This window comes from Tsukamurella strandjordii (genome assembly GCF_039525985.1).
GTDB classification, from domain to species: domain Bacteria; phylum Actinomycetota; class Actinomycetes; order Mycobacteriales; family Mycobacteriaceae; genus Tsukamurella; species Tsukamurella strandjordii.
This window is the reverse complement of the sequence record NZ_BAAAII010000004.1, coordinates 87,217-144,174: the sequence shown is the minus strand read 5'-3', so window position 1 is coordinate 144,174 and position 56,958 is coordinate 87,217. Positions and strand designations below refer to the sequence as shown.

The 56,958-nt window shown below is 70.6% G+C and carries 55 protein-coding genes (1 of these 55 only partly in view); 40 read left to right on the top strand and 15 right to left on the bottom strand.

Translation table 11 applies throughout. The features are described from left to right. Positions 1-597 carry the 5' portion of a MerR family transcriptional regulator gene (locus ABD108_RS06640; protein WP_343929842.1) on the bottom strand. It extends 228 nt beyond the left edge of the window, so only the first 597 of its 825 coding nucleotides appear in the window; the start codon lies at positions 595-597; the stop codon falls past the left edge of the window. 57 nt (positions 598-654) lie between these two features. Here ABD108_RS06640 and ABD108_RS06635 point away from each other — a divergent pair, with 57 nt between their 5' ends. Together ABD108_RS06635 and ABD108_RS06630 are read left to right on the top strand one after the other, a co-directional pair. Beyond that, on the top strand, positions 655-1,149 hold the full coding sequence (locus tag ABD108_RS06635) for a nucleoside deaminase (RefSeq protein WP_305111287.1): 495 nt from the start codon (positions 655-657) through the stop codon (positions 1,147-1,149). After that, entirely contained in the window at positions 1,146-1,871 is a 726-nt protein-coding gene (locus tag ABD108_RS06630) for an ankyrin repeat domain-containing protein (RefSeq protein WP_343929841.1), read from the top strand. Before ABD108_RS06635 ends, ABD108_RS06630 begins: the two co-directional genes overlap by 4 nt. A 3-nt stretch (positions 1,872-1,874) precedes the next feature. Here the strand turns inward: ABD108_RS06630 and ABD108_RS06625 are convergent, their stop codons facing one another. After that, on the bottom strand, positions 1,875-2,453 hold the full coding sequence (locus ABD108_RS06625; protein ID WP_343929840.1) for a hypothetical protein: 579 nt from the start codon (positions 2,451-2,453) through the stop codon (positions 1,875-1,877). Positions 2,454-2,582: 129 nt separating this feature from the next. Beyond that, positions 2,583-3,572, bottom strand: a complete 990-nt coding sequence (locus ABD108_RS06620; protein WP_343929839.1) for an alpha/beta hydrolase — start codon at positions 3,570-3,572, stop codon at positions 2,583-2,585. Between the two features lie 152 nt (positions 3,573-3,724). On the opposite strand from ABD108_RS06620, the gene ABD108_RS06615 reads away from it, so the two are divergent. Continuing rightward, on the top strand, positions 3,725-7,633 hold the full coding sequence (locus ABD108_RS06615) for a Pls/PosA family non-ribosomal peptide synthetase (RefSeq protein WP_343929838.1): 3,909 nt from the start codon (positions 3,725-3,727) through the stop codon (positions 7,631-7,633). A 14-nt stretch (positions 7,634-7,647) separates the two neighbouring features. Here ABD108_RS06615 and ABD108_RS06610 read toward each other — a convergent pair whose 3' ends face one another. Beyond that, complete coding sequence (locus ABD108_RS06610; RefSeq protein ID WP_343929837.1) at positions 7,648-7,947, bottom strand: zf-HC2 domain-containing protein; 300 nt, start codon at positions 7,945-7,947, stop codon at positions 7,648-7,650. Positions 7,948-8,127: 180 nt separating this feature from the next. Between ABD108_RS06610 and ABD108_RS06605 the strand changes: the two genes are divergently transcribed. The 29 genes from ABD108_RS06605 to ABD108_RS06465 all read left to right on the top strand — a co-directional run bounded on the left by ABD108_RS06605 (position 8,128) and on the right by ABD108_RS06465 (position 36,125). Continuing rightward, positions 8,128-8,718: a sigma-70 family RNA polymerase sigma factor gene (locus ABD108_RS06605; RefSeq protein WP_220657631.1), complete on the top strand. Its 591-nt coding sequence runs from the start codon at positions 8,128-8,130 to the stop codon at positions 8,716-8,718. 13 nt (positions 8,719-8,731) lie between these two features. Continuing rightward, complete coding sequence (locus ABD108_RS06600; protein WP_220657630.1) at positions 8,732-9,745, top strand: ABC transporter substrate-binding protein; 1,014 nt, start codon at positions 8,732-8,734, stop codon at positions 9,743-9,745. A gap of 8 nt (positions 9,746-9,753) precedes the next feature. Further along, positions 9,754-10,788 carry a FecCD family ABC transporter permease gene (locus ABD108_RS06595; protein ID WP_343929836.1) on the top strand — a complete coding sequence of 345 codons (1,035 nt, stop codon included), beginning with the start codon at positions 9,754-9,756 and terminating at the stop codon, positions 10,786-10,788. Next, positions 10,785-11,576 (top strand): ABC transporter ATP-binding protein, encoded by a 792-nt coding sequence (locus ABD108_RS06590; protein ID WP_343929835.1) that lies wholly within the window; start codon positions 10,785-10,787, stop codon positions 11,574-11,576. Before ABD108_RS06595 ends, ABD108_RS06590 begins: the two co-directional genes overlap by 4 nt. Positions 11,577-11,617: 41 nt before the next feature. Beyond that, the gene (locus ABD108_RS06585; RefSeq protein WP_343929834.1) at positions 11,618-12,859 is read left to right on the top strand and encodes a cytochrome P450; all 1,242 of its coding nucleotides are present in this window, start codon (positions 11,618-11,620) and stop codon (positions 12,857-12,859) included. Continuing rightward, positions 12,856-13,770 carry an L-tyrosine/L-tryptophan isonitrile synthase family protein gene (locus tag ABD108_RS06580; protein ID WP_343929833.1) on the top strand — a complete coding sequence of 305 codons (915 nt, stop codon included), beginning with the start codon at positions 12,856-12,858 and terminating at the stop codon, positions 13,768-13,770. The genes ABD108_RS06585 and ABD108_RS06580 overlap by 4 nt, the downstream gene beginning before the upstream one ends. A 23-nt stretch (positions 13,771-13,793) precedes the next feature. After that, positions 13,794-15,014 (top strand): cytochrome P450, encoded by a 1,221-nt coding sequence (locus ABD108_RS06575; RefSeq protein WP_305111297.1) that lies wholly within the window; start codon positions 13,794-13,796, stop codon positions 15,012-15,014. Beyond that, entirely contained in the window at positions 15,011-15,589 is a 579-nt protein-coding gene (locus ABD108_RS06570; protein WP_343929832.1) for a TetR/AcrR family transcriptional regulator, read from the top strand. The genes ABD108_RS06575 and ABD108_RS06570 overlap by 4 nt, the downstream gene beginning before the upstream one ends. Before the next feature lie 2 nt (positions 15,590-15,591). After that, the gene (locus ABD108_RS06565; RefSeq protein ID WP_343929831.1) at positions 15,592-16,068 is read left to right on the top strand and encodes a GNAT family N-acetyltransferase; all 477 of its coding nucleotides are present in this window, start codon (positions 15,592-15,594) and stop codon (positions 16,066-16,068) included. Positions 16,069-16,185: 117 nt separating this feature from the next. Next, positions 16,186-17,550, top strand: coding sequence for a M1 family metallopeptidase (locus tag ABD108_RS06560; RefSeq protein WP_343930082.1), 1,365 nt, complete (start codon positions 16,186-16,188; stop codon positions 17,548-17,550). A 33-nt stretch (positions 17,551-17,583) separates the two neighbouring features. After that, positions 17,584-18,216: a PaaI family thioesterase gene (locus ABD108_RS06555; RefSeq protein WP_255585642.1), complete on the top strand. Its 633-nt coding sequence runs from the start codon at positions 17,584-17,586 to the stop codon at positions 18,214-18,216. A 42-nt stretch (positions 18,217-18,258) separates the two neighbouring features. Beyond that, the gene (locus ABD108_RS06550; RefSeq protein WP_343929830.1) at positions 18,259-19,326 is read left to right on the top strand and encodes an alpha/beta hydrolase family protein; all 1,068 of its coding nucleotides are present in this window, start codon (positions 18,259-18,261) and stop codon (positions 19,324-19,326) included. Next, entirely contained in the window at positions 19,323-20,519 is a 1,197-nt protein-coding gene (locus tag ABD108_RS06545) for a saccharopine dehydrogenase NADP-binding domain-containing protein (RefSeq protein ID WP_343929829.1), read from the top strand. The genes ABD108_RS06550 and ABD108_RS06545 overlap by 4 nt, the downstream gene beginning before the upstream one ends. After that, a complete protein-coding gene (locus ABD108_RS06540; protein WP_343929828.1) occupies positions 20,504-21,337 on the top strand; it encodes a PaaX family transcriptional regulator C-terminal domain-containing protein in 834 nt (277 codons plus the stop codon). The genes ABD108_RS06545 and ABD108_RS06540 overlap by 16 nt, the downstream gene beginning before the upstream one ends. A gap of 96 nt (positions 21,338-21,433) precedes the next feature. Beyond that, positions 21,434-21,817, top strand: a complete 384-nt coding sequence (locus ABD108_RS06535) for a YciI family protein (protein ID WP_220657618.1) — start codon at positions 21,434-21,436, stop codon at positions 21,815-21,817. A 30-nt stretch (positions 21,818-21,847) separates the two neighbouring features. Further along, the gene (locus tag ABD108_RS06530; RefSeq protein ID WP_343929827.1) at positions 21,848-23,119 is read left to right on the top strand and encodes an RNA polymerase sigma factor; all 1,272 of its coding nucleotides are present in this window, start codon (positions 21,848-21,850) and stop codon (positions 23,117-23,119) included. Positions 23,120-23,160: 41 nt separating this feature from the next. Further along, positions 23,161-24,165 carry a dTDP-glucose 4,6-dehydratase gene (rfbB, locus tag ABD108_RS06525; protein WP_343929826.1) on the top strand — a complete coding sequence of 335 codons (1,005 nt, stop codon included), beginning with the start codon at positions 23,161-23,163 and terminating at the stop codon, positions 24,163-24,165. 124 nt (positions 24,166-24,289) lie between these two features. After that, a complete protein-coding gene (gene kstR, locus ABD108_RS06520; protein ID WP_220657616.1) occupies positions 24,290-24,916 on the top strand; it encodes a cholesterol catabolism transcriptional regulator KstR in 627 nt (208 codons plus the stop codon). A gap of 129 nt (positions 24,917-25,045) precedes the next feature. After that, on the top strand, positions 25,046-25,864 hold the full coding sequence (locus tag ABD108_RS06515) for an MlaE family ABC transporter permease (RefSeq protein WP_305111304.1): 819 nt from the start codon (positions 25,046-25,048) through the stop codon (positions 25,862-25,864). Then, positions 25,864-26,685 (top strand): MlaE family ABC transporter permease, encoded by an 822-nt coding sequence (locus ABD108_RS06510; protein WP_220657614.1) that lies wholly within the window; start codon positions 25,864-25,866, stop codon positions 26,683-26,685. The genes ABD108_RS06515 and ABD108_RS06510 overlap by 1 nt, the downstream gene beginning before the upstream one ends. A gap of 9 nt (positions 26,686-26,694) precedes the next feature. Next, a complete protein-coding gene (locus ABD108_RS06505) occupies positions 26,695-27,729 on the top strand; it encodes an MlaD family protein (protein WP_343929825.1) in 1,035 nt (344 codons plus the stop codon). 3 nt (positions 27,730-27,732) lie between these two features. After that, a complete protein-coding gene (locus tag ABD108_RS06500; protein ID WP_220657612.1) occupies positions 27,733-28,731 on the top strand; it encodes an MlaD family protein in 999 nt (332 codons plus the stop codon). Then, positions 28,728-29,720, top strand: a complete 993-nt coding sequence (locus tag ABD108_RS06495) for an MlaD family protein (RefSeq protein ID WP_343930081.1) — start codon at positions 28,728-28,730, stop codon at positions 29,718-29,720. Before ABD108_RS06500 ends, ABD108_RS06495 begins: the two co-directional genes overlap by 4 nt. Further along, positions 29,690-30,805, top strand: coding sequence for an MlaD family protein (locus ABD108_RS06490; RefSeq protein ID WP_343929824.1), 1,116 nt, complete (start codon positions 29,690-29,692; stop codon positions 30,803-30,805). The genes ABD108_RS06495 and ABD108_RS06490 overlap by 31 nt, the downstream gene beginning before the upstream one ends. Further along, positions 30,802-31,821 (top strand): MlaD family protein, encoded by a 1,020-nt coding sequence (locus ABD108_RS06485; RefSeq protein WP_305111308.1) that lies wholly within the window; start codon positions 30,802-30,804, stop codon positions 31,819-31,821. The genes ABD108_RS06490 and ABD108_RS06485 overlap by 4 nt, the downstream gene beginning before the upstream one ends. Next, the gene (locus ABD108_RS06480) at positions 31,818-32,900 is read left to right on the top strand and encodes an MlaD family protein (RefSeq protein ID WP_343929823.1); all 1,083 of its coding nucleotides are present in this window, start codon (positions 31,818-31,820) and stop codon (positions 32,898-32,900) included. The genes ABD108_RS06485 and ABD108_RS06480 overlap by 4 nt, the downstream gene beginning before the upstream one ends. A gap of 21 nt (positions 32,901-32,921) precedes the next feature. Next, positions 32,922-35,006 carry an acyl-CoA dehydrogenase family protein gene (locus ABD108_RS06475; RefSeq protein WP_343929822.1) on the top strand — a complete coding sequence of 695 codons (2,085 nt, stop codon included), beginning with the start codon at positions 32,922-32,924 and terminating at the stop codon, positions 35,004-35,006. A 126-nt stretch (positions 35,007-35,132) separates the two neighbouring features. Beyond that, complete coding sequence (locus ABD108_RS06470; RefSeq protein WP_343929821.1) at positions 35,133-35,918, top strand: 2-keto-4-pentenoate hydratase; 786 nt, start codon at positions 35,133-35,135, stop codon at positions 35,916-35,918. An 18-nt stretch (positions 35,919-35,936) separates the two neighbouring features. Beyond that, positions 35,937-36,125 (top strand): ferredoxin, encoded by a 189-nt coding sequence (locus tag ABD108_RS06465; RefSeq protein WP_220657605.1) that lies wholly within the window; start codon positions 35,937-35,939, stop codon positions 36,123-36,125. A gap of 88 nt (positions 36,126-36,213) precedes the next feature. Here ABD108_RS06465 and dmpG read toward each other — a convergent pair whose 3' ends face one another. Both dmpG and ABD108_RS06455 read right to left on the bottom strand, forming a co-directional pair. Continuing rightward, on the bottom strand, positions 36,214-37,263 hold the full coding sequence (dmpG, locus tag ABD108_RS06460; protein ID WP_343929820.1) for a 4-hydroxy-2-oxovalerate aldolase: 1,050 nt from the start codon (positions 37,261-37,263) through the stop codon (positions 36,214-36,216). After that, positions 37,260-38,168: an acetaldehyde dehydrogenase (acetylating) gene (locus ABD108_RS06455; RefSeq protein WP_343929819.1), complete on the bottom strand. Its 909-nt coding sequence runs from the start codon at positions 38,166-38,168 to the stop codon at positions 37,260-37,262. The genes dmpG and ABD108_RS06455 overlap by 4 nt, the downstream gene beginning before the upstream one ends. Positions 38,169-38,208: 40 nt before the next feature. Here ABD108_RS06455 and ABD108_RS06450 point away from each other — a divergent pair, with 40 nt between their 5' ends. After that, on the top strand, positions 38,209-38,967 hold the full coding sequence (locus tag ABD108_RS06450; RefSeq protein WP_343929818.1) for an IclR family transcriptional regulator: 759 nt from the start codon (positions 38,209-38,211) through the stop codon (positions 38,965-38,967). Between the two features lie 129 nt (positions 38,968-39,096). Next, entirely contained in the window at positions 39,097-39,993 is an 897-nt protein-coding gene (locus ABD108_RS06445) for a DUF559 domain-containing protein (RefSeq protein WP_343929817.1), read from the top strand. Positions 39,994-40,046: 53 nt separating this feature from the next. Here the strand turns inward: ABD108_RS06445 and ABD108_RS06440 are convergent, their stop codons facing one another. The 3 genes from ABD108_RS06440 to ABD108_RS06430 are packed head-to-tail and all read right to left on the bottom strand — an operon-like array spanning position 40,047 to position 42,400. Next, positions 40,047-40,742, bottom strand: coding sequence for a nuclear transport factor 2 family protein (locus ABD108_RS06440; RefSeq protein ID WP_343929816.1), 696 nt, complete (start codon positions 40,740-40,742; stop codon positions 40,047-40,049). Then, positions 40,743-41,504: a glucose 1-dehydrogenase gene (locus tag ABD108_RS06435; protein WP_343929815.1), complete on the bottom strand. Its 762-nt coding sequence runs from the start codon at positions 41,502-41,504 to the stop codon at positions 40,743-40,745. Positions 41,505-41,509: 5 nt separating this feature from the next. Then, complete coding sequence (locus tag ABD108_RS06430; RefSeq protein WP_220657598.1) at positions 41,510-42,400, bottom strand: 3-oxoacyl-ACP reductase; 891 nt, start codon at positions 42,398-42,400, stop codon at positions 41,510-41,512. Positions 42,401-42,522: 122 nt separating this feature from the next. Between ABD108_RS06430 and ABD108_RS06425 the strand changes: the two genes are divergently transcribed. The 4 genes from ABD108_RS06425 to ABD108_RS06410 are packed head-to-tail and all read left to right on the top strand — an operon-like array spanning position 42,523 to position 47,986. Beyond that, positions 42,523-43,707: an acyl-CoA dehydrogenase family protein gene (locus ABD108_RS06425; RefSeq protein ID WP_220657597.1), complete on the top strand. Its 1,185-nt coding sequence runs from the start codon at positions 42,523-42,525 to the stop codon at positions 43,705-43,707. A gap of 19 nt (positions 43,708-43,726) precedes the next feature. After that, positions 43,727-44,809 (top strand): acyl-CoA dehydrogenase family protein, encoded by a 1,083-nt coding sequence (locus ABD108_RS06420; RefSeq protein ID WP_343929814.1) that lies wholly within the window; start codon positions 43,727-43,729, stop codon positions 44,807-44,809. After that, positions 44,806-46,449: a GMC family oxidoreductase gene (locus ABD108_RS06415; RefSeq protein WP_343929813.1), complete on the top strand. Its 1,644-nt coding sequence runs from the start codon at positions 44,806-44,808 to the stop codon at positions 46,447-46,449. Before ABD108_RS06420 ends, ABD108_RS06415 begins: the two co-directional genes overlap by 4 nt. Positions 46,450-46,456: 7 nt before the next feature. After that, positions 46,457-47,986 carry a long-chain-fatty-acid--CoA ligase gene (locus ABD108_RS06410; protein ID WP_343929812.1) on the top strand — a complete coding sequence of 510 codons (1,530 nt, stop codon included), beginning with the start codon at positions 46,457-46,459 and terminating at the stop codon, positions 47,984-47,986. Here the strand turns inward: ABD108_RS06410 and ABD108_RS06405 are convergent. Together ABD108_RS06405 and ABD108_RS06400 are read right to left on the bottom strand one after the other, a co-directional pair. Further along, positions 47,972-49,564, bottom strand: coding sequence for an ATP-dependent DNA ligase (locus tag ABD108_RS06405; RefSeq protein ID WP_343929811.1), 1,593 nt, complete (start codon positions 49,562-49,564; stop codon positions 47,972-47,974). The two genes, ABD108_RS06410 and ABD108_RS06405, sit on opposite strands and share 15 nt — an antisense overlap. Before the next feature lie 74 nt (positions 49,565-49,638). After that, positions 49,639-51,219, bottom strand: a complete 1,581-nt coding sequence (locus ABD108_RS06400) for a succinic semialdehyde dehydrogenase (protein WP_220657592.1) — start codon at positions 51,217-51,219, stop codon at positions 49,639-49,641. A 57-nt stretch (positions 51,220-51,276) separates the two neighbouring features. Between ABD108_RS06400 and ABD108_RS06395 the strand changes: the two genes are divergently transcribed. Then, positions 51,277-52,284 (top strand): LLM class F420-dependent oxidoreductase, encoded by a 1,008-nt coding sequence (locus ABD108_RS06395; protein WP_220658554.1) that lies wholly within the window; start codon positions 51,277-51,279, stop codon positions 52,282-52,284. Here the strand turns inward: ABD108_RS06395 and ABD108_RS06390 are convergent, their stop codons facing one another. From ABD108_RS06390 to ABD108_RS06380, 3 genes are read right to left on the bottom strand one after another with little or no spacing between them, the layout of a single operon-like run. Then, entirely contained in the window at positions 52,285-52,926 is a 642-nt protein-coding gene (locus ABD108_RS06390; protein ID WP_343929810.1) for a hypothetical protein, read from the bottom strand. A gap of 5 nt (positions 52,927-52,931) precedes the next feature. Further along, positions 52,932-53,429 carry a pyridoxamine 5'-phosphate oxidase family protein gene (locus ABD108_RS06385; RefSeq protein WP_220657590.1) on the bottom strand — a complete coding sequence of 166 codons (498 nt, stop codon included), beginning with the start codon at positions 53,427-53,429 and terminating at the stop codon, positions 52,932-52,934. Between the two features lie 4 nt (positions 53,430-53,433). Next, complete coding sequence (locus ABD108_RS06380; RefSeq protein WP_343929809.1) at positions 53,434-54,537, bottom strand: NAD(P)H-dependent flavin oxidoreductase; 1,104 nt, start codon at positions 54,535-54,537, stop codon at positions 53,434-53,436. A gap of 120 nt (positions 54,538-54,657) precedes the next feature. Here ABD108_RS06380 and ABD108_RS06375 point away from each other — a divergent pair, with 120 nt between their 5' ends. Beyond that, entirely contained in the window at positions 54,658-55,449 is a 792-nt protein-coding gene (locus tag ABD108_RS06375) for a crotonase/enoyl-CoA hydratase family protein (RefSeq protein ID WP_305111325.1), read from the top strand. Positions 55,450-55,560: 111 nt separating this feature from the next. On the opposite strand, the gene ABD108_RS06370 is transcribed toward ABD108_RS06375, so the two are convergent. Further along, positions 55,561-56,958: AMP-binding protein (locus ABD108_RS06370; protein ID WP_343929808.1), on the bottom strand; the 1,398-nt coding region annotated here is incomplete at its 5' end.

Sequence of the window (56,958 nt, the reverse complement as noted above, 5' to 3'; positions counted from 1 at the left end):
GTTGCGCACCCGCCCGGTCACCGCGCCGGGGCCGGACACCGGCAGCAGGGCCGAGACCTCCTCGATCTCGGCGACCTGCGCCGGGTACTCCGCCATCGACGGCCCCGTCACCGTGAGACCCGCGGCCGCGGCGCACGATTCGAGCTCGGAGTAGGCGGCGTCGAGGAACTGTGGAAGCCCCGCGTGCTCCACGGTCGCATGGATCTCCAGGACGTCGACCGCCTCGAATTCCCGCAGGTGCGTGGGAGTGTGGGCGATCGGCGCCGTCACGTCCTGCAGGGCGACGATGGCGCGTTCGAGATCGGCCCGGCGCTCCCGCAGGGTGGCCTCGTGTTCGGCGAGGATCGCACGGGTCACCTCCGGATCGCGGGCGTCGAGCACCCGCGCGACCGCTGCCAGCGGCAGGTCCAGGTCGCGCAGCCGGGTGAGCACCGCGGCATCGTGCACCTGTGCGGCGTCGTAGAGCCGGTAACCGCTCTCCGGGTCGACCGCCGCGGGCACCAGCACGCCCTGCTCGTGATAGCGCCGCAACTGCTTGACCGACAGCAGCGTGGCGCGCGAGAACATGCCGATCGACATGAGTCCGGTTGCGTTCACAGACAGAGTATGGAGTCTCCCCCTACCGGGAGGGTCAACCCCGCTACGGTCGGATCCATGAGCATCACCGCCCCCACCGCGGCCGATCTGCCGCACCTGCGCCGCTGCGTCGAACTCGCCCGCGAGGCACTCGACGCCGACGATCAGCCCTTCGGTTCGCTGCTCGTCGACGCCGCGGGCGTGGTCCGGTTCGAGGACCGCAACCGGGTGTCCGGCGGCGATGCCACGCGGCACCCCGAGTTCGAGATCGCGCGGTGGGCCGCCGACCACCTCTCCGCAGCGGAACGCGCCACCGCCACGGTGTACACCTCGGGCGAGCACTGCGCCATGTGCAGCGCCGCGCACGCCTGGGTGGGGCTCGATCGCATCGTCTACGCCGCGAGCACCGAGCAGCTCCTGGCCTGGCACGCCGAGTGGGGCGTGGCCCCCGCACCGGTCGCGGCGCTCGCGATCGGCGAGGTGGCGCCCGGGATCCCGGTGTCGGGTCCGGAACCCGCACTCACGCAGGAGGTGCGCGCCCTGCACGCACGCGCCGCAGGCATCACGGCGTGAGGCGCCTCGTGGCCGCGGGCCTCGCGCTCGTGCTCGCGGGCTGCTCGGTGGAGAGGTTGCCACCCGGGCCGGCATCGGTCAGCGCACCGTCGAGCGGCGCACCGTCGTCGACGGTCCGCCCGGCCCCGAACCCCGAAGCCACCAGGGCGCTGACGTCCGCGATCGCGTCGAACGACGAGGTCGGGGCCCGCGCCGCGATCGCCGCCGGCGCGGAGCTCGAACGCCGCGGGGCCGCGGGCCGCACCCCGCTGGTCGCGGCGACCAAAGCCGGAAACACCCCGATCGCGCTCGCCCTGCTCGATGCCGGCGCCGATCCGAACGCCAAGGACGACATCCAGGATTCGGCGTACCTGTACGCGGGCGCGGAGGGGATGACGGAGATCCTCGCCTCCACGCTGCGCCACGGGGCGGACGTGCGCAGCCTCAACCGGTACCGCGGAACCGCCCTGATCCCCGCGTGCGAACACGGGCACGTGGAGAACGTGAAGCTGCTCCTGGCCGCCGGGGTCGATGCCGATCACGTGAACGGCTCCGGCTGGACCTGCCTGCTGGAGGCCGTAATCCTCGGCGACGGCGGCCCGGAACACGTCCAGACGGTGCGCCTGACCCTGGACGCCGGCGCGAACCCCGCCCTCGGCGACTTCGACGGTGTCACGCCCCGCCAGCACGCCGTGCGGCGCGGCCAGACGGCCGTGGTCGCAGAGTTCGATCGACCGCGGTAGGTCTCATCTCCGTCGGAATCGTGGACCGATCCAGACGACCAAGCCGACCAGAATTACCACCGCAACGATGGCACCCGCGATCGCTCCCGGGTTCTGGAGATAGAACGGTTGCCGCAGATGGAACAGCCACGACTGCGGCGCACCCGACAGCCGAGTCTCCGGCGCATCCGGACCAGGGGATTCGCCCGGCAAGTCTCTGGAAGCTCCACTGGGGCTGGACAGAACGGCATTCCCGCACACCGGATGCACCCAGCGCGAATCCTGGCGTTTGACCGCCAGGGTCACCTGCTCGCTGCTATCGAACCGGCTTCCGCAGGAGGTGTAGTTGGCGGATTGCGTGCGGATCACTGTCACCTTCTCCGGTGGAGCTCCGTACATCGAGCTGACCCGCACCTGGAGATCCGTGTCGCGAAATCCGACGCGCTGCGCTTGCACAACACCGCGGATCACCACGAGATCCGGCGGGATCGGACCCGTCACCGCGCACGAGCACGCCGACGCCGTGCCCGCGACGCCGGGGATCACCACACCGATCCCCATCACGACCACCAACGCGCACAGCGCTGCGGTCGCGCGGCGCACCTCAGAGCCTCCGATGACGAATAGTCATGGTGCGAGTTTACGTTCTCGATTCACAGCTTCGGTGCCGAACTGCGGTCACGCGGACGGAATCACCGCGGTTTCGCACCGAAGTTCGCGGGCGGGAGGCCGCTAGGACGCGAGGTGCCGCTCCTGCTCGGCCTGGACGGCGGTCTCCCCCGCCTCGGCCTCGGTGAGCCGGTCGGAGAGGAAGCCCACGGTCACCTTGTAGGCGTCCCACGATTCGGGGGTGAGTCCCGCACTGACCACGAAGGCGTGCACCTGGCCGTCGTAGATGTGCACCTCGTTGCGGATGCCCGCCCGGTCGAGCGAGGCGTGCAGCTCCAGCGAGTCGACCATGAGCGCCTCGCGGTCGGCGGCGAACAGGATGCTCGGCGGGAAGTACGCGGCGGTGGCGTCCGTGGTCATGTCCTCCGGACCCCGCAGCTCCTCGGGTCCGCGGCCGAGCACGGTGCGCAGCTTGCGGATCTTGCCCAGCGGCAGCATCGCGTCGTGCCGCGACGAGCGCGGCAGGACGGCGCTGATGTCGAGGAAGGGCGAGAAGCCGGCGAAGGCGGTGGGCCGCTGGATACCGGCCTCGGCGGCGTACTGGATCACCTTCGCGCACACGAATCCGCCGGCGGAGTCGCCCGCCACCAGGATGCGGTCGACCTCACCGGAGTCGAGCAGCTCACGGTAGGCGGCGAAACCATCGGCCACCGAGGTGCCCACTCCGCCGTCGGGGTACTGGCGGTACTCCACGTTGTAGACGGGAACCCGCAGGCCGCGGGCCAGGAGCACGGCGATCCGGCGATGGGTGTCGAGGTTGCAGCCGATGAACGCGCCACCGTGGTAGTAGATCAACGCGGCGCGCGGGTGCGGATCGGCGTCGCCCTCGGGGACGATCAGCTCGGTGGGGACACCGCCGAGCGTGATCTTCTCGATCCGTACACCGCGGACCGACTGGGGTACGCGGCTCAGGTAGGGCTCCGCAGCGCGGAGCAGCGGCAGTGTGCGGTCGCTCATGGGGAACAGCCGGAAGATCGTCTTCATCACGATCCGTACGAACCACAGGACGATGCGCGAACGCAGGCTCCGGCCACGATGGGCGATGACCGCCATCTCGACTTCTCCCTTTGCTACTGACCAGTATTTCTAAGAACAGCGTAGCTCTGCCCGCGCCTACTGCGGTCCCGGTGTGACCTGACACAATCGTCGCGAAGTGATGTGTTCTCTGTCGTCCGCGTCGTAATCACCGGAGGAAGTCGGCCACCGTGGTCCCGAACGAGATCCCCCCGCAGTACCTGTTGTCCGCGCTGGCACCCGCGCCGCGGACCCTGATCGACATCCTCGAGGCGTCCGTCGAGGCGTACCCGGAAGAACCCGCCATCGACGACGGTGACTCCGTCCTCACCTACTCGGAGCTGTGGGAGGAGGTGCTGGAGGGCGCCGCCTTCCTCGGCCGCAGCGGCGTCCGTGCGGGTGATCGCGTGGGCGTGCGCATGCCGTCCGGCCACCGCTCGCTGTACGTGGCGATCCTGTCCACGCTGGCCGCCGGCGCCGCCTACGTCCCCGTGGACGCCGACGATCCGCAGGAGCGCGCCGACCTCGTCTTCGGCGAGGCCGACGCCGCCGCCATCTTCACCGGCGACGGACTCTGGCGCGCACCGTCGACCAAGGAGCGCGCCGCGGCCATCGAGGCCGGGACCGAGCAGCCCGGCAACCGGCTCCCGACGCCTGCGGACGATTCCTGGATCATCTTCACCTCGGGCTCCACGGGCACCCCGAAGGGCGTGGCCGTCACCAACCGCAACTCGGCGGCCTTCGTCGACGCCGAGGCCCGGCTGTTCCTGCAGGACGAGCCGCTCAAGCCCGGCGACCGCGTGCTCGCGGGCCTGTCCGTGGCCTTCGACGCCTCGTGCGAGGAGATGTGGCTCGCGTGGCGGCACGGCGCCTGCCTGGTGCCCGCGCCGCGCTCGCTGGTGCGGTCCGGCATGGACCTCGGGCCCTGGCTGGTGTCCCGCGACATCTCGGTGGTGTCGACGGTGCCCACCCTGGCCGCGATGTGGCCGGCCGAGGCCCTGGAGGCCGTGCGCCTGCTCATCTTCGGCGGCGAGGCCTGCCCACCCGAGCTGGCGCAGCGGCTCGCCGTCGACGGCCGCGAGGTGTGGAACACCTACGGCCCCACCGAGGCCACCGTCGTCGCCTGCGCCGCGCCGCTCGACGGGCAGGGCCCCGTCCGCATCGGTCTGCCGCTGCAGGGTTGGGACCTCGCGGTCGTCGATCCCGCGACCTCGCTACCGGTCGCCGTCGGCGAATCCGGTGAGCTGGTGATCGGCGGCGTGGGCCTGGCCCGCTACCTCGATCCCGCGAAGGACGCGGAGAAGTACGCGCCGATGGAGACCCTCGGCTGGGAGCGCGCCTACCGCTCGGGCGACCTGGTGCGGCTCGAACCCGAGGGCCTGCTGTTCGAGGGACGCGCCGACGACCAGGTGAAGGTGGGCGGACGCCGCATCGAGCTCGGCGAGGTCGACAACGCCCTGCAGAACCTCCCCGGCGTCTCCGGTGCCGCCGCCGCGGTCCGGAAGAACTCGGCGGGAACCTCGATGCTGGTGGGCTACCTCGCCTCCACCGACCCCGACTTCGATCTCAAGGCCGCCCGCGAGCAGCTCGCCGAGCAGCTGCCCGCCGCGCTGGTGCCCCGGCTCGCCCTGATGGACGAGCTGCCCACCCGCACCTCCGGCAAGGTCGACCGCAACGCCCTGCCCTGGCCGCTTCCCGGCGCCGACGACACCGATACGGGCGATCTGACCGGCACCGCGGCATGGGTCGCCGAACGCTGGTCGGGCATCCTCGGCGCCGCGATCACCAGCGAGGACGCCGACTTCTTCGCGGAGGGCGGCGGCTCGCTGAGCGCAGCCCAGCTGGTGACCGCGCTGCGCGAGCAGTACCCGTCGGTCACCGTCGCCGATCTGTACGACCACCCGCGCCTGGGATCCCTTGCCGGGTACCTGGATTCGCTGCACCCCGCCGAGGTGGCCGAGCCGCGCGAGGTGCGCCCGACGCCGCGGTCGACGGGACTCGCCCAGATCGTGCTGTCGGTCCCGCTCACCACGCTGACCGGTCTGCAGTGGCTGACATGGATGGCGATCGCCAACAACGTCTTCGCCTGGGCCACCGGCTCGGATCTGCTGCCCACCCTGAACTGGTGGGCTGTGCTCGCGCTGTTCCTGGTGTTCATCACCCCGATCGGCCGGATGACGCTGTCGGTGATCGCGTGCCGACTCCTGCTGCGCGGCCTGGAACCGGGCGTGTACCGGCGCGGCGGACCGGAGCACCTGCGGCTGTGGATCGCGGAGCGGTTCACCGCGGCATCCGGTGCCGAGAACCTCTCCGGCGCACCGTGGATGATCTACTACGCCCGCGCGCTCGGCGCCACGATCGGGCGCGGCGTGGACCTGCACAGCCTCCCGCCGGTCACCGGCATGCTGGAGCTCGGCGACCAGTGCTCGGTGGAGCCCGAGGTCGATCTCGCGGGGCACTACCTGGACGGCGACGAACTGCACATCGGTGCGATCAGCATCGGTGAGGAGGCCTCGATCGGCGCCCGCTCGACGCTGCTGCCGGGTGCGAAGATCGGCCGTCGGGCCGAGGTGGGCCCAGGGTCCGCGGTCTTCGGCAAGGTGAAGGCCAAGCAGCACTGGGCCGGTTCGCCCGCGGAGAAGATTGGCAAGGCCGAGCATCCGTGGCCCTCGGACCGCCCGCCGCGCAAGCCCCAGTGGGTGTGGATCTACGGCGTCAGCTCGATTCTCCTGGCCGGCCTACCGATGCTCGCCATCGGCGCCGGACTCGCCCTGCTCGGGTGGGTGGTCAAGGACGCGAGCAACCTCAAGGAGGCCACGCAGCAGGCGCTTCCGGCACTGCCGATCGCGGTGATCGTCTCGCTGGTGGTGTACGCCCTGCTCACCCTCATCGCGGTGCGCCTGCTGTCGATCGGGCTCAAGCCGGGTTACCACGCGGTGCGCAGCCGGGTGGGCTGGCAGGTGTGGGCCACCGAGCGCCTGATGGATGCCGCCCGCACCTTCCTGTTCCCGCTGTACGCCTCGCTGCTCACGCCCATCTGGTTCCGCATGCTCGGCACCAAGGTGGGCAAGGACGCCGAGATCTCCACGGCGATGGTCATTCCCAAGTTCACCTCGATCGGCGACGGCTCCTTCCTGGCCGACGACACCATGGTCGGCAGCTACGAGCTGGGCGGCGGCTGGATGCGCATCGACGAGGCGAAGATCGGCAAGCGCGCCTTCCTCGGCAACTCGGGAATGACGGGACCGGGCCGCCGGGTGCCCAAGGACGGCCTGGTGGCTGTGCTGAGCGCCACCCCGTCGAAGGCCAAGAGCGGAAGTTCGTGGCTGGGCAGCCCTCCGGTGCGCCTGCGCCGCACGGCCGGGAACACCGATTCCACGTTCACCTACAACCCGTCGCGCGCGCTGCGGTTCGCCCGCGGCAGCGTCGAGACCGCACGCCTGCTCGCGGTGTTCGTGAGCTTCGGCCTGGGCCTGGGCGTGCTGGTGGCGCTGAACTACTTCGTGATCAACGTGGGCTGGTGGCTCGCGGCGCTGCTGTCGGGCGTCGTGCTCTTGGTGGCGGGCGCGGTCGCGTGCTGCGTCGCCGCGGCCGCGAAGTGGTTGGTGGTGGGCCGGATCGGCCGCGAGGAGCATCCGCTGTGGAGCTCCTTCGTGTGGCGCAATGAGCTGTCGGACGCGTTCGTCGAGTGCGTCGCGGCCCCGTGGTTCGCGCACGCGGCCACCGGCACGCCGATCCTCAACCTGTGGCTGCGGATGCTGGGCGCGAAGATCGGCCGCGGCGTGTGGTGCGAGACCTACTGGCTACCGGAGGCGGATCTGGTGACGCTCGGCGATGCCGCGACCGTCTCCCGCGGCTGCGTTGTCCAGACCCACCTGTTCCACGACCGGATCATGGCCATGGACACCGTGGTGCTGGGCAAGGGCGCCACGCTGGGACCGCACTGCGTGGCGCTGCCCGCATCGTCGGTGGGCGACGGTGCCACGGTCGGCCCCGCGTCGCTGGTGATGCGCGGCGATTCCGTGCCGCCGAACACCAAGTGGCAGGGCAATCCGATCTCACCGTGGGTGTTCAACCAGGGCAAGCGCAAGCGCGACTGATCGCGGCGGCGGGCTCAGTGCGTCGAGCGGCAGGCGCAGAGGTCGCCGCAGGTGCACTCGGGCTCGCAGCGGCAGGTGTCGCCGCAGCCGCAGATGGTGCGCAGATCGACCAGCGGCAGCAGCCGCGCGTGCAGGTCAGGGGCGCTCTCCACCGGGCGCAGGGCGAGGCGGCGGCCGAGGCGGCGGCCCTGCTCCAGCCACGCGGCACACGCGGCGCACTCGCCGAGGTGCCGCACCAGGGCGGCCCGCTCGGCGGGACCGAGCTCACCGTCGAGCTCCGCGGACAGGGCTCCGCGCCACGACTCGCAGTGCATCGCACCCTCCTCTGCGCTCCGGACCCACACCCTGCCCTACGGTATTAGTCGTCTCGGAAGGCGGGATGGTTCCCGGGAATCGCAACCATTCTCACCTGCGATGATTCCGTTACGGAAGCATTCGGGCGACCATACCCTCAGCGGGTATGACCGGTTCGCGAGATCACGTTCAATGCCCCTATGCCGAACGACGAAGCCGAGGTGAGCGCCGCGACCGGCGCTGCCCTGCGCGCCGGTCGGGGCGACGGTGCCGCCCTCGCCGACTTCGTCGCGCTCACTCAACATGATGTGCGGCGATTCATCGTGCTCGTCGCCGGTGCGGCGGAGGCCGACGATCTGGTGCAGGAGACCTACCTGCGCGCGTTCGGGGCGCTGCACCGGTTCGAGGGCCGCTCGTCGGCGCGGACCTGGCTAGCGAGCATCGCCCGGCATGTGGTGGTCGACGCGATCCGGCACCGCTGCGCCCGTCCCAGCCTGGCGGTGGGCGACGGTTCCGACCTCGACGGCCTCACCGACGGCGCACCCCGACGCGATGTGCCCGAGCACGCCCGCGTCGAGCTGCGCGATCTGCTCGACCGCATCGACGCCGACCGGCGTGAGGCGCTGGTGCTGACCCAGGTGATCGGGTTCAGCTACGCCGAGGCCGCCGAGATCGTGGGCTGCGCGGTGGGCACCATCCGCTCGCGGGTCGCGCGCGCCCGGGCCGACCTGCACGCACTCGTCCACGGCGAGGCCGCGGACTCGGTCCGCACAGCGCGTGCGGCCGGATGATCGAGGAGAAGCCATGCCGTCCGTTCCCGTCCGGAGTCTGATCGTCGCGCTGGCAGCGGGATCGGCGATCGCCGGCTGCTCCCCGGTCGAATCGGCACCGTCGCCTGCGGCACAGGGCGCCGACTTCACGCTGTGCGACGGGAGCACCGTGAAGGTCGACCGCACCCCGGATGCGATCGCGACCGGAAACACTGCGGCACTGGAGCTCCTGCTCCGCCTCGGGGCCGGGAACAAGGTGGTCGGGACCGCGTGGTCCGACGGCGCGAAGACCCTGCCGGCCGATGTCCGCGAGGAGGCCACGCGCGTCCCCTCACTCGGCGCCCGCGCCGCCGATAAGGAGAAGCTCCTCACCTCCGGTGCGCAGGTGTACGTCGACCCGTACGACGGCATGGTCATGATGGGGGTGCCCGGACCGTCCGCGGCGGACTTCGCCGCGGCCAAGATGCAGCGGATCGTGCTGCGCTCGTCGGCCTGTGCCGCAACGCAGAACAAGCCGGTCACCGATCTCGGCGAGGTCGAACAGGACATCCGCTCGCTCGCCGCCCTCGTGGACCGGCGCGGCGACGGCGACCGGCTGATCGAGCGGATGCAGGCCGCGGTCGACGGTGCGCCGAAGGCCCCCAACCACCGTCCGTCGGTGCTGTACCTCACCCCGGGCCGCGACGATGCGCAGGCCACCAGCGTGGGCAACCGGCAGATCGCCAACGCCGTCATCGCGCTGGCGGGCGGCCGCAACGTCTTCGATCGGACCGATAAGGCGCAGTTCGCCGCCCCGTGGGAAACAGTGGTGGCCACCTCCCCCGACCTGATCGTGCTCGCCGTGACCCGGCAGGACTCCGATGCCAAGGTCGACGCCGCGTACGAGGCCGCGGTGGCGAAGCTGCGCGCCGATCCGCGGACCGCCGGCCTGACCGCGGTGCGCGAGAACCGGATCGTGCGCGCCTTCGCCGAGGACATGTCGCTGCCCGGCGTCGAGAACGCCACGATGGTCACCACTCTGGCGAACGCACTCAACGGAATTCGATGATCCGCTCGGTGCGCCTTCCGGCACTGTGGGCGGTCGGCGTACCGCTGCTCGTCCTGCTGATCGCGCTCGGCGTCAGCTACGGCTCCACGGATATCGCGCTCGGCGATGTCTGGCGGATACTGCTGCACCAGCTGACCGGCCGCCCGATGGTCGAGGGCAGCACCGAGATCATCGTGTGGCGGGTGCGCTTCCCCCGGCCCGTGCTCGCGGCGCTGATCGGTGCGGGGCTCGGCGTGGTGGGCGTCGCCGTGCAGGCCATCGTGCGCAATCCGCTGGCCGATCCGTACCTGCTCGGCATCTCCTCCGGCGCCTCGCTCGGCGCGGTCGCGGCGCTGGTGACCGGCGGCGGCGTGGCGGGATCGCTCCTCCCCCCGATGTTCTCGCTGCCCGCGGCGGCCTTCGCCGGCGCCTTGCTGGCCTTCGCCGCGGTGTGGCTGGTGGGCGCGCGCGGACCGGGCGTGGCTCCGCTGCGGCTCGTGCTCGCCGGGGTCGCGATCGGACAGATCCTCTCCTCGTTCACCAGTTTCCTGGTGCTGCAGTCGAAGGACATCAATCAGACGCAGGGCATCCTGCACTGGCTGATGGGCAGCCTCGCCGGCGCCATCGGCCCGGCGGTCCCGATCGTCGGTGCCACGGTGCTGCTCGGCTGCGTCGTGCTGTTCGGCCTGGCTCGGCCGCTCAACGCGCTCGCGATGGGCGATGAGACGGCCCACGGGCTCGGCATCCGTGCCGGCCGGGTCCGCACTGCGGTCTTCGTGATCACCAGCCTGATGACCGGGGTGATGGTGGCCTTCTCGGGCGCGATCGGCTTCGTCGGCCTGGTGATTCCGCACATCGCCCGGTTCCTGGTGGGCGCCGATCACCGCCGCGTGATCCCGGCGGCGGCATTGTGCGGTGCGGTCCTGCTGTGCGCGGTCGACCTGCTGTGCCGGCTCGCGACCCGTGTGATCGACCAGGAACTACCGGTCAACGTGGTCTCGGCGCTGATCGGTGCGCCGGTCCTGCTGTACCTCGTGTCGCGGTCGCAGCGGCGGATCGCATGAGTGGCATCACGGTCCGCGAGGTCGCGGTCACCCTGGACGGCGCGACCATCCTCGGCGGCGTCTCCGTGCTCGCGCGGCCCGGTGAGATCACCGGGGTGATCGGCCCGAACGGCAGCGGTAAATCCACCCTGCTGCGCACCGTCTACCGGCATCTGAAGCCCTCGGCGGGTTCGGTGTTGATCGGCGACGAGGACCTGCGCGCGCTCTCGCCGGGCGAGACCGCGCGGCGGATCGCGGCGATGCCGCAGGAACGGGGCTCCGAGTTCGATCTGACGGTGCGCGATGTGGTGGCGCTGGGCCGGATTCCACATCAGGGCAGGTTCGGCCGCGAATCCGCCGAGGACCGCGACCGCATCGACACCGCTCTCGCCGATGCCGCACTGCTCCCGCTCGCGCATCGCAGTTTCGCGTCGCTGTCGGGCGGCGAGCGGCAGCGGGCCCTGCTGGCACGGTGTTTCGCGCAGAACGGCCGGGTCCTGGTGCTCGACGAGCCGACCAATCACCTCGATCTCGCGCACCAGGCCCAGCTGCTGACGCTGCTCACGCGCCGGGCCACGACCACGCTGATCACAGTGCACGACCTCAACGCGGCCGCGGCCGTGTGCGATCGGCTGCACGTGCTCTCCGAGGGCCGGATCGTGGCCGGCGGCACCCCCGCCGAGGTGTTGACACGGGACCTGCTCGCCGACGTCTTCGGGGTGCGCGGCGAGGTGATCCGCCATCCGAACACCGGCCGTCTCCTCGTGGCGGTCGACTACCTCGGGGACGATGCGCGACCCGAGGCCTGATCGCCGGGAACTTCCCGCCGCCCGCATCCGACTCCTCTTACATGCGCCCCTCCGTCACGCCCCCGCGCGTCCCGCTTCACGGTGACGCCTACTACCGCGCCCCGCACACCGTCTTCGACGAGCTCACCGCCGCGGGACCGGTGCACCCCGTCGACTTCCCGGCGGTGCACGCCTGGCTGGTCACCGGATACGACGCGGCCGTCGCGGCACTGACCGACGAGCGTCTGGGCAAGGACCATTCGCGGGGCAACGCGAACTGGCGGGCCCGGGCGTCGGTCATGGCGGAACCGCAGCACAGCCGGCTGCAGGCGCACCTGTTGCATCAGGATCCGCCGCGGCACACCGTGATGCGCGCACTGGTCACGGGGGCGTTCACCGCCCGGCGGTCCGAACAGCAGCGACCGTCGATCGCGCGGCACGTGCGCGCACTGATCGACGGCCTCCCCGCGTCCGGCACCGTCGACCTGGTCGCACGGTTCGCCGCGAAGCTCCCCCTCCTGGCGCTCGCCGATGCGATCGGCCTGCCGCCCCACCACGTGTACCGGTTCGACCCGGCCTGGGGCGGGGTGGTGGCACCGGTGGGACCCGACGATCCTCGCCGTCCCCGGTACGAGGAGCTGCTCCGCGGGCTGGAGGGTTTCATCGCCGATGTGATGGACCATTTCGCCGACGGCGGCGGCGATCCCGAGTGTCTGCTCGCCCGGTTGGTGGCGGCCGAGCAGGCCGGCGAGATCGACCGCGACGAACTGCGGTCGATGATCTTCCAGCTGCTCGCGGCCGGACAGGACCCGGTGACCAATCAGCTCGCGCTCTCGGTGCTCGCGCTGCTGCAGCATCCCGATCAGTTGGCCGATCTGCGCGCGCATCCGGATCGGATCGCGACCGCGGTCGAGGAGCTGCTGCGCCGCGAGAGCGCCTTCGTCCTGACCACCTGGCGGTTCTTCGATCGGGACACCGAGTACGGCGGGCACACGGTGCCCGCCGGTGATTCGGTGATCGTCTCGCTCATGGCCGCCAACCGCGATCCGGCACGGTTCGCCTGCCCGCACGCGGTGGACCTGCAGCGCTCCCCCAACCCGCACCTGGCCTTCGGGCACGGCGCGCACTACTGTCCGGCGGCGGCGCTCGCACGGATCGAACTGCAGGAGGCGCTGACCGCGCTGGTGTCCCGGCTCGACGGGCTCCGCTTGGCGTGCACCGTCGACGATCTGGAGTACTTCCATGCGCCGCTGGCGCGCGGGATCCGCAGCCTCCCGGTCACCTACGACGGTGTGCGCGCGTGAGCGATCGAGCCGAGGACGTCCTGCGAGTCCTGCTCCCGTGGCGCCGGGTGGCCGGCGACGGCGGCGACCGGGCCGCCGACTGGCCCGTCCAACTGGCGGCGATCCGCGAGCGCATCGCGGCGCAGGCACCGATCGAGTTCGTGCTGCCCGCCTTCCCGTGCAAGTCGCCGAATCCCGACAAGGTGGCGGGCCATCTGCCGGACGAGGGGGAACGGGTCGCCCTGCGCAACCTCGACGCGTGGGCCGGACAGATCACTCGGATCCATCCACCCGGCGCCCGCATCGTGGTCTGCTCCGACGGACACGTCTTCACCGATGTGATCGGCGTGCCCGACGCGGTGGTGACCGCGTACAACGCCGCACTGCGCGAGATGATCACCGCGGAGGGCCTGTCTCACGTGAGCACCTTCGGTCTCGACTCCATCTGGGAGACCGAGGCTTTCGCCACCAAGCGCGACCGCCTGGACCGGGAGTGGGCGCCGACCCGCGAGGAGGTGCGTCGCGCAGTGCTCGCCGAACCGCAGACCGCGCGGATGCTGCAGGGGATGACCCGGTTCATGGTGGGTGACACCGCCGAGTGGTCCGGCTCGAAATCTCAGCTGCAACGCGCGGCGAAGCGCAGGGCGTACGAGTTGCTCCGCCTCAGTCGCGCATGGGGCGATCTGCTGGCGCACGTCAAACCGGACGCGGTCCGCCTGTCGATCCATCCGCAGGCGCCGGGATCGGAGAAGTTCGGCATCCGGCTGATCGACGCCGCCGACGGGGCCTGGGCCACGCCCTGGCACTCGGTCCTGGTGTATCGGCGGGACGGCCGCCCGGCCCTGGTACCGCACCGCGAAGCACGACGGCGCTTCCACCCCGTGGTGGCCCGGGGCCGCATCAGCCACTACGTCGAAGCATTGACAATCTGATCCGATCGCCCAACAATCGAGACATGACGGCATCAATGTCTCATCGTTACACCCCTCGGTCCGGCGCGACCTGGGCCGATCCGTGGCCGATGTACCGCTCACTTCGCGAGCACGAGCCGGTGCACCACGTCGACACCGGCGAGGACGGCGACTACTACGTGCTCGCCCGCCACGCCGATGTCCTGGCGGCGCTGCGCGACAGCGCCACCTTCTCCTCGGCATCCGGACTCACCACGGTGTACGGAGAATTGGAACGCACCGGCCTGCAGGACAATCCGCCGATGGTGATGCAGGACCCGCCGCAGCACACCGAGTTCCGACGCCTGGTCTCCCGAGGATTCACTCCGCGCCAGGTGACCGCCGTCGAACCCGCGGTCCGCGACTTCGTGGTGGAACGCATCGAGCGGCTCCGCGCCGAGGGCGGCGGCGACATCGTCGCGACACTGTTCAAACCGCTCCCCAGCATGGTCGTGGCGCACTACCTCGGTGTGCCCGAGGAGGACCGGGCGCGGTTCGACGACTGGACCGAACGCATCGTCGGCGCCGCCGCCGAGGCGGGTACCGACATCGCCGCCATGGGGCCGGAGGTGGCCACCGCGATCGGCGAGCTCATGGGCTACTTCGGCGAGCTGGTGGAGCGCCGTCGCCGCGAGCCCGGCGACGACACCATCAGCCACCTGGTCGAGGCCGGATACGGGGCCGACGGTGACGTGAGCGGACTGCTGTCCATCCTCGGCTTCGCCTTCACGATGGTGACCGGCGGCAACGACACCACCACCGGCATGCTCGGCGGCGCCGTCGAGATGCTCTCGCGCCACCGCGATCAGTGGCGACTGCTCGCCGGCGATCCGGACCTGATCCCGGACGCGATCGAGGAGTTCCTCCGGCTCACCTCGCCCGTCCAGGGGCTCGCCCGCACGCCGACCCGGGATGTCACGATCGAGGGCGTGAGAATCCCCGCCGGGCGCAAGACCCTCCTGCTGTACGCGAGCGCGAACCGGGACGAGCGGGTCTTCGGCCCGCGCTCCGAGGAGCTCGACGTGACCCGCCGGCCGCGCGAGATCCTCACCTTCGCGCAGGGCAATCACCACTGTCTGGGCGCCGCCGCGGCACGCATGCAGTCACGGGTGGCACTGCACGAGCTGCTGACCCGCGTCCCCGATCTCGAGGTCGATGCCGAATCCCTCACCTGGGCGCCGGGCAACTACGTGCGCCGGCCCGTCTCGCTGCGGGTGCGCACGTGAACTGGCAGGCCGCCCGCGAACGTGACGCCGCCGACCGCATCCTGGCCTCGGCCTCCGAGCTCTTCGCGCGCGACGGGGTGGCCGCGGTGGGCATGGCCGAGGTGGCGCAGGCCGCGGGCTGTTCGCGCGCCACGCTCTACCGCTACTTCCCCAACCGGCAGGCCCTGCACGCCGCCTTCGTCCAGCGCGAGGCGCAGGCCGTGGCGGCGACGGTGCGCGAGCGGGTCGCGGCGATCGACGATCCGGGCGAGCGCCTGGTGCGCGCCCTCCTCACCGCGGTCGAGCAGGTGCGGGCCGCGCCCGCACTGGCGGCGTGGTTCGCGGTCGACGAACCGCCGGCGGGTGGCCTCGCCTCCCGTTCGGCGGGGATCGATGCGGTCGCCTTCGGCCTGCTCAGCGAGCTGACGGGCGCCTCCGATGCCGAGAGCGCGCCGGCTGCGGCGCGCTGGTTGGTCCGGGTGGTGGTCTCGCTGCTCTCCCACCCGGAGGCCGATCCGGGGGCCGAGGAGGACCTGTTGCGCCGGTTCGTGATCCCGGCGGTGCTCACGGACCCCACTCTCGCGACTACGGTGTGACGGTGACCGACGGTTTCCAGATCGCCCCGTTCAGCCCCTCCGATGTAGCGGAGTTGCTGGTCCTGCAGCGCTGCTGCTGGGTGCAGGAGGCCCTCGCCAACGACAGCCTGCAGATCCCTCCGCTCACCGAGACCCACGACGACATCCTGGCCTGGGCCTCCGAGTGGACCACCGTGGTGATGCGGCTCGACGGCCGACTGGTGGGTGCCGGACGGGGCCGCGCCGAGGCCGACGGGACGTGGCACATCGGGCGCCTCATGGTGGCACCGGATCTGGCCGGCCGCGGCCTGGGCACGCAGCTCATCGCCCTGATGGAGGCGCTCGCACCCGAGGACACCCGCGAGTTCCTGATGTTCACCGGCGCGGGGAGTGCACGCAACATCCGCACCTACGAGCGCGCCGGTTACCAGGCCTCCGCCCCCGAAGCCCCGCCTGCGGGCCACGGCGTCCCCACCGTCACCCTCCGCAAGCGCCGCTGATCGATACGTCACATCACAGTCCCAATGCAGCATCGACCGGCCCGGCGCGCGGCGGCCGCACCGGGCCGCCGGTAAGGTAGCGACCCGAAGCCCAGCGAGAGGAAGGTGCGGACCGTGGTGCGCAAGTCGGCGAAGCCGAGGCCCGGTGCCGCGCCGAACCTCCAGCACGCCCGCGCCGTCGATCCCTACATCCCCGGCCACGGCAATCCCGGCTACCGCATCTCCCGCTACGACCTGGAGATCGAGTACAAGGTGTCCAGCAACCGCCTGGCGGGCAAGGCGGAGATCACCGCCACCGCCTCGGAACCGCTGCGCCGATTCTCGCTGGATCTGTCCGATTCCCTTGCCGCGTCGAAGGTCTCGGTGAACGGTCGCCGTCCGGCTCGGTTCACGCAGCGCGGCGGCAAGCTCGACATCACGCTTGCGACGGAGGTGCCCGCGGGCGCCGCGATGACGCTGTCCATCCGGTACGCCGGCACTCCCCGCCCCATCCGCTCCACATGGGGCGAGGTGGGCTGGGAGGAGCTCACCGAGGGCGTCATCGTGGCCTCGCAGCCGAGCGGCGCACCGTCGTGGTTCCCGTGCGACGACCATCCCGCCTCCAAGGCCTCGTACCGGATCGAGATCACCACGGACTCGCCGTACCGCGTGGTCTCGAACGGCGTGCTCACCTCCCGGCGAGTGGCGGCGGGCCACACCACCTGGGTCTTCGAGCAGGCGGCCCCGATGGCGAGTTACCTCGCGACCATCCAGATCGGCGCCTACGAGTCGGTGAAGGTGGCCGAGAAGCCGGTGCCCATCCGGGCGGTGCTGCCGCCGCGGCTGCGCCGCCAGTTCGAGCGCAGTTTCGGCAACCAGGAGCGCATCATGCGCGCGTTCACCCGCTGGTTCGGGCCGTATCCGTTCCCCGAGTACACCGTGGTGATCACCGACGACACACTGGAGATCCCGGTCGAGGCGCAGACGGTGTCGATCTTCGGCGCCAACCACTGCGACGGGACCCGCGACGCGGAGCGACTCGTGGCGCACGAGCTGGCACATCAGTGGTTCGGCAACTCCCTGACCCTGACCCGCTGGAAGGACATCTGGCTGCACGAGGGTTTCGCCTGCTACGCCGAGTGGCTGTGGGCGCAGGAGTGCGGCGAGGCCACCACACAGCAGATGGTGGCGCGCTACTACGCCAAGCTCGCGAACTCGCCCGCGAACATCCTGATCGGCGATCCGGGCCCGGACGACATGTTCGACGACCGCGTGTACAAGCGCGGCGCAATCACCGTGCACGCTCTGCGGGTGGCGCTGGGCGATCCGGCCTTCTTCACGCTGCTGCACGAATGGACCTCGGAGTACGCGCACGAATCGGTGACCACCGAGAACCTCGTCACACTCGCCGCGAAGCACAGCCCGGAGCCGCTGCGCGACCTGTGGCGCACCTGGCTCTACGAGACGCCGCTGCCGCCGTTGCCCGTGCTCGAATCCCACTGAGCGCAGCCGAATTCGCTGCGCTAACCTCGGACGGTGAGCACCTCCGAGACCCCCCGCCGCGTGGACCGCCGCTCCGAATTCCCGAAGTTCCAGCCCAGGGAGGCGCCGCCCTCCTTCGGTGGATTCGTCGAAGCCGTTCGCGACCTGCTCGATCTGTCCGTGGCCGCTGATGCCGACGATGCCGCCTACGCCGCGGCCGCCGCGCAGGTCCGGGAGGCGGTCGACACGCTCGAACCGTACCGGGAGGTCAAGGAGGGCGACGGGCCCGCGAACCGGGTGTCCGATCTGCCGGGCCGCGGCAGCGCGATGCAGACGCCCTGGCGGATGGTGAAGTTCGACGAGAGCGGCGTGCGCTCGCTGCTCCGGTTCCGCCGGGCGCACGTGGGCGGCAACAACGCCGCGCACGGCGGCATGATCGCCAACGTCTTCGACGAGCACCTCGGCTGGATCGTCTACAGCGGCGGCCATCCGCTGGCCCGCACCGCCTACCTCAACGTCTCCTACTGGCGCGTGGCCCCCGTGGGACCCGAGCTGATCGTGGACGGCTGGGTGGATCGGGTGGAGGGCCGCAAGATCTACGTCGCGGCCACCCTCTCGGATCAGGAGGGGAACGTGCTCGCGGAGTGCAAGGCGCTGATGATCGGCCTGCTGGAGCATCACGTCTAGAACTATCTTCTTAATTTCGATCGTTTTTGCTACGATAGTTTCATGAAGAGTCGGTATTACGCTCTCGGCGCGCTCCTCCTGGCGGTCGTCGTGGTACTCGGCGGCGGTGCCTGGGTCGTGGGGGCGAACACCTTCGGCTACGACGAGCAACGGGTCACCATCCCCGTCACCGACGCGCTCGCCGCGGGCGGCAGTGCCCCCGACGCCCACACCGAGGGCCGCCTCGACGGTCTGCTGACCACACCGAAGGGCAGCTCCGGGCCGCACGGCCTCGTGGTCATGGTGCACGGCGACGGCGCCGCGAACGCCACCCGCGACGACGGCTACAAACCGCTGTCCGAGGCCTTCGCGAAGGCCGGTTTCGCCACGCTGGCGTGGAACAAGGCCGGGGTCGACGGTTCCCCGGGCAACTGGCTGCAGCAGTCCCTGGCCGACCGCGGCGCGGAGGTCGCGGCGGCCCTGGACTGGGCGCGCGGACGCCCGGACATCGATCGCTCCCGGATCGGCGCCTGGGGCGTCAGCCAGGCCGGCTGGGTGCTGCCGGAGATCTCCGCCCGTCGCCCCGACATCCGGTTCCTCATCCTGGTCGGCGCCGCGGTCAACTGGCTGCGCCAGGGCGAGTACAACACCCTCGCCGAACTCAGGGCGGCCGGCGCCTCCGACGAGGACCGGACGCGGGCCCTGGACCGTCGGGCCGCGAGCGTGGCCCTCCTCCGGCAAGGGGCCGACTACGGGACCTACCTCGCGTCGACGGTCGACGATCCGCCGATGTCCGCGGACCGGTGGGGGTTCGTCGAGCGGAACTTCCGCGCCGATGTCACCCCCGCCATCCCGGCGATCGCGGTGCCCACACTGCTGATCCTGGGCGACGCCGACCGCAACGTGGACGTCGACGAGACCGCCCGCGCGTACGAGGCGGGGATGCGCCCCGGGCTGCTCACCGAGCACCGCTTCCCCGGTGCCACCCACAGCATCACCCGCGATGACATCGAGTACCGCGCCGACGAGCTCACCGTCGCGGCCCGCGCGATCTTCGCGCCGCGCTCGATCTACGCCCCCGGCTACCTGGATCTGCTCACGCGGTTCACGCAGCAGCAGGGCGCCCGATGAGGGTCGCGGTGCTCGGCGCCGGCGGTATGGGCGCGCGGGCCGCCGCGACCCTGGCCGATCTGCCCGGGATCGGCGGATTGCTCGTCGCCGACCGCGATGCCCGCCGTGCGGCGGATCTGGCGGGGCGCCTCGCGGACCGTCGGGCGGGCGTGACGGCGCGCCGCCTCGACGTGACCGACGGCCCCGCCCTGCGCGCGCTGCTCCCGGAGGTCGACCTCGTGCTCAGCACCGTCGGGCCGTTCTACCGGTACGGCGTCGCCGTGCTGCGGGCGGCGATCGAGACCGGGACCGGGTACGTCGACATCTGCGACGACTGGGAGCCCACGTTGGAGCTCCTCGACCTCGATGCGGACGCCCGGCGCGCCGGGGTGTGCGCGGTGGTCGGCGCGGGCGCGAGCCCCGGACTGAGCACCCTGTTGGCGGCCGACGCGGCGGCCCGGCTGGACGCGGTGCGCCACGTGTACACCGCGTGGCCCGTGGATGCGGGCACGTCGGCGGCCGCACGGGGCGACGACGGCGATCTCACCGCCGGAGCGGCCGCGGTGCACTGGATGCACCAGTGCAGCGGCCGGGTCGCGGAGATCCGGGACGGCACACGCGTGCATCGCCGACCACTGCGCCCGGTTCCGCTGCAGCTGCCCGGTGGGCGCAGCGGCACCGGATACACCGTGGGCCACCCGGAACCGATCACGCTGTCGCGCACCGTGTCCCCGTCGGGAGATGCCGCGTGCCTCATGCTGCTCCGCCCCGGCACCGCCGCCTACCTCGACGTCCTGCGGCGCGACATCGACTCCGGAGCACTCACCCCTGAGGACGCTGCCGGGTTGCTCGGTGCACCGTCGGCACTGCGCGTGATCCGCTCGCTCCCCGGCGGTTTCGGGCGGTACCGGCGATCCGCCGGGGATCTGCCCGCGTTCTTCGCGGCGGCGGACGGCACAGCCGACGGCGCGCCGCGGCGGGTGCTCGCCCGGCTGGAATCGCCTGCCGGGGGCGGACTGTTCGCCGATATGGCGGCGATCACCGGGGTCCCCGCCGCCTTGATCGCCGTCCAACTCGTGGACGGCCCGAATCCCCCGGGCGTGCACCCGCCCGATGCGATCGTCGACCGGCCCCGCCTGTTCGGCGATCTGGCGGTAGCGTTTCCGGGAACCCGGATCGTCGTCGAGGAGGAGCCCGGATGCCTGACGGCGTGATCAGCACCCGCGCGCTCATCGAATCGATGCTGCGTTCGGACGCCACCATCGATGCGGGCGAGCTGTACGAGGTGGCCGGACTCCTCGGCATGGGCGATCAGCAGGTGCGGCTGGCGATCAAACGACTCGTCGCGGAGGGACGGTTCACGCACAGCGGCCGCGGGCGCGGCGCGGTCCTCACCGCGACCGACGCCACGCGGGCCGGGATCGAGCCGGACCGGGAGCACGTGCGGTTGATGTACGCGCAGGATCGCGGCGAAGCGCCATGGGACGGGGTGTGGCACCTGGCCGGATTCGGCGTCCCGGAGTCGGCCCGCGAGGCCCGGACCGGGCTGCGGGATGCGATCCTCGCGCTCGGCGGGGCCCCGGTGCAGGGCGGTCTCTACGCATCGCCGCATGCCTGGGAGGAGGCGCTCCGCGGCACCGCCGCCGAGCTCGGCGCCTCCACCTACCTCACGACCCTGAGTACCTCCGACCTCGACGTGGGCGGTGCCCGCGGCGCGGCAGCGGCGGCGCGCCTGTGGCCGCTCGACGAGCTGGCCGACGGGCACCGTCGGCTCGCGGTGCTCGCGGACGAGGCGCTCGACCGGGTCAGCGAGGCCGGTCACGCCGACCGGCTGGCGATGACGGTGGCCCTGGTCGCCGAGTTCACCCGGGCCCACGAATCCGACCCCCTGCTGCCTCCGGAACTGCTCCCCGCGGACTGGGCGGGCACCCGCGCCCGCGCCCGCGCCGACCGGGCATGGACCGCGCTCGCCGCGGCCGAACCCGACTCCGACCTGCGGTTATTGCGCTGGTTCGACGCCCCCTCCGCCTGACTCGGAAAAATCTTCCGGGCCGATGTCGAAGTGGCGGTCCCTCGTTCGACGTCCGTGCGACAGTGCAAGAAACCGCTCACAGAAGGACTGATCGATATGCCACGTTTCATGGGACTGGTACGGATGGAAGAGGGCGCGGCGGTCGGAACGCCGCCGCAGGCGTTGTTCGATGCGATGGACGCCTACATCGGCGAGCAGGCCGCCAAGGGCGTCTTCCTGGACGGCGGTGGCTTGTACGGCACCGAGGACGCGGTGAACTTCGTGGTCCGCCAGGGCGAGGTCACCCGGGTCGACGGCCCCTACGCCGAGGCCAAGGAGGTCGTCGGCGGGTGGGCGCTGCTGCAGTACGACACCGTCGAGGAGGCGATCGCCGGACAGCAGGACTTCGCCGACCTGCACGCGAAGTACTGGCCGGAGGTGTCCATGGTGGCCACGCTCCGTCAGATCTCCGACGAGCAGCCCACGCCGTCCGACGCCTGATGCACCGGTGGTGGTCCTAGGCTGGTGTTCGTGCCAGCCGGGACCACCGCCGAAGCGATCACCGCCACCTGGCGGGCCGAATCGGTCCGCCTCGTGGGCGCGCTCACCCGGATGACGCGCAGTATCCAGCTCGCCGAGGACCTCGCGCAGGACGCGCTCGTCGCCGCGCTCGAGCAGTGGCCCACCGCCGGTGTGCCGACCAATCCGGCGGCCTGGCTGATGACCACCGCCAAGCGCCGCGGTATCGATCACATCCGCCGCGCGGAGACCCTGCGCCGCAAGACCGAGGAGCTCGGCCGTGACCTGCGGGAGGAGGACGGCATGCCCGACCTCGACGCCCAGGTGGATTTCATCGAGGACGATGCGCTGCGCCTGATCTTCCTGTCCTGCCATCCCTCGCTCACCCCCGAGTCCCGCGCCGCCCTCACCCTGCGCGTGGTGGGCGGCCTGACCACCGGCGAGATCGCCCGCGGCTTCCTGGTCTCGGAATCGACCATGGGGCAGCGGATCTCCCGGGCGAAGAAGACCCTCACCACCGCCCGCGCGGAGTTCGAACTCCCGACGGGCGCCGAACGCGAGCGCCGCCTCGACGATGTGATGGCCGTGATCTACCTGATCTTCAACGAGGGCTACGCCGCGACGGCGGGCGACGACTGGATGCGTCCCGAGCTCGCCCGCGAGGCGATCCGCCTGGCCCGGATGCTGGCCGGCCTGGCCCCCGACGAGCCGGAGACCCACGGCCTGCAGGCCCTCGTCGAGCTGCAGGGCTCGCGCCTGGACGCGCGGGTCGACACGGCCGGCCGGCCGGTACTGCTCGACGATCAGGACCGGGCGCGCTGGGACCGGCTGCTGATCCGCCGCGGCCTCGGGGCGCTGGCCCGCGCCGAGGAGCTCGCGCGCGCCGGGCGGCCGGTGGGCCGCTACTACCTGCAGGCCGCGATCGCGGCACAGCACGCGCGCGCCGCGTCTCCCGCCGAGACCGACTGGCCCCGCATCGCACGCCTGTACGACGCGCTGGCGCAGGCCGCACCCGGTCCGGTGGTGGAGGTCAACCGGGCGGTGGCGCACGGCCGGGCCTTCGGTCCGGACGCCGGGCTCGCCGTGCTCGACGCCGTCGATCCGGCGGCGCTGGGCAATTCCCCGCTGATCCCGAGCGTGCGCGGCGATCTGCTGGAACGCGCCGGACGCCATGCCGAGGCCGCCGCACGGTTCGACGAGGCGGCGGGGCGCACCCGCAACGCCGGGGAACGCACCCTGCTGGCCGACCGCGCGGCGCGCAGCCGGGCCGCCGTTCACGGATAGCCTGCGCGGACCGGGCGTTGCAGCCGCACTACCCTGGTCGCATGAACATCGTGGTCACCGGCGGCGCCGGTTTCATCGGCGCGAACTTCGTGCGGCGCACCGTCGCCACCCGTCCCGATGCGGCGATCACCGTGCTCGACGCCCTGACCTACGCGGCCAACGAGTCCTCGCTCGACGAGGTGCGCGGTTCCGTCGACTTCGTCAAGGGATCGATCACCGATCCGGCAGTGGTCGACGAGCTGGTGGCGGGCGCGGACGCGGTGGTCAACTTCGCCGCCGATACCCATAACGACAACTCCCTGTCCGATCCGTGGCCCTTCCTGGACACCAACATCCGCGGTACCGCGGTCCTGTTGGACGCGGTGCGCCGGCACGATGTGCGGCTGCACCACATCTCCACCGACGAGGTCTTCGGCGATCTACCGCTGGACACCCCGGAGCGGTTCACCGAGGAGACCCCGTACCGCCCGTCGAGCCCGTACTCGGCGTCGAAGGCCTCGTCGGATCACCTGGTGCGGGCCTGGGTGCGCAGCTTCGGGGTGCGGGCCACGATCTCGAACTGCTCCAACAACTACGGGCCGTACCAGCACGTGGAGAAGTTCATCCCGCGACAGATCACCAACGTCCTCAGCGGGGTGCGGCCCAAGCTGTACGGCTCGGGCGTGAACGTGCGCGACTGGATCCACGTGGACGACCACAACGATGCGGTGTGGGCGATCCTCGACCGGGGCGCGATCGGCGAGACCTATCTGATCGGGGCCGACGGTGAGCGGTCCAACCGGGACGTGCTGGCGATGATCCTCGAGGTGATGGGACGCCCGGCGGACGACTTCGATGTGGTGCCCGACCGTGCCGGACACGATCTGCGGTACGCGATCGACTCCTCGAAGATCCGCCGCGACCTGGGGTGGGAGCCCGCACACGCCGATTTCGCCGGCGGTCTCGCGGCGACCGTCGAGTGGTACGCGGCGCACCGGTCGTGGTGGGAGTCGTCCAAGGCCGGGGTGGAGGCCGGATACGCCCGCCGGGAGCAGCCGGGAGTGTGATCTTCGTCGAATAGGGGCCGGAAACCACAGGTATCCGACGATAACCTGTTTCAATTGTCAAAACCTCCGGGCGCCTCGATCAGGCCGCTCGGAGCCACGTCGATCGAAACAGAGGTGACCCTCCATGCCGCCCGAAGGCACAACCGCCGCCGCTCCGGTAGCCCCCGCCGCGCCCGCCCGCGACGAACTGGACACCGCCGGCCAGCGGGAGCGTCGCAAGCGGATCATCGACGCCACGCTCGCCCTGGCCCGCAAGGGCGGCTACGACGCCGTGCAGATGCGTGCCGTGGCCAAGAAGGCCGATGTGGCCCTGGGCACCCTGTACCGCTACTTCCCGTCGAAGGTGCACCTGCTGGTCGCCGGCCTGGTGAGCCAGTTCGAGCGCGCGGGCGACCGGATCGGCAAGGCGACGGTGCCGGGCGACACCAACGCCGAGCGCCTGATGTTCGTGCTCGACCGCAACACCCAGGCCCTGCAGCGGGCACCGCTGCTCACCGAGGCGATGGTGCGCGCCTTCATGTTCGCCGATGCCACCGCCGCGGCCGAGGTGGAGCGGGTCGGACGACTGCTGGAGGGGATGTTCGCGCACGCGCTCGGCGTCGAGAACCCGACCGACGAACAGCGCGACACCTTCCACCTGATCGCGGACGTCTGGATGGCCAATCTGGTCGCCTGGGTCACCCATCGGGCCTCGGCTTCGGAGGTGCAAAAGCGCCTGGGTGTCGCGGTCAATTTGCTGATAAAAGACTGAGAAAGACACCCTGTCATCGCAGGTCACCCGGTAAACAACTGAAACACGTACTAGTTTTGCCGCCCGCTTGCTACGCTCCGTTCGCACCTAGCGGAAGAGGAGCGCGATGCTGGAGTTCGGAGACGTGGCGTGAGGGCCGCGGCGCTGTACCGGCTGTACCAGTTCGCGGCGATCTTCACCCGCAGCCTGGCGACCATCGGCCGGTCGGTCCTGCTGGCCCGGTCGATCATCGTGTGGACGGTGCGCGGCATCGTCAAGGGGAACTTCGCGGTCGGTGAGACCATCACCCAGGCCGTCACCCTGCTGCGCGTCACCACGCTGCCCGCCATCCTGGTCGCGATCCCCTTCGGCGCCGTCGTCTCGGTGCAGGTGGGTGCTCTGGTCGACACGGTCGGCGCCAACTCCCTGGTCGGCGCGGCCAGCGGAATCGGCATCATCCGGCAGGGTGCCCCGCTCGCCACGGGTGTCCTGCTCGGCGGTGTCTGCGCCTCCGCCATCGCCGCCGACCTCGGCTCGCGCACGGTCCGTGAGGAACTGCAGGCGATGCAGGTCATGGGCGTCGATCCGATCGCCCGCCTGATCGCGCCCCGCATGCTGGCGCTGATGATCATCGCGCCGATGCTGCTGGTCGCGATCGTCGCCGTCGCGATGCTCATCGCGCTCACCGTCTCCGTGTGGCAGTTCGGGCTCAGCTCGGGCGGCTTCTGGTCGTCGTTCGGCGCCTTCTCGGCACCGTCCGATCTCGCCTTCGCGGTACTCAAGGCCGAGACCGGCGCCATGATCGTCGGACTGGTCGCGGGCCTGCGCGGCCTGGAGGCCAGCGGCGGTCCGCGCGGCGTGGCCGACGGCGTGAACTCCTCAGTGGTGCTGTCGATCACGCTGATCTTCCTGTCCTTCCTGGGACTCACCCAGATCCAGACCATGTTCTTCCCGAGTCAGGTGGCGTGATGACCACCGCCTCAGCCTCGAAGCCCGTCACCGCGGTCGCCCGGATCGGCGAAGCCGTCCTGTTCGTCGCGCAGTCGATCTACCTGGTACCCGTCGCGCTGCGGAAGTACCGCGGCGAAACCTCCAGTGTGCTCAAGACTCTCGCCTGGGGCCGCGGTTCGGTGATCGTCGACGGCGGCGTCGTGGTGATGATGGTGATCCTCGGCGCGGCCAGCGGCGCCGCCGTGGCGATCGAGGCCTACGCGGGCCTGAACCTGATCGGCTTCGGGCCGCTCACCGGCGTCATCGGCGGCCTGGCGAACATCCGGGAGATGATCCCCATCTCCGCCGGCATCGGCTTCGCCGCCCAGGCCGGCTGCCGGATGACGGCGCAGATCGGCTCGATGCGCATCGCCGAGGAGATCGACGCCGTCGAGGCACTCGGCATCCGCTCGATCCCCTACGTGGTGAGCACCCGCCTCATCGCCGGCATCGTGGTGGTGATCCCGGCCTACCTGCTCACGCTGCTGCTGGCGTTCCTCACCTGCAAGCTGATCGTGGTGGTCTTCCACGGCCAGGCGCAGGGCACCTACAACCACTACTTCGAGCAGTTCCTCAGCCCGGGCGACATCCTGCTCTCCACGGTGAAGGCCGTCGTCTTCTGCGCCGCGGTCACCATCATCCACTGCTACTACGGCTATTTCGCCAAGGGCGGCCCGGAGGGCGTGGGCCTGGCCAGCGGTCGCGCGGTGCGCGCCAGCCTGGTGACGGTGCTGACCCTGGACTTCATTCTGACCATCGTGATGTGGGGCGTCACTCCCACGATCATCTTCAAGGGATAGGGGGGACCGATGTACGAACTGCTCGGAGGAACCCCGCAGCGCCAGCAGAAGATCTTCGTCACGCTGGGCGCGGCCGCGGTGGCGGTGGCGTTGATCGGCGTGCTCGTGGCCGTGATCTCCTCCCGGATCCCGGATTCCGATGATCGGCTGGCGCTCACCGTCGAATCGGCCGATGTGGGTCCCGGCGTGAAGGCCGGTACCCGGGTCACCCTGCGCGGGGTGCCGGTCGGCGAGGTCAAGGCCGTCGAGATCCCCCGGCCCGGCCAGGCCCGGGTGGCGATCCGGCTCGACCAGGGCGGCATCCGCGGCCTCACCGACGCGCTCGCCGTGCGGTACCAGCCCGGTAACTACTTCGGCGTCACCGAGATGGCGCTCCTGCCGCGCGGCGGTGGTACGGCGCTGCGCAGCGGCGCCACCCTGCGGCCCCCGTCGAGCAACGACACCATCTCCGATCTGCTCACCCGCAGCTCGATATCGGTGGGCGGTGTGATGACACCGCAGCTCATCGACGTCACCAAGAAGGCCACCAAGTACACCCAGGCGATCACCCCGCTGCTGGAAGTGGCCTTCGCCGTCGAGCGGCAGAACGCGCTGTCGACGCAGGTGCCGATCGGCACCACCCTGCGCACCGTGCGCACCACGGTCGACGGGGTGCCGGGCATCATCGAGGCGGCCTTCGAGGGCTGGTTCGTCCCGCAGCTGCGCGGCGGTGAGAAGGCCGGCACGCTCGACTTCGTCGTGAACTCCTACGACAAGGTCGATGCCACCACCACCCTGCTCGGCACCGGCTTCTTCACCCCGCTGGCCGATATGTTCGGCTCGCACGAGGCGGATTTCAAGCCGGGAACCGTTCTGCTGCAGGTGATCATGGACGCCACCACCAAGGTGATGCGCACCGTGAGCATCCCGCGCCAGGTGATCCCCATGATCTCGGGCCTCAACTCGGCCTTCGTCACCGTCCCGGAGGGCACCGCGCTGCGCATGAACGTCGTCGCCGACCGCTTCCCGGCCGCCGCCTCGGTCCTGTCGACGGGGGGTCGCTGAGCCATGCGCACCAAGAACACTCGCGCCGCGATCTGGCTGGCGGTCGCCCTGGTGATCACCCTGCTCGTCTCGGCGGGCATCTTCGCCGCGCTGCGCAATCCGGTGGACGGCGACACCCGCGGCTACGAGGCCCACCTGTCCGACGCCTCCGGCCTGCGGGTGGGCAGCGACGTGCGGCTGCGCGGCGTGCTCATCGGCAAGGTCACATCGGTCGACGTGCGCGGCACCGACACCGGCAACGAGGCCGTGGTCGGGTTCACCGCGCAGAACCAGCATCCGGTCACCTCCACCACGCGCGTGGCCGTCAAGTACCGCAACCTCACCGGTGAACGCTTCATCGAGGTGGAGCCCGGAACCTCGGGGGGCGGCATCCCCACCACGTCGATCCCGATGTCGCGGACCACCCCGTCGTTCGACATCACCACGCTGTTCAACGGTCTCGCCCCGGTGCTGCGCACGCTGAGCCCGGACGATGTGAACGAGCTGACCCGCAACCTGCTCGGCCTGTTGCAGGGCGACGACACCACCGCCGCGCAGACCTTCGGCGCCATCGACAAGATCACCGCGAACCTCGCCGACCGGCAGGTGGTGATCAAGACGCTGATCGACAACGTGACCCGCGTGGCGAACATGATCAACGACTACTCGCCGCAGGTGGTGGAGTTCGTCACCAACTTCGATCTGCTGCTGACGAAGGTGCTCGAGAACCTCGACGAGTTCCGCCGGACCGCCACCTACGGACCGGGTTTCGGTGCCGCGACGAACCGCACGCTCACGGCGCTCGGACTGTCCAAGGAGCTCGATGTGGAGCGCCTGTTCACCACCGCGTTCAAGGACCCGCAGGCGGCGGTCCAGGCGATGAGCAAGCTACCGGGGCTGTTCACCGGCGTGGCCGCGCTCCTCGGCACCCCGCCCACCACCTGCTCCAAAGGCGAGGCCCAGCTCCCGAAGTCGACCACGGTGCTGCTCGGCGGCACGAATGTGACGGTGTGCCTGAAATGATCTTCACCGGCCGTCCCCCGTTCCGGGGGCTCATGACCCGCACCACCAAGATCGGTGCCGTCGCGGTCACGATCGCGCTGCTCATCACCGCCGGGCTCGCGTACGTGTACGTGCGCCCGCCCGGCCAGAAGGAGCTCTCGTTCACCACGCAGGACGCCGCGCTGATCAAGGCGGGCGTGGAGGTACGCGCCTCGGGCGTCCGGATCGGATCGGTCAAGTCCGTTGAGCTCGAACGTGATTCCGTCCGGGTCACGGCGCGCATCGACGACGGGGTCTTCGTGGGCGATCAGACCTCGGTCGCGGTCCGCATGCTCACCGTGGCCGGCGGCTTCTACGTGGCCGTCACCTCGGCGGGCAAGGCCGCGTTGGGCGACAAGCCGATCCCGAGCTCCCGGGTGAGCCTGCCGTACAGCATCGGCGATCTGCTGCAGGACGTCCCCGAGAAGCTGGTGCCCATCGACCGTACCCAGCTCGCAACGTCGATCAAGGCGCTGAGCACCGGCCTCGACGCCAACCCCGGCTCCGTCGACAGCATCGTCGAGGGCGTGAACTCACTGGTCGGGCAGCTCACCGAACAGCGTGATCAGGTGGGCCGCATCATCAACGTGAGCACCCAGTACGCCACCGGCTTCGCCGATCAGCGGGAGACCATCATGACGATGATCCGCAAGGCCTCCCTCGCGATCGTCACGCTGGACCAGACCGCCGCCAACTTCGGGCTCGCCTATGTGGGCCTGGCGGGCATGTTCGGCAAGATCAAGCCCTTCCTCGATCTGTACTGGAAGTACCGCGAGCAGCTCGGGAACGCCTTCACCACCATCGAATCCGCGCTGAAGACCACGAACGTCACCATCCCCGCCATGATCGGCGAGCTGCAGAAGTCGATCGACACCATGCAGAAGGGGCTGGAGAAGCAGGGCAAGCCGATGTCGCCCGACGCCGTCCTCGCCAGCAAGCTGTGCTTCCCCACCGCGACGGTGAGCTGCTGATGCGGCCCGGGAAGATCGGCCTGCTCACGGTCGTCGGCACGCTCGCGCTGACGGCGGTCCCGGTGGGCACCGGGACCGCACAGGCGGCCTCGTCGAGCACGCTGTGCGCCTTCCTCGCCGACGGCATCGGTCTGTATCCGGACAACGACGTCACGCAGATGGGCGTGAAGATCGGCTCGGTCCGCAAGGTCGAACCGCAGGCCGACGGCGTGAAGGTCACCTTCGACGTGTCCGGACGCACGCTGCCGGCGTCGGTCAAGGCCGTCACCCGGGCCACCTCGATCCTGGCCGACCGCACCCTCGAACTCGTGGGCAACTACTCCACCGGTCCCACCCTCGGCTCCGAGAACTGCATCGGCCGGAACAACACCGCCACCCCGAAGTCGATCTCCGAGACCACGGAATCGGCGACCCGCCTCGTGGATTCGGTCACCGAGGGCGGCGCCTCGGCAGATCTCGGGAAGCTGCTCACCACGCTCGACAAGGAGGTCGGCCCCAGCGTTCCGCCGCAGGCCGCCCGCAGCCTCACCAACCTGTCGACGCTGCTCAGCGATCCCGCCGGTTTCCTCGGGGACGTGACCACGGTGGTCAGCAACGTGCGGCCGCTCATGCAGAGCTTCGACGCGCAGTGGGGCGAGATGCTGCTCACGCTGCAGCACGCGGCCAACGTGATGGATCAGTACGGTCGCGTCACCTTCCCCGCGGTCTCCGAGATCTTCCAGACGCTGCCCGTCTTCTTCCTGGTCGGTGACGATGCGATGCGCCGCTACGGCGCGATCCTGCGGCCCGGTGGCACGCTCGCCGCCGATGCCGTGAAGCTGGCGGCCACATCGGTGCGCTCGAACGAGGCGCTCGCGAAGATGCTCCCGGTATTCGGGTCCCAGATCGCGCCCTACCTGCCCCGGGGCGACGGTGCCGAGACCACCGTGGCGGGCGTGCCCGTCACCACGGTCGCCACGCGCGATCCGGCGGCCCTGTGCGCCCGCGTCAATGCCGAGGTCCCGGGCGCGTGCTCGGTGGCCGGCGGCTCCGCCCAGGTGGCCACCGTCAACCTGCTCCAGCTGCCCCTCCAGGGAGGTCGATGATGAGGCGAACGGTGCGGTGGCTACCGCGTCCGGTATCGGCCACCCTCGCGGTGGTCGCCGCCGCCACCCTCACGGGGTGCACGGTGAGCCCGGCGAACATGGACCTGCGCAATCCGCTGTCCGACGGTGATCAGTACGAGTTGAAGATGGAGTTCGCCGACGTCCTGAACCTCCCGGTGGGCGCGCGGCTCGCGCTGGGCGGGCTCACCGTGGGGCGGGTCAAAGCGGTCTCGCTCGGGGAGTCCGCGGCCACGGTCACCACCCGCGTGGACAAGACCGTCGCCCTCCCGTCCGACATCCACGCCTCGGTGCTGCAGGACACCCTGCTCGGTGAGGCCTACGTGCGGCTCGAGGCGCCCGAGAAGCCCTCGCCCAGCTCCACTCAGCTGCGCGCCGGGGCCACGCTTCCCCTCGCACAGACGAGTCCGCCGCGGTCGGTGGAGAGCACCCTGACGATTCTCGCCGACTACTTCGGCAGCGGTTCGGTGCAGGACATCAGCCGCACCATCACGAAGCTGAACACCTCACTGCCCAAGGAGCGCCCGCAGTTCGAGCAGCTCTCCACCCAGCTCAGCCGTGATGTGACGGGTATCGGCGCGTCGACCGCCGAGGTGAACCGTCTGCTCGATTCGGTGTCCGAGATGGCGGACCGCACCGCCAAGCAGGAGGCCAACTTCAAGTACACGCTCAGCCCGTACAACATGAAGTACTGGAAGAACCAGGGCAAGCTGATGTCCAACATCGGCGTGCTGCTCCCCGCCGTCGGCGGCATGCTGCAGCAGGGGTACTGGCTGATCCCGCTGATGAACTCGTCATCGGACCTGTTCGAACTGCTCACCGCCGATATGGTCTCGCTGGGTACCGCCATCCACGGCGGCTCGATCCTGGTGAACAAGAACCTCGCCCCGTTCGTCGCCAAGCCCACCGTGAAGGTGGAGTCCGTGCGCAGCGCGAGCGGCGAGGACCTCTCGCCGTCCGCGGTGAAACTCCTGCGGATGATCGGACAGGCACGATGACGCGCTCGGGTCTCGCCTCGGCCCTGGGGCTGGCGGCTCTGGTCGTGGTCTCGGTGCTGCTGCTGGGACAGCAGGGCGTGCAGTGGCTCTCACCGTCCGGACAGCGCACCGCCTACATCCAGCTGACCGACGCGAACGGGCTCATGGAGGGCTCGCGGGTGCTCGACCGCGGTGTCGAGGTGGGCACTGTGAAGGCGCTGCGCGTGGACGCCGACCGGGTCGAGGTGGAGGTGCGCTACGCCAAGGACACCCGGATCAACGCCGGCGCGAAGGTGCGGGTCCAGAACCTCTCCGGCCTGGGCGAGACCTACCTGACGCTGTCGAAGGGCGACGGTCCGCCGCTGCCCGACGGTGCCCGGCTGGCCGGGATCGTGGACACCTCGGACTCCACCATCGGCGCCCTGTCGAGTTCGCTGTCGCGCTTGATGAGCCAGCTCGATCCGGGCACGGTGCAGCGGCTGCTCAAGCGGGCCGATGCGGCGCTGCCGGAACAGCAGCAGACGGTGCCCACCATCGATGCCGGCGCGGTCCTCACCGCCACCGCGATCCTGCGGCAGCTCCCCGATATCGGGGACATCCTCAAGTCCTTCAACTCGATCACGCCGCGCGCCGATCAGATCGGGCCGCTGCTGCTCTCGCTCGACGCCCCGCTGCGCACCTTCGGCAAGGGCTACGGCGAGATGGCTCCGTTCGCTGTCTCGTACATCATGGAGGGCGACTACCCCAACGTGATCAAGGACGGCATGCTGGAGCTGTTCAAGGTGATCCAGAAGTTCGAGGACGATGCCGCGCCCAGCGTGAAGTACCTCTCGGAGCTCGTGCTGCCCTCGGCTCGCGCCATCGCGGAGCCGCTGTCGACGATCAACGCGGGCCAGTTGCTCGACACCGCTTTGGGATCGGTGCGCGGCCGCGACGGTGTCACGCTGCGGCTGGCACCGGCGGGCGGCGCACCGCAGCCCTCGGCCCGGCCGTCCGCGGCACCGTCCGGCTCGCCTTCCGTCGCGGCGTCGCCGAAGCCCTCCGGGAAGCCGGCACCGTCCTCGCCCGCACCGTCGCCCTCCCCCACCAAGCCCCGCTGATCCGCGGGCCGAAGGAGAACCGTGGCCCTCGCCGTCACCGATGTCCAGCTCGCGCTGTCCGATTCGATCCGGGATTGGGCCGAGCGCGCCCACCCGATCGACGCGGTTCGGTCGGGTGATTCCGGCGCCGCCGAGAAGGTCTGGCGCGGGCTCGCCGAGATCGGCGTCTTCGGCATCACGCTGGCGGAGGAGCTCGGCGGCATGGGCGGAACCGCCGAGGACGCGGCCGCGGCGGTCGAGGCGGCCACGCTGGCGCTCGCGCCGGGGCCCGTCTCGGGGACCGTCACGGTGGCGGCCCTGCTGGAGGACCTGCTCCGCGGCACCGACCGGCTGGCGGCGGTCCGTGAGTCCCTGGCGGCGGGCGAGGCGCGCGCGGCGCTGGTGCTCGGTGGCGACGGGGCCCTCGCCGTCGATGCGACCCCCGGATCGCACCTGCTGGTGGCGTCCCCGTCCGGCACCTGGCACCTGCTGCCCCCGGGGCATCCCGGCGTCGTCGTCGATCCGCAGGAGGCGTTGGACGCCTCGCGGCCCCTGGGCCGGATCCGCCTGCAGGAGCCGGTCTTCGCGGAGGACACGGCGGTTCCCGGGCTCACCGCGGAGTCCGCGCGCGCCTGGTTCGGCACCTTCGCGGCCGCGGAGGCGTCGGCCGTGGCGTCGTGGGCCCTGCGCACCGCCGCCGCGTACGCGAAGGTGCGCGTGCAGTTCGGCAAGCCGATCGGTTCCTTCCAGGCGATCAAGCAGATCGCGGCCGACATGCTGTGTCGCGCGGAGCAGGCCGCCGCGCTGGCCTGGGACGCGGCGCGTAGTGCGGGTACCGGTGCCGAACACGAACTGGCCGCCGCGGTCGCGGCGGCGGGGGCGGTGGACGCCGCGGTCGCGAACGCCAAGGACGCGATCCAGGTGCTCGGCGGCATCGGCTTCACCTGGGAGCACGACGCGCACCTGTACCTGCGGCGCGCCGTGGCCCTGCGCCAATTGCTCGGCGGCACCGACGGTCTGCGGCGCCGGGCCGCCGAACTCGCGCGCCGCGGGGTGCGCCGCACCTACGACTACGCGGTGGAGGGCGACCACGCGGGTGCCGCCGCGCAGGCGCAGGCGATCGCCGCGCTTCCCGAGGGCGAACGTCGCCGCGCCCTGGCCGAATCCGGTCTGCTGGTGCCGCATTGGGCGCCGCCCTACGGCCGCGGCGCGGGTCCGGCGGAGCAGATCGTGCTGGACGCGGCGCTCGATGCCGCGGGGATCCAGCGGCCGCCGCTGGTGATCGGGGCGTGGGCCGCGCCCACGGTGCTGGAACACGGCACCCCGGAGCAGGCGGAGCGCTTCGTGTGGCCCACGCTGCTGGGCGAGATCACCTGGTGCCAGCTGTTCAGCGAGCCGGAGGCCGGATCCGATCTGGCGGCGCTGCGCACGCGTGCCGTCCGCACCGAGGGCGGCTGGCTGCTCACCGGGCAGAAGGTGTGGACCTCGCTGGCACACGCCGCCGATTGGGCGATCTGCCTGGCTCGCACCGATGCCGAGGCTCCGAAACACAAGGGCATCACCTACTTCCTGGTCGATATGCGCTCCCCCGGGATCGAGATCCGGCCGTTGCGCGAGATCACCGGCGACGAGCGGTTCAACGAGGTCTTCCTGGAGGAGGTCTTCGTGCCCGACGAGTGCGTCGTCGGGCAGGTGAACGGCGGCTGGCGGCTGGCGCGCACCACGCTCGCCAACGAGCGGGTGGCGATGAGCGGCAGCGGCCTCGGCGCCCGGCTGGAGGCACTGATCGACCGCCCCGAGATCGACGATGCCGAGCTCGGCGGCCTGATCACCGAGGCCGCCTCGTGCGCCCTGCTCGATCTGCGTGCCGTGATCGCCAGCGTCGGCGGACAGGACCCGGGCCCGGCGTCGAGCGTGCGCAAGTTGGTGGGCGTGCAGCACCGTCAGGCGGTCGCGGAGGCCTGGCTCCTCTGCCTGGGTCCCGACGGTGCCCTCGCCGGCCCCGAGGATCCCGAGGATGAGCGCTACGAATTCCTCCTCACCCGCTGCCTCTCCATCGCCGGCGGCACCTCCCAGATCCTCCGCAACGTGGCCGCCGAACGCCTCCTCGGCCTCCCCCGCGACTGACCCCCTCTGACTTAACGTTGTTAGCCCACACCGCCACCAGGCGATTCGCCTGCACACACTGCTAGCTACCCATCGGTAGCGAGCGGTTTCGCCGCGCAGCACTGGAACGTGTTCTACCATCGGGGCATGGATGAATCCGCCGTCTCCGCAGCGGCCGACGCCCTGCAGGGCGCGTACACCACCGGAACCCCGATCGAGCCGATCATCGGCACGTTCCCGGAGGCCACCATCACCGACGCCTACCGGATCCAGCAGGAGCAGGTGCGCCGCTGGGAAGCCGCGGGCGACGCGGTCAAGGGCCACAAGGTGGGCCTTGCCTCGCTGGCGATGCAGCGTCAGATGAACGTCTTCGAGCCCGACTTCGGCCACCTGACGGCGTCGATGTTCCACCTCGAACACCTTCCGATCGACGCGTCGGGGTGGCTGCAGCCGCGGATCGAACCGGAGATCGGCTTCATCCTGGGGCGCGAGCTGCGCGGCCCCGGCGTGACCGTCGCGGATGCGATCCGCGCCATCGACTACGTGGTCCCGGCACTGGAGGTGGTCGATTCGCGGATCCGCGACTGGAACATCTCGATCGTCGACACGGTGGCCGACAACGCCTCGTCCGGCGGGGTCGTCCTCGGCAGCAAGCCCACCCGCATCGATGCCCTCGATCTGCGTGAGGTGGGCTGCACCTTCTGGATCAGCAACAACCAGGTGGGCACCGGTACCGGTGGCGCCGTCCTCGGCTCCCCCATCAACGCCCTGGTGTGGCTCGCGAACACCGTCGGACCGCTGGGGACCACGCTCGAACCCGGCCACGTCGTCCTGCCCGGATCGATGACGCGGGCCGAATCCGTCCGACCGGGCGACACCGTCGTCGCCGATATGGGGCCGCTCGGCTCCGTGACCGCCGTCCTCGCCCCGTAACACCCGAAGGAGAACCTCATGAAGATCATCATCGGCGATGCCTGCACGGGCTTCGGTGTGTGCGAAGGGATCCGGCCCGACATCTTCGAGGTCAACGACGAGGGCTTCGCCGAAGCCACCGACGAGGGCCTCACCGACGCGGACAAGGAAGACGTGGAGTACGCGATCAGTCAGTGCCCCACGCAGGCGATCCGCCTCGAAGACTGACACCGTACTGACTTAACAGCGTTAGCAGCAGACGTCTCCCCAGGACGCTGTGTGGGCTAACGCTGTTAAGTCATGTCCGGAGGAGGCGTCAGACCTTCTGCGCCGCGGACATCTCGACCGCGATCGCGATGATCATGTCCTCCTGGCCGCCCACGTAGCCGCGGCGACCGCACTCGTACAGGATCTCGTGCGCGGGAACGCCGTACCGGTCCGCCGCCCGCTCGGCGTGCAGCAGGAAGCTGGAGTACACCCCGGCATAGCCCTGGACGATCGAGCTGCGGTCCATCACCGGCAGGCGCGTGATGTACGGCTTCACCACGTCCTCCGCGGCCGCCATCAGGGCGTCCTTATCGGTGCCGGTGCGTACTCCGAGCCGCTCGAAGGTCGCCGCCAGCACCTCGGTGGGCGAGTTCCCCGCGCCCGCACCGAGCGCCAGGAGCGAGCCGTCGATCTGCTTGGCCCCTGCGCGGTAGGCGAGCACCGAATTGGCCACGCCGAAGCTCAGGTTCTGATGCCCGTGATAGCCCACCTGCGCGTCCTCGCCGAGCTCGGCGACGAGTGCGGCCACGCGCTCGCCCGCATCCTCCAGGATCAGTGCCCCGGCGGAATCGACCACGTACACGCACTGGCAGCCGGCATCGGCCATGATCCGGGCCTGCTTCGCCAGCCCCTCGGGCGTGGACATGTGCGAGAGCATGAGGAAGCCCACGGTCTCCAGTCCCAGATCCCGTGCGGCGCCGAAGTGCTGGATCGAGACATCGGCCTCGGTGCAATGGGTGGCGATGCGCAGCGCGCCCGCCCCGAGATCGGCCGCGACCCGGATGTCCTCGACGGTGCCGAGGCCGGGGAGCATGAGCACGGCGATCTTCGCCTGCTGCGCTTCGTCCACGGCGGCGGCGATCAGCTTGCGCTCGTCGACCAGCGAGAAGCCGTAGTTGAAGGTCGACCCGCCCAGGCCGTCGCCGTGCGTGACCTCGATCAGCGAGACACCCGCATCGTCGAGCGCGCGCACGGTGTCGCGCACGTTCTGCTCGGTGAACTGGTGGGCCATCGCGTGGCTGCCATCCCGCAGCGAGGTGTCGACGATGCGCACGTCGCGGTTCGGGTCGCTCCACAGGGCGCCGTTGATCCCGGTCATGCGTTCACTCCGTTCAGGATTCGCTGCGCGATGAGTTCGCCCGCGCGCGCGGCGGCCGCGGTCATGATGTCGAGGTTGCCCGCGTAGGTGGGCAGGTAGTCACCGTTGCCCGCGACCTCCAGGAACACGGCGACGCGCGCCTTGCCCTCCCAGCCGGGTCGGGGCTCGTCGTACTGCGGCGGCGCCTTGAGGGTGTATCCGGGCACGTACACCTGCACATCGGCCACCATCTGCTCGATCGAGGCGGTGATCGCGTCCCGATCAGCATCGGGGTCGATGGCGCAGAACACCGTGTCCCGCATGATCATCGGCGGCTCGACAGGGTTGATGATGATGATCGCCTTGCCCTTGGCGGCGCCACCGACCTCTTCGATGGCCCGCGCCGTGGTCTCGGTGAACTCGTCGATGTTGGCACGGGTGCCGGGTCCGGCGGATCGGGAGGAGACCGAGGCGACGATCTCCGCGTAGCTCACCGGCGTGATCCGGCTGACGGCGTGCACGATCGGGATGGTGGCCTGCCCACCACAGGTGATCATGTTGACGTTCGGGGCGTCGATCTTGTCCTCGAGGTTCACCACCGGGCAGGTCAGCGGCCCCACCGCCGCCGGCGTCAGGTCGACCGCCACGATCCCGGCCTCGGCGTACCGCGGCGCGTTCGCCAGATGCGCCTTCGCCGAGGTCGCCTCGAAGACGATGCGCGGCGGTTCCGGCTGCGCGAGCAGCCAATCGACGCCCTCCGCCGAGGTCTGCAGTCCCAGTTCGGCGGCCCGCTTGAGGCCGTCCGATTCCGGGTCCACGCCCACCATGTACTTCACGTTCACGTGCTCGCTGCGCCGTAGCTTGGCCAGCAGGTCCGTGCCGATGTTCCCCGGGCCGACAATGGCCGCGGTCACCTTCTCCGTCATAACCCCCACGATGCGGTGCGGTGGCTGCCACACTCAATGCATGTGTCCCGCTGAGCGGAACGACGGTGCGGTGGTCGCGCGCGTCGCCGCGCTGCTCGCCGCCTATCGCCCGGGCGACGGTGCACTCGGGGTGTCCGAGCTGGCCCGCCGCACGGGTCTACCGAAGTCGACCGCGCACCGTCTGACCGGGAACCTGGTGGACGCGGGCCTACTCGAACGCTCGGGAACATCACTGCGACTGGGACTTCGATTGTTCGAGATCGGCCAGCTCGCGACCGGGCACCGCGATCTCGTCGATGCCGCGCGACCGGTGCTCGCCGACCTGCGATCCGCCACCCGCAACACCGTCCACCTGGCACGGATGGAGGGCACCGAGGTCGTCTACTTCGAGGTACTGCCCGGTCCGGACGCTCCCGATCTGGCCTCCCGGGTGGGCGGCCGCATGCCCGCGCACGCCACCGGCGTGGGGAAGGCGATCCTGGCCTTCGCCGGCGAGCAGGCCCTCGCGCCGGTGCTCGCCACCGGTTTGCCCCGCCTGAGCACCCGCACCATCACCTCCCCCGTGATCCTGCGCCGGCAGTTGCAGCGGATCCGCGAAGAGGGGGTGGCCTACGAACGCGAGGAGTCCGGGAACGGGACGGTCTGCGTGGCCTGTCCGATCCTCGATGCCGACGGTGCCCCGGTCGCCGCCGTATCAGTGGCCGGCTGGAGCAACCGCATGCGCCCGGAGCGGGTGGCCCCCGCCGTCCGCGCCGCAGCCCTCACCCTCTCCCGCGTGGCCTCCGCCGCCCCGTCGTAACCCCCGGCCCGTCCCACCCCTGTCCCGACTTAACGTCGTTAGCCCACATCTCGTCCAGGGAGAACAGCTACCCGAAGTGCAACCAAGTCCGGTTCGGAGCCGATTCCGGCGCCGGTGCGTCCAATGGGTATGGAGGAATTCGAGCGCGAGGTGTTCCTGTCGCGGGACCTGATCGCCGCCGAGGGACGCTACGCGGTCGAGCGGAGTCACCGCTGCGTCACCGGCGGCGTCCGGGTGCGGCGCGGCGTACAGCCCGACATCGGTCATCTCGCCACCGCGATGCTGCGGCTGTACCCCGAGTCCACGCTATGCGGCTGGACCGCGGCCCGGCTGCACGGGCACACGATGGCCGGCTCCCGGACGCTCGTCGAGGTGATGGGACCGCGGCAGATCCGGCGGCGCGGCGTCATCTGCCGGATGGCCGCGCTCGAACCCTCCGAGATCGTGGTCGACGGTGCGCTGCGGTACACGTCCGCCGTCCGGACCGCCATCGACCTGGCGCGATACACCCCCGGGGATGAGGCGATCGCGGCCATGGATCAGTGCCTGCGCGTGCACGGGCGTCCGGCCACGGCCACCCCGCCGGCGTGGGTCCGGCGCCCGGCGATGACCACGCGCGCCGCGATCGAGCGCGAACTCGACCGGCGCGAGTGGTGGCGCGGGACTCGCGTGCGGGCCGTGCTCGACGAGGCGGACGGGCGGGCCGAATCACCGTGGGAGTCCTTCGCGCGCCTCACTCTTCACCGCGTCGGCCTGGTCACGATGGTCCCGCAGGTGCCGGTGTTCGACGGTGCGTACTACCTCGACCTCGCTGATCCGGAGCTCAAGGTGGCGGTGGAATACGACGGCGCGCATCACCGCTCCGCGCAGCAGCATGCGCACGACGCGGAGAAGTGGAACGCCCTGCAGGCCGACGGGTGGCGGTTGATCATCGTGACCGCCGGACCGCTCGCGCATCGTCCGGACGTGTTGATCCGGCGGGTCCGCGCCGCGATGGCGGAACGCGACGGCCGAGCTACCGCCTAGTCACTAGCAATCGATGCAGGTGTTTCCCCAGGACGGGGTGTGGGCTAACGACGTTAAGTCGGGAAGTGGAGCCTGATGGCGGGGGACCCGGGGGTGGTAGGGCTGGTGGGGGTGAAGTCGACGAGGGCGAGGCCGCGCCGGGCGCCGTCGAAGACGGTGACGGTGACCATCGGTCCGGCGGCGAGGGCCTTGCCGGTTCGGAGGCCTTGCGCACGCAGTAGCTCGACGGCGCGACGACGGCCCGCGGACCCGACGCCGCGCAGTCCCGCGAGGAAACCGGCCCCCGCCTGCACACCGAGAGTGCGGAAGAGCCTCGGCCCCAGGATGGTTCCCGCGGCCAGACCACGTGGTCCCGAACGCAGCAGTTGCGCGATCATCCCGCGCAGCTCCCAGTGCGCGTACAACCCCGCGATCCGCGCGGCGTCACCCTCACCGACCACGGTGTAGCGCAGGTGCATCGGGATGTGCAGGGTGACACCGGTGCTCATGGTGGTGTGCACGGTGAGATCGCGGATCATGGTGTCCCCGTCGATCACATCGTGCTCCACGTCGAAGACGATCCGGTTCGGCGCGATGAACATGTCGTAGAACCGGCTGATCGCCTCAGACGTGGTCTGCGGGCGTGAGCCCACCGGGTCGTGCACCTGCCCGTCCGGGGCGAACAACGCCGTCCAGGCGGCCTTGTCGTGCGCGGCGACGGCGGCCGGCGAGGCCTCGACGACCGCGCGGATCGCTGCAGCGGAAGGCATTTACAGCTTCAGTGCGTGCGTCGCGGTGGCGCCACCGTCGGCGACGAACTCGGCGCCCGTGCTGTAGCTGCTCTCATCGGAGGCGAGGAACAGTACGAGCGAGGCGATCTCGTCGGCGGTGCCCTGTCGGCCGATCGGCAGGCGCTGCTTGAGCCAATCGGTGGGCGGCTCGTTGCCACCCAGCGCATCGGCCACCATCGCGGTGTCGATCATCCCGGGGTGCACGGAGTTGACGCGGATTCCGTACTGGCCCAGTTCCATCGCGGCGGACTTGGTCATGCCGCGGATCGCGAACTTGCTGGCGGTGTACGCGGTCAGGTACGGCATGCCGCCGAGCCCCTCGACCGAGGAGGTGTTCACGATCGATCCGCCGCCGGCGTCCTTCATCGGCTCGACCGCGGCACGCATGCCGAGGAAGCAGCCGAACTGGTTGATCCGGATCACGCGCTCGTAGTCGGCCAGCGCGGTCTGCTCCAGGGCCGAGAAGAACAGCACGCCCGCGTTGTTCACCAGGATGTCGAGGCCGCCGAAGGACTCCTGCACCGCGGAAACCGCGGAGGCCCAGTCGTCCTCGCTGGTCACATCGAGATGCCGGTACACCGCGGCGGGGCCGAGCTCGTCGGCGAGGGCCGCACCTTGCTCGTCGAGCACGTCACCGAACAGCACCTGCGCACCCTCGGCCACGAAGCGGCGCACCACGGCGGCGCCCTGACCCCGTGCAGCGCCCGTGACCAGCGCCCGCTTCCCCTGTAGTCGCGCCATCACGATCACCCTTCCAGCTGTGCGGCGACGAACATGCGGTCGTCGCGGTCCGCGAAGTAGCCGCCCACGGCGGCCGCGAGATCGGCCTCGTCCCACTGACCCGATGCGGCGTCGAACCGCTGCTCCAGGCTGGGCGGCGCCATCAGCGCCACCATGCCGCCGTGCACCACGAACACCTGGCCGTTGATCTTCTCCGCCTCCGGTCCGGCGAGGAAGCGCACGAACCGGGCGACGTGATCCACCGAGAGCGGGTCGACGGTGCCGTCGGGCGCGTCGCCGAAGACGCCCTCGGTCATGGCCGTCCGGGCACGCGGGCAGATCGCGTTGGCGCGCACCCCGTACCGGCCGAGACCGCGGGCGGTGGCGATGGTGAGCGCCGCGATGCCGGCCTTCGCCGCGGCGTAGTTCGGCTGCCCTACGGAGCCGAACAGGAAGGCCTCCGACGAGGTGTTGATCACCCGGCCGTAGACCTCGCCGCCCGAGGCCTTCGCCGCATCGCGCCAGTACGCGGAGGCGTTGCGGGAGAGCAGGAAGTGGCCGCGCAGGTGCACGCGGACCACCGAATCGAACTCCTCGTCGGACATGGAGAAGATCATCTTGTCGCGGCAGAATCCGGCGTTGTTGACCACGATGTGCAGCCCGCCGAGGCCCTCGGCCGCCGCCATCAACGCATCGGCGGTCTCCCTGTCGCCCGAATCGCCGAGCACGAGTTCCGCGCGGCCGCCCTCGGCCCGGATCTGTTCGACCACGTCCTTCGCGGCCGGTGCCACATCGCCGACCACCACCGCGGCGCCGCCACGGGCCAGGGCCAGGGCCTCCGCCCGGCCGAGTCCGGCGCCCGCGCCGGTCACGATCGCCACCTTGCCGTCGAGGTTCGCCAGTGCGCCCTGCGTCATCGCGCCACCCTTCCCATGAGAACGTGTTCCATCGAACGATCCGCGATCGTTCACACCTGGGAAATTACCGGTATGGGCGCCGATTCGCTTCACTTTTCTAGAACTTGTTCTACAGTGGCGCCATGCGGATCGACCACACCCCGGAGCAGCGGGAGTTGCGCGCCACGCTCCGCGCCTACTTCGAGCAGCTCATGACGCCCGAACGGCGCGAGGCCATCATCGGCGGCCCCTCGGGAGAATACGGCGACGGCGAGGTCTACAAGGAGATCACGCGCAAACTCGGCCACGACGGCTGGCTCGCGATCGGCTGGCCCGAGGAGTACGGCGGCCAGAACCGCCCGATGCTCGACCAACTGATCTTCACCGACGAGGCCGCGATCGCCGGCGTGCCGGTGCCCTTCCTCACCGTGAACACCGTGGGCCCGGCCATCATGGCCGGAGGCACCGATGAGCAGAAGGCGCAGCTGCTGCCCGGCATCGCCGCGGGCGAGACCCACTTCTCCATCGGCTACTCCGAACCCGAGGCCGGCACCGACCTCGCCGCTCTGCGCACCCGCGCGGTGCGCGACGGCGACGACTACGTGATCAACGGCCAGAAGATGTGGACCTCGCTCATCGAGTACGCCGATTACATCTGGCTGGCCGCCCGCACCGACCCCGAGGCGACCCGGCACAAGGGCCTGTCGATCCTCATCGTGCCCACCGGCTCGGACGGCTTCTCCTGGACCAAGGTGCACACCGTGGCCGGCCCCGGGACCTCGGCCACCTACTACGAGGACGTGCGCGTCCCCGCGACCTCGCTGGTGGGCGAGCTGCACGGCGGCTGGAAACTGATCACCAACCAGCTCAATCACGAGCGGGTGGCCCTCACCTCGGCGGCGCCGCTGCTCGACTCCGAGCGGCAGGTGCGGCACTGGGCGCAGAACACCAAGCTGGCCGACGGTTCGCGGGTGATCGACGCGGAGTGGGTCCAGACGCATCTGGCCCGGGTGTACGCGCACGCGCAGTACCTCAAGCTGCGGAACTGGAAGATCGCGTGGGCGGCCGATCACAGCGAGCTCGGTCCGGCCGACGCCTCCGCGACCAAGGTCTTCGGCACCGAGTACGCCACCGAGGGCTATCGCCTGCTGATGGAGGTGCTCGGCAGCGCGGGCATCATCCGCGCGAAATCACCCGGCACGCTGCTCCGGGGCCGGATCGAGCGGCTGCACCGCAGCTCGCTGATCCTCACCTTCGGCGGCGGCACCAACGAGGTCCAGCGCGATCTGATCGCCGGCGCCGGACTCCACCTGCCCGTGAGCCGCTGAGACGCGAAAGAGGCATCGCATGGACTTCACCGTTCCCGAGGCGCAGGCCGATCTCGCCGCACTCACCCGGCGGATCACCGAGGACTGGGCCGCGAAGAACCCGCACCCCGGCGATTCGGGGCTCGATCGCGACCTGTGGGCCGTGCTCGCCCGGTCGGGCATCCTCGATGCGGCGCTGCCCGCGTCGATCGGCGGCGGCGCGCTCGGCATCACCGCGCACGCCGCGGTCCTCACCGAACTGGGCCGCACCGTGGCCCCCGCGCCCTACCTCGACTCGATCCTGGTGGGCGCCGAGACGATCGTCGAGTACGGCACACCCGCCCAGATCGAGCAGTGGGCGCTCCCCGTCCTGCGCGGCACGGACACCGTTGCCGCCGTCTTCGGCGACGACCACACCGGCTTCGTGGCGACGGTCGCGGGCGACGGCTGGCGGCTCAACGGCGCGCAGACCGCCGTCTCGTCCGCCGCCTTCGCCGACACCCTGCTGATCGAGGCCGATACACCGGACGGGCCCGCCCTGTTCCTCGTCCCCCGGGATGCCCAGGGCATCAGCGTGACCCGCCAACACGTGGTGAACGGCACCGACACCGCCCTCGTCGAGGCCGCGGCCGCGCCGGTCCCCCGGGACGCCCGGCTGGTCGGCGCGGACGCTCCGGCCCGCGCACGACGCCTGGCCACCATCGGATGGTGCGCCTGGCAGGCCGGGGTCACCGAGCGCGCCCTGGAGCTCACCGCCGAATACGCCCGTACCCGTGAGCAGTTCGGTAAGCAGATCGGCTCGTTCCAGGCCGTGCGGCAGCGCCTGGCCGATGCCTACATCGACGTGGAGGCGGTGCGCCTGACGGCACTGGAGGCGGCCTGGCGTGAAGCCGAGGGGTTGGACGCCGCCGCCGAGATCGCGACCGCCAAGTTCTGGGCGGCCGAGGCCGGACACCGGGTGGCGCACACCACCGTCCACGTGCACGGCGGCGTCGGCATCGACACCGAGCACCCCACACACCGCTACTTCGTGGCCGCCAAGCGCGCCGAGTTCGCGCTCGGCGGGGCCACCGCACATCTCCGCGCCCTGGGCGCAATTCTCGCCGGAAGGAACCCCGCATGATCCGCAAGCTGTACAAGACCGCCACGGTCCCGCTGTCGAACTCCGAGACGGTCGATTACATCGTGGTCGGCTCGGGCAGCGCCGGCTCGGTGGTGGCGGGGCGGCTCGCCGACACCGGTGCCACCGTCGCGCTGCTGGAGGCCGGGCGGGCCGACAACACCCGGATGACGCAGGTGCCCGGCATGATCACCATGGTGCACACCGTGCCGCAGATGAAGGCGCGGGTGGCGTGGAAGCAGAACTCGGTACCGCAGAAGTTCGCCAACGACCGCACGATCCCCATGACCCGCGGCAAGATCCTGGGCGGGTCCAGCTCGATCAACGGCATGCTGTTCGTGCGCGGCAACCGGGCGAACTACGACTCCTGGGCCGACGAGGGGGCCAAGGGCTGGGACTACGAGGGCGTGCTGCCCGCGTTCAAGCGGCTGGAGAACTGGGAGGACGGTGCCAGCGACCTGCGCGGCAGCGGCGGCCCCATCGAGGTCACCCGCCAGCGGGACCTCACCGAGGCCACGAAGTCGTACATGGAGGCACTGTCCTGCACGCTCAACGCGCCGCGGATCGAGGACTACAACGGTCCCTCCCAGGAGGGCGTGAGCGTCTTCCAGGAGAGCGCCGCGGGCGGCACCCGCTACAGCTCCGCGCAGGGCTACCTGCGCACCGCGCGCCCCAACCTGCGGGTGCACGTGAACGCGCACGTCAAGCGCGTGGTGATCGAGAACGGCCGGGCCACCGGCGTCGAGGTGCTCGAGGGCAAGGGCGTGCACACCATCCGCGCGAACCGCGAGGTGATCGTCTCGGCGGGCGTGATCGGCACCCCGCAGATCCTGATGCTCTCGGGTGTCGGACCGGCGGCGCACCTGCGCGAGAAGGGGATCGACGTCCAGGTCGACCTGCCCGTGGGGCAGAACCTGCACGATCACCTGTTCGTGCCCACCACCTTCCTGATGAAGGACGCCGTCAACAAGGGCACCCCCGCCTACTTCGCGAAGGGTCTTGCGGCGGAGGTCCGTAAGCCCGGCACGACGTGGATGGCGCGAACAGTCTTCGACGCGGTCGGCTTCGTCCGGACCTCCTTCGCCAAGGACATCCCCGATCTGCAGATCCACTGTCTCCCGTGGAACTACCCGGTCCCGAATCAGGACGCCGACAAGCTGCACATGGTCGATCCGCGCCCCGGCCTGACGATCCTGCCCACGCTCATCTACCCGAAGAGCCGCGGCGAACTGCGCTTGAACTCCGCCGATCCGCTCGACGCGCCGCTCATCGACCCGGCCTACCTCAGCGATCCGCAGGACACCGAGGTGCTGATGGAGGGCATCGGCATGGTCCGCGAGGTGATGAACCATCCCGCCGTGCGCGGCAAGGTGAGCGAGGAGTTCACGCCCGGTGCGGCGCTCAAGGACGATGCGGCGCTGCGGCGCGAGCTGCCCAACCGCGTGCACTCGGTGTACCACCCGGTGGGCACGTGCCGGATGGGCACCGATGAGCGCGCGGTGGTCGATCCGGAGCTGCGGGTGATCGGCATCGAGGGCCTGCGCGTGGCCGATGCGTCGATCATGCCCTCGATCACCGGCGGCAACACGAACGCACCCTCGTACATGATCGGCGAGATGTGCGCCCGGTTCCTGGGCGCCTGATCCGGTCGTGAGCATCGCCGACCTGCTGCTGGCCCGCGCCGATGATCCCGGCGTGGGCCTGCGGGCCGGCGATGCCTCGTGGACGTGGGCCGAGCACGTCGCCGATTCGGCGCGACGGTCCGCCGTCCTGGCCGAGCTGTTGCCCGACGGTGCGCCGCCGCACTTCGGGGTGCTCGCCGACAACGTCCCCGAGTTCTCGCTGTTGCTCGGTGCCGCCGCGCTATCGGGCTCGGTCCTGGTGGGGCTCAACCCGACTCGCCGCGGTGCTGCCCTCGCGCGGGACATCGCGCTCGCCGACTGCCAGGTGGTCTTCACCTCGGGCCGGCACGCTGCGCTGCTCGACGGGCTCGATCTCGGTGTCCCCGTGATCGATCTCGACGGTCCCGCGTGGGCGACCCTGGTGGACCGCGAGGCCGCAGCGCCGGGGGCCGCCTTCGAACCGGATCGGCTCCTGGCCCTGGTGTTCACCTCGGGCACCAGCGGCGAGCCGAAGGCGGTGCAGGCCACCCACGGCAAGTTCGAGGGCGCGGGCGTGATGCTCGCGCAACGCTTCGGCCTCACCCGCGACGACGTCGCGTACATCTCGATGCCGATGTTCCACTCCAACGCACTGCTCGCGGGCTGGGCGGTCGCGCTCGCCGCCGGTGCGACGATCGCGCTGGCGGAACGGTTCTCCGCGAGCGGATTCCTCGCCGACGTACGCCGCTACGGCGCCACCTACGCCAACTACGTGGGCACGCCCCTGTCGTACATCCTGGCCACCCCGGAGCGGCCGGACGATGCCGACAACACGCTGCGCGTGCTCTACGGCAACGAGGGCCGGTCCGACGACATCGCCGCCTTCGCGCGACGATTCGGCTGCCACGTTCAGGACGGCTACGGTTCCTCGGAGAACGGCGTCGCGATCGCCCGCACCCCGGACACGCCGCCGTCGGCGCTCGGACCGCTGCCGCCGGGCATCGCCGTGTGGAAGCCGGAGACCTCGATCGAATGCCCGCGCGCGAAGATCGGCGCCGACGGTGCGGTGCTCAATCCCGACGAGGCGATCGGCGAACTCGTGAACACCGCGGGTACGGGCGGATTCTCCGGCTACTACAAGGATCCCGCCGCCGAGGCCGCGCGTTCGGCCGGCGGCGTGTACCGCACGGGCGATCTCGCCTACGTCGATGCGGCGGGTTTCGTGTACTTCGCTGGCCGCACCGGCGATTGGATGCGGGTGGGCGGCGAGAACCTCGGCGCGGCCCCGATCGAGCGGGTGCTGTTGCGGCATCCGTCGATCGCGGAGGCCGCGGTGTACGGCCTGCCGGACCGGGTGGGCGAGCAGGTGGCCGCCGCGATCGTGCTCGCGCCCGGGGCCGAGCTGACGCCGGATCAGATCGACGGATTCCTCGCCGCGCAGCCCGATCTCGGTCCGCGGCAGCGGCCCCGGCGGCTGCGCATCGTCGACGAACTACCGCGCACCCCGTCGTTCAAGGTGCTCAAGCGGGCCCTGCGGTCCGACGGGATCGCGGCGACGGTGCCGCTATCCGGGCAGTAGGGCGCGCACCGCATCGATGGTGTCGGCCTCGGCCGCGGTCTTATCGGGCCGGTACCGGAGCACGCGCGCGAACCGCAGGGCGACGCCGCCGGGGTAGCGGCGGGAGCGCTGCACCCCGTCGAGCTCGATCTCGACCACGATCTCCGGCTGGAGGTACACGGTGTGCTCATCGCGGTGGGCGCCGGGAGCGGAGCGAGCGGGCCCGGTGTGATCGGCGCCGGAATCGGCCCCGAGGGTCTCGGATCGCCGGTGCTTCGGGAATTCCTCGGTCTGCCAGCGCAGCAGCGCATCGGTGAGGCCCTTGAAGGTCTTGCCCACCATGATCGGCTCGCCACCGTCCGGATCGCGGGCACCCAGGTGCAGGTTCGAGAGCATCCCGGTGCGCCGGCCGTAGCCCCATTCTGCGCCCAGCACCACGAGATCGAGCGTGTACGACTGCTTCACCTTCTGCCAGGCGCGGCCCCGCCGCCCCGCGGCGTAGGGCGAGTCCAGGGCCTTGACCATCACGCCCTCGTGCCCCGCCGCGAGGGCCGCCGCCAGGTGCGTGGCGGCCTCCTCCGCCGACGGACGGGTCAGCGCGGGGATGCGCAGCTCGCCCGCCACCCGATCGAGCGCCTCCAGGCGCACGGACAGGGGCTCGTCGAGCAGGTCGCGGCCGTCGAGGTGCAGGCAGTCGAAGAAGAAGGGCCGCAACACGGAGCTCTCGTCCGTCCCGGATTCCGTGGAGCCGAACCGGCTCATCGTCTCCTGGAAGGGCCTCGGCCGCCCCGCGTCGGTGAGCGCGAGGGATTCACCGTCGAGCACCACGGAGGTGCACGGCAGCGCCAAGGCGACCGCGACGATCTCGGGCACCGCGGCGGTGATATCGCGCAGCGTGCGGGTGTACACCCGCACCGCATCGCCGTCGCGGTGCACCTGGATCCGCGCACCGTCGAGCTTGAACTCCACGCTCACCTCGGCCCCCAGGTCGGCCAGTGCCGCGGGCAGATCCGCGGCGGGCGAGGCCAGCATCGGCGACACCCCGCGCAGCACCTCCAGACCGAATCCGGCCAGCGCGTCCTCCCCGCCGGACAGTGCGGCCGCCGCGGTCTCCGGCAGCGAGCCCGAGAGCATCGCGGCGCGCCGGACCGTGGCCAGCGGCACTCCTGCCGCGCGGGCCACGGCGTCGGTCATCACCCCGGCGAGCGCCCCGTGCCGCACTTCGCCGGTGATCAGGCCGACCAGCAGCCGCCGTTCCTCGGCGGTCGCGCGGCCGAACAGCGCCGTGAGCAGTTCACTGCGCCGCGCCACCGAACCCGCGCCCGCCGTGCCCGCGAGCTCGTCGAAGGCGGAGGAGACCTCCGCCACGGTGAGCGACGGGTCGGCTGCGGGCGGCTGCTGGTCGACGATCTTCGCCACCCCGCGCCACCCGGTGCCCAGGCGTTCCTGCAGCAGCGTGCCGGACAACCACGCCACCACGGGGCGCACGTCCGCGGCGTCGGCACCGCGGAGCAGCCGGGCGAGCGTCTCGATCTTGGCGGTGCGGGCACGGGTCTGCCCGACCTCGGTGGATGCGGCGACGACCTCGGTGAACAGCACCCCTCGATTGTGGCGCAGGGGGCCGACAACTGGGGCGCGAGGACTGCGCTCCGAGAGCGCGCGGCCGGGCGCGATCAGCGGATGCGGAGCTTGCGCATCAGGCGGAGCACCTGGATCGTCTGCTTCGCGTACTGGGTGTAGGTCTGGCCGGGGCGCACACCGTAGACCTGCTTCTTGAGGGTCGCGAGGTTGGTGGTGTCGGTGTACTTGAGCAGTCCGGCATCGCCGTGGCGCACACCCACGCCGGAGGCCTTCCAACCGCCCGACGGGGTGCCCTTGCTCGCGAAGGACGCCGCGAAACCGTCGTTGATGTTCACGTTCCCGGCCTCGAGCTGCGCACCGATGCGGGCGGCGCGGCGCAGGTCCTTGGCCCACACGCTGGCGTTGAGGCCGTAGCGGGTGTCGTTGGCCAGGCGCACCGCTTCCTCGTCGGTGGAGTACCGGAACAGGGAGACCACGGGGCCGAAGGTCTCGGCGGTGGCGAGGTGCATATCGGGTGTGACGCCGGTGAGCACCGTGGGCGCGTAGAAGGCAGGGCCGACATCGGTGCGGGCGCGGCCACCGCAGAGAACGGTGGCGCCCTTGGCGCGGGCGTCCTCGACGTGCGCGGAGACGCGGCGCAGTTGATCGGGCGAGGCGAGCGAGCCCATATCGGGTTCGTAGTCGTAGGTGGCGCCCAGGCTCAGCGCACCGGCGGCGGCGACGAATCGGCGGGAGAACTCGTCGAAGATGCTGTCGTGGATGTACATCCGCTCGATGTGCATGCAGGCCTGGCCCGCGTTGGCGAAGACGGCGAAGATGGCGCTGGTGACGGCCTCGTCGAGGTCGACGTCGTCGAGCACGATCATCGGGTTCTTGCCGCCGAGCTCGAGGCTGCAGCCGATCAGGTTCTTGCCGGCCCGCTCACCGACGGTGGCACCGGTGGCGCTGGATCCGGTGAACATGACGAAATCGGATTCGTCGATCAGCGTGGGGCCCACGTCCGGCCCCTGCCCGCAGACCACCTGGAACAGCCCCTCGGGGGCGCCGGCGCGGCGCAGCAGCTCGACCCCGTAGAGGGCGGCGAGCGCGGTCTTGTTGTCGGGCTTGAGCACCACGCCATTGCCCGCGATGAGGGCCGGGATGGCATCGGAGAGGGCCATCGCGAACGGGAAGTTCCACGGCGCGATCACGCCGATCACGCCCTTGGGGCGGTGCAGCTCCACCGAGTTGCTGAGCACCGGCACGGGGCCGCCGCGGCGGCGGGAACGCAGCAGCCGGGGCGCCGCCTTGAGGTAGTGGCTGATCACCATGGGGACGTCGCAGGACTCCTCGAAGGCCATCCGCCGGTTCTTGCCGGTGCCGCTCTGGATCAGGTCGACCAGCAGCTCGTTGTTCTCGAGGATCAGCTCGTGCAGCCGCTTGAACACGGCGAGCCGCTGTTCCAGCGGGCGCTGCGCCCACTCCTGCTGGGCCGTGCGCGCGGTCTCGAAGGCCGCGGTGACGTCGGCCGGGGTGGACTGTGGGAGCGGCCCGATCGGTGCGCCGGTGAACACCTCGATCATCGGGAAGGCCTCGCGGCTGCCGTCCGCGACGACGAGTGCGGTGAGACTCCCGATCACCTCATCGGTGATGCGCGGGGGCAGGGTGTTGCGGAGCTGTGTGGGCGAAGCCATACCGAACTGTAACCCAAATCCTAGAACTTGTTCTAGATTCGGGTGATGGTCAACGATCTGAACGTAGGGCTGAACCTCGGCTATTGGACCCGCGGTCCCGAGGACCACACCGAGGCGGTGATCGCCGCCGACGAGCTGGGCTACGACTACGCCTTCACCGCGGAGGCCTACGGCTCGGACGCCTTCTCCACGCTGGCCTGGTACGGGTCGCGGACCACGCGGATCAAGCTGGGCACCGCGGTGGCCCAGATCCCCGCGCGCACGCCGACGGCCACGGCGATGCACGCCCTGACGATCGACGGACTGTCCGGTGGCCGGATGGTGCTCGGCCTCGGCGCATCGGGGCCGCAGGTGGCCGAGGGCTGGTACGGCAACCCCTTCCCCAAGCCGCTGGCCCGCACCCGCGAGTACATCGACATCGTGCGCCGGGTGATCGCCCGCGAGGAGCCCGTGACCAGCGCCGGACCGCATTATCCGCTGCCCTATCCGGGCGGCACCGGCCTCGGCAAACCGCTCAAATCGATCGCGCTCCCGGTGCGGCCCCGCATCCCGATCTTCCTCGGCGCGGAGGGCCCGAAGAACGTGGCGCTCTCGGCCGAGATCGCCGACGGCTGGCTGCCGCTGTTCATCGACCCCGCCCAGGTGGACTCCATCTACGGACAGTCGCTGGCCGGCCGCCCCGAGGGTTTCGAGATCGCCGCGACCGTCTCGGTGATCGTCTCCGACGATCTGGACGCGGCACTCACCCAGGCCAAGGTCCCGCTCGCCTTCTACATCGGCGGCATGGGGCACAAGTCCACCAATTTCCATCTCGACCTCATCGGCCGTCTGGGCTACGCCGACGCCGCCGTCGCGGTGCAGGAGAAGTTCCTCGCGGGAGATCGGGCCGGGGCCGTGGCCGCGGTCCCCGACGAGCTCGCCGATTCGATCACCCTGGTGGGCCCCATCGAGCGGATCGCGGAGCGGTTGCAGCTCTGGCGGGACAGCCCCGTCACCACGGTGCTGTTCAGTGGGGTGCGCGACGAGCCCACGCTTCGGAAGCTGATCGAGGCCGCGCGCGGGTAGTCAGCGGCGGCCGAAGGTGAACGCCAGGTCCCACGGGTCCAGCCCCCATCGACCGATCGCCTCGGACATCAACAGCGGTACCGCGGCGGTCGTCTCGGGGTTCAGGGGTGCGCTCATGGTCGCGCTCGGGGACTCGGCCTCGAGGAACGCCGCCCACAGCAGCGAATCCTCGGGCGGCGGTTCCGCTTCGACGACGATGGCGTGGTCGGCACCGTCGGGCAGCACGGCGAACAGGCACAGCGGCGCGAGCCCCGGGCCCTGCCCTCCGGGGCCGATCACCAGGAACTCGTAGGTGTCCACGCAATGCTGGACAGCCCGGGCCAACAGCTCGCCGAAATCCTCCCGCGTGCCCCGCGAGGGACGTTTGGCCTCACGCAGTTCCACCGTCTGCGCGGCCATCGTGAGGCCGCCGGCGGTCTGCACGGGCAGCCGCGGGCGCACGATCAATGCGCCGTCGGTGAGCTCCGCGCTCTCCCGGAAGTGCGCCTCCGACAAGGCCGTCCGACCGAGCCGGCCGGTGCCCTGGGTATCGCGCAACCAGGCATCGTCGGGCACCGCCCACAGCCGGTCGGTCCCATCGTCCGACCACGTGCGAACCAGCCCACCGACGCACGGGCTCAATTGCACCTCGATACCGGACACGGGCGTCAGAGGTACTGGGCGGTGTTGCCGCTCACGGGCATCGGGGGCATCCCCAGTTTGCGATGGTCCCAGCTGCGGGTGCGCGCGGTACGCAGCCGCACGGCGACGCGCTTGTTCATCATGGCATCGATCGCGGGCTTGAGCTCCTCGGTGTACGGACCGAAATAGCGCTCATAGACCTGCTCGCACACCGCACGCACTGTCGCCTCGTCCTCGACGATCTCCGCGGTGCCCTCGATGGCGATGCCGCGCAACTGGTCGTAGGAGTCGCCGGTCTCGATCGAGGCGCTCATCACCGGATTGCGGCGAAGGTTCACCACCTTCTGCGATTTGGCCTTGGTCTCGATCCACAGATCGCCGTCGATCACGGCGTACCACATGGCCACCAGGTGCGGAGCGCCGCTCGCGCCCACGGTGGCGATGGTCGCGGTGCGGCTCCGGTCGAGGAACTCGGCGATCTCCGCCTCGCTCATCTGGATCTGGCCGCGCTGATTGGTTCCCATGACGTCAGCGTGCCAGGTTCAGGCGCTCGACGGAATCGTCGAACTCGCCGACCAGTTCGGCCATGATCTCCGCGACCGGTCGCACGGCGTTCATCCGGCCCACGATCTGTCCCACGGGCATCGCCACCACGGACGGATCGCCTGATGCGCTGATCCGCTTGTGCGCCTCACCCACCAGCAGGTTCTGCAGGGGCATGGGCAGGGCCGACGGTGCGCCGGCCTGCTCCCAGGCCTGCGTCCACCGGGTCTTGAGCAGGCGGGCCGGCTTCCCGGAGAAGATCCGGGTGCGCACCGTGTCGGCGGAGGTCGCGGCCACCAGCGCGTCCTGCATGGTCTGCGACTTGGTGTGCGTCTCCAGGTATTCGGTGGTGGTGAGCCAGTAGGAGCCCATCCACACCCCGTCGGCGCCGAGCGCGAGCGCCGCGGCGATCTGCCGGCCGGAGCCGATCCCGCCGGCCGCCACCACCGTGGCCTCGTCGCCCACGGCGTCCACGATCTCGGGGAGCAGCACCATGGAGGCGATCTCACCGGTGTGGCCACCCGCCTCGTAGCCCTGAGCGATCACGATGTCGACGCCGCTGTCGACGTGCGCGCGGGCGTGGGTCGCGCGGCCGGCCAGCGCGGCCACCTGCACACCCTTGTCGTGCGCCGCCACGATCACATCGTCCGGCGGGGATCCGAGGGCGTTGGCGATCAGGACGATGCGGTGCTTGAGTGCCACTTCCACGTGTGAGCGCGCCACCGAGTGCAGCCAGCCGAGCACCCCGGCGCCGGCCTCACCCTCGGGCAGCTCCGGCACGCCGAGTTCGCGGAGCGTGCGTTCGACGAAGTCGCGGTGCTCCTCCGGGATCAACTCGGTGAGGTCGCCCGCCGAACCCTCGGTGGGCACCTTGTTCGGCATCACGATGTCCACGCCGTACGGGCGACCGCCGGTATTGGCGTCCATCCAGTCGAGCACGGCGTCCAGCTCGTCGGGATCGTTGAACCGCACACAGCCCAGCACGCCGAGCCCGCCGGCGCGGGAAACGGCGGCGGCCACGTGTTCCGACGGGGTGAACGCGATGATCGGGTACTCGATGCCCAGATCGTCACACAGGGGTGTGCGCATGTGATTCCTCCTGAAGAGAGCTTTCCACCAAACTAGAACGTGTTACTGTCTGGCGAAGCGGAATCTCCGCATTCCCATCGATCCCGGTCCGGGAGCTCTCGCCTGACAAAGGAGCGCGCCATGTCCGACGCCCCGCACGCCCTCGTCGAACAGCGCGGCCACACGCTGATCATCACGATGAACCGGCCGCACGCCAAGAACGCCCTGACCGGCGAGATGCTGCGGATCATGACCGAATCCTGGGACCGGATCGACACCGATCCCGAGATCCGTAGTGCCATCCTCACCGGCGCCGGCGGCGCCTTCTGCGCCGGCGCCGATCTGAAGAACATGGCGAAATCGAATCCGGGCGACACCATGTCCAGCGGCGGCTTCGATCCCGCCCGCATCCCCGGCCTGATCAAGGGACGCCGCCCCAGCAAACCGCTGATCGCGGCGGTGGAGGGAGCGGCCATCGCGGGCGGCACGGAACTGTTGCAGGGCACCGATATCCGGGTGGCGGGCGAGAGCGCGCGGTTCGGTGTCTCGGAGGCGAAGTGGAGCCTGTTCCCGATGGGTGGCTCCGCCGTCCGGCTGCCGCGGCAGATCCCGTACACCGTGGCCGCCGATCTGCTGCTCACCGGCCGGCACATCACCGCGGCCGAGGCCCTGGAGTACGGCCTCGTCGGCCACGTGGTGCCCGACGGCTCGGCCCTCGACAAGGCGCTCGAACTCGCGGAGCTGGTAAACGCCAACGGACCGCTGGCCGTGCAGGCCATCCTGCGGACCATGCGCGAGACCGAGGGCATGCACGAGGAGGAGGCCTTCAAGATCGACGCGGCGCTCGGCCTCGCGGTCTTCAAGTCCGAGGATTCCAAAGAGGGCCCGCGCGCCTTCGCCGAGAAGCGCAAGCCCGTCTTCCACGGCCGCTAGCCGCGCACCGTCGCCCCTCCCCCGCTGACTTAACTGCGTTAGCCCACACGAATCCCGAGAGGATTCTGTGGGCTAACGCAGTTAAGTCAGGGAGACGGGGCCGCGGGGCGGTCAGGCGAACCGGGCGCGGAGCGCCTTCTTGTCCGGCTTACCGAGGGGGCTGACGGGGATCGCATCGACGATCTCGACGGTCTTCGGGGTGTACACCGCGCCCTTGCGCTCACGCACCAGATCCCGCAGGCCCTCGACATCGATCGTGGCGCCCTCTCGCGGGACCACCACGGCGGTCACCGCCTCGCCCCACTTCTCGTCCGGCACACCGATCACGGCCACCGCGGCGACGGCGGGATCGGTCGAGATCACGTCCTCGACCTCGCGCGGGAAGACGTTGAAGCCGCCCGTCACCACCATGTCCTTCTTCCGGTCGACGATGTAGAGGAAACCCTCGTCGTCGAACCGCCCGACGTCGCCGGTGTGCAGCCAGCCGTGCGCGGTGGCCTCGGCGGTCTGTTCGGGCTTGTTCAGGTACCCCTGCATCACGAGCGGGCCGCGCACGCAGATCTCCCCCGGCTCCCCTTCCGGCACACGGTTTCCCGCATCGTCGAGCAGTGCCACGTGCACCCATGGCACCGGCTTTCCGCAGCTGGCGAGCCGTTCCGGGCGCTCCGCGCGAGCCTTGGCGTGATCCTCGCGCGAGAGCACCGCGATGGTCATGGGGCACTCCGCCTGGCCGTAGAACTGGAAGAACTTCGGGCCGATCCGGTCGATCGCCTCGGCGAGGCGCGACGGCGAGATCGCCGAGGCGCCGTAGAACACCGTCTCCAGGCTGGACAGGTCGTAGTCGTCGAACTTCGGATGATCGAGCAGCGCGTACAGCATCGTGGGCACCAGCATGGTGGCGGTGATCCGGTACTTCTCGATCGCGGCAAGCACCGCCTCGGGCTCGAACCGGGGCAGCACCACCATCGATCCGCCCGCCATCGAGGTGGGATTCCAGAAGGCGCCGCCCGCATGGCTGAGCGGGGCGCACACCAGGAACCGGATCTCCTGCGGCCAATCCCATTCCGTGCGTTGGATGCGCAGCAGTGCGGCACCGCCGGTGTAGCTGAGCATGACGCCCTTGCTCTTGCCGGTGGTTCCGCCGGTGTACGCCAGACTGGCGGTGGTGGACGGGTCGGCGGTGTGCGCGGCGAGCGGGCGCGGCGCGAACCGGGCCGCCGCCGCGGTGAGGTCGGTTCCCACCTCGGTGGGCCCCAGGGAGAGCAGGGTCTTCAGCCCCGGAACCCGTTCCCGCAGTTCGGCGGCGCGCTGTTCGTAGAGCCTCGGATCGTAGATGAGCGTCTCGATCCCGGCGTCCTCCATCACGTAGACGTGGTCGTCGAGCGATCCCATGGGGTGCAGCGCGGCGAACCGGGCCCCGGTGATCAGGTTGGTGGACTGGGCGATCAGGACCTCGTGGCGGTTGCCCGCGAGCATCGCGACCGGGCTCCCCACCCCGAGGCCGAGCTC

Excerpts from the sequence above, each read along its gene's own strand:
- ABD108_RS06485 (WP_305111308.1), top strand. The coding sequence starts at position 30,802 with ATGATGAGGCGAACGGTGCGGTGGCTACCGCGTCCGGTATCGGCCACC.
- ABD108_RS06610 (WP_343929837.1), bottom strand. The coding sequence starts at position 7,947 with ATGCACTGCGAGTCGTGGCGCGGAGCCCTGTCCGCGGAGCTCGACGGT.
- ABD108_RS06500 (WP_220657612.1), top strand. The coding sequence starts at position 27,733 with ATGCGCACCAAGAACACTCGCGCCGCGATCTGGCTGGCGGTCGCCCTG.
- ABD108_RS06600 (WP_220657630.1), top strand. The coding sequence starts at position 8,732 with ATGCCGTCCGTTCCCGTCCGGAGTCTGATCGTCGCGCTGGCAGCGGGA.
- ABD108_RS06375 (WP_305111325.1), top strand. The coding sequence starts at position 54,658 with ATGTCCGACGCCCCGCACGCCCTCGTCGAACAGCGCGGCCACACGCTG.
- ABD108_RS06385 (WP_220657590.1), bottom strand. The coding sequence starts at position 53,429 with ATGGGAACCAATCAGCGCGGCCAGATCCAGATGAGCGAGGCGGAGATC.
- ABD108_RS06425 (WP_220657597.1), top strand. The coding sequence starts at position 42,523 with ATGCGGATCGACCACACCCCGGAGCAGCGGGAGTTGCGCGCCACGCTC.
- ABD108_RS06540 (WP_343929828.1), top strand. The coding sequence starts at position 20,504 with ATGCCTGACGGCGTGATCAGCACCCGCGCGCTCATCGAATCGATGCTG.
- ABD108_RS06545 (WP_343929829.1), top strand. The coding sequence starts at position 19,323 with ATGAGGGTCGCGGTGCTCGGCGCCGGCGGTATGGGCGCGCGGGCCGCC.
- ABD108_RS06465 (WP_220657605.1), top strand. The coding sequence starts at position 35,937 with ATGAAGATCATCATCGGCGATGCCTGCACGGGCTTCGGTGTGTGCGAA.
- kstR (WP_220657616.1), top strand. The coding sequence starts at position 24,290 with ATGCCGCCCGAAGGCACAACCGCCGCCGCTCCGGTAGCCCCCGCCGCG.
- ABD108_RS06585 (WP_343929834.1), top strand. The coding sequence starts at position 11,618 with ATGCGCCCCTCCGTCACGCCCCCGCGCGTCCCGCTTCACGGTGACGCC.
- ABD108_RS06415 (WP_343929813.1), top strand. The coding sequence starts at position 44,806 with ATGATCCGCAAGCTGTACAAGACCGCCACGGTCCCGCTGTCGAACTCC.
- ABD108_RS06420 (WP_343929814.1), top strand. The coding sequence starts at position 43,727 with ATGGACTTCACCGTTCCCGAGGCGCAGGCCGATCTCGCCGCACTCACC.
- ABD108_RS06440 (WP_343929816.1), bottom strand. The coding sequence starts at position 40,742 with ATGCCTTCCGCTGCAGCGATCCGCGCGGTCGTCGAGGCCTCGCCGGCC.
- ABD108_RS06550 (WP_343929830.1), top strand. The coding sequence starts at position 18,259 with ATGAAGAGTCGGTATTACGCTCTCGGCGCGCTCCTCCTGGCGGTCGTC.
- ABD108_RS06635 (WP_305111287.1), top strand. The coding sequence starts at position 655 with ATGAGCATCACCGCCCCCACCGCGGCCGATCTGCCGCACCTGCGCCGC.
- ABD108_RS06430 (WP_220657598.1), bottom strand. The coding sequence starts at position 42,400 with ATGACGCAGGGCGCACTGGCGAACCTCGACGGCAAGGTGGCGATCGTG.
- ABD108_RS06455 (WP_343929819.1), bottom strand. The coding sequence starts at position 38,168 with ATGACGGAGAAGGTGACCGCGGCCATTGTCGGCCCGGGGAACATCGGC.
- ABD108_RS06495 (WP_343930081.1), top strand. The coding sequence starts at position 28,728 with ATGATCTTCACCGGCCGTCCCCCGTTCCGGGGGCTCATGACCCGCACC.
- ABD108_RS06620 (WP_343929839.1), bottom strand. The coding sequence starts at position 3,572 with ATGGCGGTCATCGCCCATCGTGGCCGGAGCCTGCGTTCGCGCATCGTC.
- ABD108_RS06445 (WP_343929817.1), top strand. The coding sequence starts at position 39,097 with ATGGAGGAATTCGAGCGCGAGGTGTTCCTGTCGCGGGACCTGATCGCC.
- ABD108_RS06470 (WP_343929821.1), top strand. The coding sequence starts at position 35,133 with ATGGATGAATCCGCCGTCTCCGCAGCGGCCGACGCCCTGCAGGGCGCG.
- rfbB (WP_343929826.1), top strand. The coding sequence starts at position 23,161 with ATGAACATCGTGGTCACCGGCGGCGCCGGTTTCATCGGCGCGAACTTC.
- ABD108_RS06590 (WP_343929835.1), top strand. The coding sequence starts at position 10,785 with ATGAGTGGCATCACGGTCCGCGAGGTCGCGGTCACCCTGGACGGCGCG.
- ABD108_RS06535 (WP_220657618.1), top strand. The coding sequence starts at position 21,434 with ATGCCACGTTTCATGGGACTGGTACGGATGGAAGAGGGCGCGGCGGTC.
- ABD108_RS06450 (WP_343929818.1), top strand. The coding sequence starts at position 38,209 with ATGTGTCCCGCTGAGCGGAACGACGGTGCGGTGGTCGCGCGCGTCGCC.
- ABD108_RS06380 (WP_343929809.1), bottom strand. The coding sequence starts at position 54,537 with ATGCGCACACCCCTGTGTGACGATCTGGGCATCGAGTACCCGATCATC.
- ABD108_RS06505 (WP_343929825.1), top strand. The coding sequence starts at position 26,695 with ATGTACGAACTGCTCGGAGGAACCCCGCAGCGCCAGCAGAAGATCTTC.
- ABD108_RS06435 (WP_343929815.1), bottom strand. The coding sequence starts at position 41,504 with ATGGCGCGACTACAGGGGAAGCGGGCGCTGGTCACGGGCGCTGCACGG.
- ABD108_RS06605 (WP_220657631.1), top strand. The coding sequence starts at position 8,128 with ATGCCGAACGACGAAGCCGAGGTGAGCGCCGCGACCGGCGCTGCCCTG.
- ABD108_RS06575 (WP_305111297.1), top strand. The coding sequence starts at position 13,794 with ATGACGGCATCAATGTCTCATCGTTACACCCCTCGGTCCGGCGCGACC.
- dmpG (WP_343929820.1), bottom strand. The coding sequence starts at position 37,263 with ATGACCGGGATCAACGGCGCCCTGTGGAGCGACCCGAACCGCGACGTG.
- ABD108_RS06400 (WP_220657592.1), bottom strand. The coding sequence starts at position 51,219 with ATGGCTTCGCCCACACAGCTCCGCAACACCCTGCCCCCGCGCATCACC.
- ABD108_RS06510 (WP_220657614.1), top strand. The coding sequence starts at position 25,864 with ATGACCACCGCCTCAGCCTCGAAGCCCGTCACCGCGGTCGCCCGGATC.
- ABD108_RS06480 (WP_343929823.1), top strand. The coding sequence starts at position 31,818 with ATGACGCGCTCGGGTCTCGCCTCGGCCCTGGGGCTGGCGGCTCTGGTC.